The 57,671-nt window shown below is 62.4% G+C and carries 49 protein-coding genes (2 of these 49 running past the window's edge); 26 read left to right on the top strand and 23 right to left on the bottom strand.

Annotated elements, in window-relative coordinates; genetic code table 11:
* Positions 1 to 725 carry the 3' portion of an FG-GAP repeat domain-containing protein gene (locus tag AC6I97_RS22320; RefSeq protein ID WP_497946828.1) on the top strand. Its footprint begins 547 nt before the window's first position, so only the last 725 of its 1,272 coding nucleotides appear in the window; its start codon lies beyond the left edge, outside the window; the stop codon is at positions 723 to 725.
* A 448-nt stretch (positions 726 to 1,173) separates the two neighbouring features.
* On the opposite strand, the gene AC6I97_RS22315 is transcribed toward AC6I97_RS22320, so the two are convergent.
* The 3 genes from AC6I97_RS22315 to AC6I97_RS22305 all read right to left on the bottom strand — a co-directional run bounded on the left by AC6I97_RS22315 (position 1,174) and on the right by AC6I97_RS22305 (position 4,453).
* A complete protein-coding gene (locus AC6I97_RS22315; protein WP_497946827.1) occupies positions 1,174 to 2,064 on the bottom strand; it encodes a hypothetical protein in 891 nt (296 codons plus the stop codon).
* Between the two features lie 136 nt (positions 2,065 to 2,200).
* Positions 2,201 to 2,710, bottom strand: a complete 510-nt coding sequence (locus AC6I97_RS22310; protein WP_224095074.1) for a MarR family winged helix-turn-helix transcriptional regulator — start codon at positions 2,708 to 2,710, stop codon at positions 2,201 to 2,203.
* A 24-nt stretch (positions 2,711 to 2,734) separates the two neighbouring features.
* The gene (locus AC6I97_RS22305; RefSeq protein WP_497946826.1) at positions 2,735 to 4,453 is read right to left on the bottom strand and encodes an AMP-binding protein; all 1,719 of its coding nucleotides are present in this window, start codon (positions 4,451 to 4,453) and stop codon (positions 2,735 to 2,737) included.
* 137 nt (positions 4,454 to 4,590) lie between these two features.
* On the opposite strand from AC6I97_RS22305, the gene AC6I97_RS22300 reads away from it, so the two are divergent.
* The gene (locus AC6I97_RS22300; protein WP_497946825.1) at positions 4,591 to 5,811 is read left to right on the top strand and encodes an acyl-CoA dehydrogenase family protein; all 1,221 of its coding nucleotides are present in this window, start codon (positions 4,591 to 4,593) and stop codon (positions 5,809 to 5,811) included.
* Between the two features lie 69 nt (positions 5,812 to 5,880).
* Here the strand turns inward: AC6I97_RS22300 and AC6I97_RS22295 are convergent, their stop codons facing one another.
* The 13 genes from AC6I97_RS22295 to eat form a co-directional block, all read right to left on the bottom strand.
* Positions 5,881 to 7,515, bottom strand: a complete 1,635-nt coding sequence (locus tag AC6I97_RS22295; protein ID WP_497946824.1) for an APC family permease — start codon at positions 7,513 to 7,515, stop codon at positions 5,881 to 5,883.
* A gap of 380 nt (positions 7,516 to 7,895) precedes the next feature.
* Positions 7,896 to 9,536 (bottom strand): GMC family oxidoreductase, encoded by a 1,641-nt coding sequence (locus AC6I97_RS22290; protein WP_497946823.1) that lies wholly within the window; start codon positions 9,534 to 9,536, stop codon positions 7,896 to 7,898.
* Complete coding sequence (locus tag AC6I97_RS22285) at positions 9,537 to 11,048, bottom strand: aldehyde dehydrogenase family protein (protein WP_497946822.1); 1,512 nt, start codon at positions 11,046 to 11,048, stop codon at positions 9,537 to 9,539.
* Between the two features lie 228 nt (positions 11,049 to 11,276).
* Positions 11,277 to 11,435 carry a hypothetical protein gene (locus AC6I97_RS22280; protein WP_497946821.1) on the bottom strand — a complete coding sequence of 53 codons (159 nt, stop codon included), beginning with the start codon at positions 11,433 to 11,435 and terminating at the stop codon, positions 11,277 to 11,279.
* 84 nt (positions 11,436 to 11,519) lie between these two features.
* A complete protein-coding gene (locus AC6I97_RS22275) occupies positions 11,520 to 12,356 on the bottom strand; it encodes a sulfurtransferase (protein ID WP_497946820.1) in 837 nt (278 codons plus the stop codon).
* A 108-nt stretch (positions 12,357 to 12,464) separates the two neighbouring features.
* On the bottom strand, positions 12,465 to 13,067 hold the full coding sequence (locus tag AC6I97_RS22270; protein ID WP_224095083.1) for a TetR/AcrR family transcriptional regulator: 603 nt from the start codon (positions 13,065 to 13,067) through the stop codon (positions 12,465 to 12,467).
* Between the two features lie 44 nt (positions 13,068 to 13,111).
* Complete coding sequence (locus AC6I97_RS22265) at positions 13,112 to 13,870, bottom strand: MerR family transcriptional regulator (RefSeq protein ID WP_224095084.1); 759 nt, start codon at positions 13,868 to 13,870, stop codon at positions 13,112 to 13,114.
* A 90-nt stretch (positions 13,871 to 13,960) separates the two neighbouring features.
* Complete coding sequence (locus AC6I97_RS22260) at positions 13,961 to 14,644, bottom strand: PadR family transcriptional regulator (protein ID WP_224095085.1); 684 nt, start codon at positions 14,642 to 14,644, stop codon at positions 13,961 to 13,963.
* Between the two features lie 303 nt (positions 14,645 to 14,947).
* Entirely contained in the window at positions 14,948 to 15,730 is a 783-nt protein-coding gene (locus tag AC6I97_RS22255; RefSeq protein ID WP_224166207.1) for a 3-oxoacyl-ACP reductase, read from the bottom strand.
* Positions 15,731 to 15,760: 30 nt separating this feature from the next.
* Positions 15,761 to 17,131, bottom strand: coding sequence for an aldehyde dehydrogenase family protein (locus tag AC6I97_RS22250; RefSeq protein ID WP_497946819.1), 1,371 nt, complete (start codon positions 17,129 to 17,131; stop codon positions 15,761 to 15,763).
* Positions 17,128 to 17,898 carry a gamma-glutamyl-gamma-aminobutyrate hydrolase family protein gene (locus tag AC6I97_RS22245; protein WP_497946818.1) on the bottom strand — a complete coding sequence of 257 codons (771 nt, stop codon included), beginning with the start codon at positions 17,896 to 17,898 and terminating at the stop codon, positions 17,128 to 17,130. Before AC6I97_RS22245 ends, AC6I97_RS22250 begins: the two co-directional genes overlap by 4 nt.
* Entirely contained in the window at positions 17,879 to 19,261 is a 1,383-nt protein-coding gene (locus AC6I97_RS22240; RefSeq protein WP_497946817.1) for a glutamine synthetase family protein, read from the bottom strand. The genes AC6I97_RS22245 and AC6I97_RS22240 overlap by 20 nt, the downstream gene beginning before the upstream one ends.
* A gap of 50 nt (positions 19,262 to 19,311) precedes the next feature.
* On the bottom strand, positions 19,312 to 20,742 hold the full coding sequence (gene eat, locus AC6I97_RS22235) for an ethanolamine permease (RefSeq protein WP_497946816.1): 1,431 nt from the start codon (positions 20,740 to 20,742) through the stop codon (positions 19,312 to 19,314).
* A 285-nt stretch (positions 20,743 to 21,027) separates the two neighbouring features.
* Here eat and AC6I97_RS22230 point away from each other — a divergent pair, with 285 nt between their 5' ends.
* Both AC6I97_RS22230 and nadE read left to right on the top strand, forming a co-directional pair.
* Positions 21,028 to 21,744: a FadR/GntR family transcriptional regulator gene (locus AC6I97_RS22230; protein WP_497946815.1), complete on the top strand. Its 717-nt coding sequence runs from the start codon at positions 21,028 to 21,030 to the stop codon at positions 21,742 to 21,744.
* A 197-nt stretch (positions 21,745 to 21,941) separates the two neighbouring features.
* Positions 21,942 to 22,763, top strand: coding sequence for an NAD(+) synthase (gene nadE, locus AC6I97_RS22225; RefSeq protein ID WP_497946814.1), 822 nt, complete (start codon positions 21,942 to 21,944; stop codon positions 22,761 to 22,763).
* 442 nt (positions 22,764 to 23,205) lie between these two features.
* Here the strand turns inward: nadE and AC6I97_RS22220 are convergent, their stop codons facing one another.
* Positions 23,206 to 24,225: a LacI family DNA-binding transcriptional regulator gene (locus tag AC6I97_RS22220; protein ID WP_497946813.1), complete on the bottom strand. Its 1,020-nt coding sequence runs from the start codon at positions 24,223 to 24,225 to the stop codon at positions 23,206 to 23,208.
* A 212-nt stretch (positions 24,226 to 24,437) separates the two neighbouring features.
* On the opposite strand from AC6I97_RS22220, the gene AC6I97_RS22215 reads away from it, so the two are divergent.
* The 17 genes from AC6I97_RS22215 (at position 24,438) to AC6I97_RS22135 (ending at position 47,367) form a co-directional block, all read left to right on the top strand.
* The gene (locus AC6I97_RS22215) at positions 24,438 to 25,283 is read left to right on the top strand and encodes a sugar phosphate isomerase/epimerase family protein (protein ID WP_497946812.1); all 846 of its coding nucleotides are present in this window, start codon (positions 24,438 to 24,440) and stop codon (positions 25,281 to 25,283) included.
* A 50-nt stretch (positions 25,284 to 25,333) separates the two neighbouring features.
* Positions 25,334 to 26,341 (top strand): Gfo/Idh/MocA family protein, encoded by a 1,008-nt coding sequence (locus AC6I97_RS22210; RefSeq protein ID WP_497946811.1) that lies wholly within the window; start codon positions 25,334 to 25,336, stop codon positions 26,339 to 26,341.
* Between the two features lie 236 nt (positions 26,342 to 26,577).
* Entirely contained in the window at positions 26,578 to 28,113 is a 1,536-nt protein-coding gene (locus tag AC6I97_RS22205) for an ABC transporter substrate-binding protein (protein ID WP_224093979.1), read from the top strand.
* A gap of 6 nt (positions 28,114 to 28,119) precedes the next feature.
* Positions 28,120 to 29,061, top strand: coding sequence for an ABC transporter permease (locus tag AC6I97_RS22200; protein ID WP_224093987.1), 942 nt, complete (start codon positions 28,120 to 28,122; stop codon positions 29,059 to 29,061).
* A complete protein-coding gene (locus AC6I97_RS22195; RefSeq protein ID WP_497946810.1) occupies positions 29,058 to 30,947 on the top strand; it encodes a dipeptide/oligopeptide/nickel ABC transporter permease/ATP-binding protein in 1,890 nt (629 codons plus the stop codon). Before AC6I97_RS22200 ends, AC6I97_RS22195 begins: the two co-directional genes overlap by 4 nt.
* Entirely contained in the window at positions 30,944 to 31,819 is an 876-nt protein-coding gene (locus AC6I97_RS22190; protein WP_497946809.1) for an ATP-binding cassette domain-containing protein, read from the top strand. Before AC6I97_RS22195 ends, AC6I97_RS22190 begins: the two co-directional genes overlap by 4 nt.
* 62 nt (positions 31,820 to 31,881) lie before the next feature.
* Positions 31,882 to 32,742, top strand: coding sequence for a sugar phosphate isomerase/epimerase family protein (locus AC6I97_RS22185; protein WP_497946808.1), 861 nt, complete (start codon positions 31,882 to 31,884; stop codon positions 32,740 to 32,742).
* Positions 32,743 to 32,766: 24 nt separating this feature from the next.
* Entirely contained in the window at positions 32,767 to 33,933 is a 1,167-nt protein-coding gene (locus AC6I97_RS22180) for a Gfo/Idh/MocA family protein (protein ID WP_497946807.1), read from the top strand.
* Between the two features lie 239 nt (positions 33,934 to 34,172).
* On the top strand, positions 34,173 to 35,219 hold the full coding sequence (locus AC6I97_RS22175) for a LacI family DNA-binding transcriptional regulator (RefSeq protein ID WP_497946806.1): 1,047 nt from the start codon (positions 34,173 to 34,175) through the stop codon (positions 35,217 to 35,219).
* 92 nt (positions 35,220 to 35,311) lie between these two features.
* Positions 35,312 to 36,718, top strand: a complete 1,407-nt coding sequence (gene uxaC, locus AC6I97_RS22170; RefSeq protein ID WP_497946805.1) for a glucuronate isomerase — start codon at positions 35,312 to 35,314, stop codon at positions 36,716 to 36,718.
* Positions 36,715 to 38,079, top strand: a complete 1,365-nt coding sequence (locus AC6I97_RS22165; RefSeq protein WP_497946804.1) for a mannitol dehydrogenase family protein — start codon at positions 36,715 to 36,717, stop codon at positions 38,077 to 38,079. The genes uxaC and AC6I97_RS22165 overlap by 4 nt, the downstream gene beginning before the upstream one ends.
* A gap of 154 nt (positions 38,080 to 38,233) precedes the next feature.
* The gene (manD, locus tag AC6I97_RS22160; protein ID WP_224093992.1) at positions 38,234 to 39,463 is read left to right on the top strand and encodes a D-mannonate dehydratase ManD; all 1,230 of its coding nucleotides are present in this window, start codon (positions 38,234 to 38,236) and stop codon (positions 39,461 to 39,463) included.
* A complete protein-coding gene (locus AC6I97_RS22155; RefSeq protein ID WP_497946803.1) occupies positions 39,453 to 41,738 on the top strand; it encodes a gluconokinase, GntK/IdnK-type in 2,286 nt (761 codons plus the stop codon). Before manD ends, AC6I97_RS22155 begins: the two co-directional genes overlap by 11 nt.
* A gap of 371 nt (positions 41,739 to 42,109) precedes the next feature.
* Positions 42,110 to 43,234 (top strand): multiple monosaccharide ABC transporter substrate-binding protein, encoded by a 1,125-nt coding sequence (chvE, locus tag AC6I97_RS22150; protein ID WP_224166225.1) that lies wholly within the window; start codon positions 42,110 to 42,112, stop codon positions 43,232 to 43,234.
* 144 nt (positions 43,235 to 43,378) lie between these two features.
* On the top strand, positions 43,379 to 44,908 hold the full coding sequence (gene mmsA, locus AC6I97_RS22145; protein ID WP_223935636.1) for a multiple monosaccharide ABC transporter ATP-binding protein: 1,530 nt from the start codon (positions 43,379 to 43,381) through the stop codon (positions 44,906 to 44,908).
* 5 nt (positions 44,909 to 44,913) lie between these two features.
* A complete protein-coding gene (mmsB, locus tag AC6I97_RS22140) occupies positions 44,914 to 46,197 on the top strand; it encodes a multiple monosaccharide ABC transporter permease (protein ID WP_497946802.1) in 1,284 nt (427 codons plus the stop codon).
* Positions 46,198 to 46,353: 156 nt separating this feature from the next.
* Positions 46,354 to 47,367: a LacI family DNA-binding transcriptional regulator gene (locus AC6I97_RS22135; RefSeq protein WP_497946801.1), complete on the top strand. Its 1,014-nt coding sequence runs from the start codon at positions 46,354 to 46,356 to the stop codon at positions 47,365 to 47,367.
* On the opposite strand, the gene AC6I97_RS22130 is transcribed toward AC6I97_RS22135, so the two are convergent.
* The 4 genes from AC6I97_RS22130 to AC6I97_RS22115 all read right to left on the bottom strand — a co-directional run bounded on the left by AC6I97_RS22130 (position 47,368) and on the right by AC6I97_RS22115 (position 51,014).
* Positions 47,368 to 48,135: a maleylpyruvate isomerase family mycothiol-dependent enzyme gene (locus tag AC6I97_RS22130; RefSeq protein WP_497946800.1), complete on the bottom strand. Its 768-nt coding sequence runs from the start codon at positions 48,133 to 48,135 to the stop codon at positions 47,368 to 47,370. It abuts the gene before it with no gap.
* Positions 48,135 to 48,959 carry a fumarylacetoacetate hydrolase family protein gene (locus tag AC6I97_RS22125; RefSeq protein WP_497946799.1) on the bottom strand — a complete coding sequence of 275 codons (825 nt, stop codon included), beginning with the start codon at positions 48,957 to 48,959 and terminating at the stop codon, positions 48,135 to 48,137. Before AC6I97_RS22125 ends, AC6I97_RS22130 begins: the two co-directional genes overlap by 1 nt.
* Entirely contained in the window at positions 48,959 to 50,098 is a 1,140-nt protein-coding gene (locus tag AC6I97_RS22120; RefSeq protein ID WP_497946798.1) for a cupin domain-containing protein, read from the bottom strand. The genes AC6I97_RS22125 and AC6I97_RS22120 overlap by 1 nt, the downstream gene beginning before the upstream one ends.
* Before the next feature lie 94 nt (positions 50,099 to 50,192).
* Positions 50,193 to 51,014, bottom strand: a complete 822-nt coding sequence (locus AC6I97_RS22115; protein ID WP_497946797.1) for an IclR family transcriptional regulator — start codon at positions 51,012 to 51,014, stop codon at positions 50,193 to 50,195.
* A 48-nt stretch (positions 51,015 to 51,062) separates the two neighbouring features.
* Between AC6I97_RS22115 and AC6I97_RS22110 the strand changes: the two genes are divergently transcribed.
* The 4 genes from AC6I97_RS22110 (at position 51,063) to AC6I97_RS22095 (ending at position 55,458) form a co-directional block, all read left to right on the top strand.
* The gene (locus AC6I97_RS22110) at positions 51,063 to 52,346 is read left to right on the top strand and encodes an MFS transporter (RefSeq protein ID WP_224094010.1); all 1,284 of its coding nucleotides are present in this window, start codon (positions 51,063 to 51,065) and stop codon (positions 52,344 to 52,346) included.
* Entirely contained in the window at positions 52,339 to 53,595 is a 1,257-nt protein-coding gene (locus tag AC6I97_RS22105) for an FAD-dependent oxidoreductase (protein WP_497946796.1), read from the top strand. The genes AC6I97_RS22110 and AC6I97_RS22105 overlap by 8 nt, the downstream gene beginning before the upstream one ends.
* 36 nt (positions 53,596 to 53,631) lie before the next feature.
* A complete protein-coding gene (pyrE, locus tag AC6I97_RS22100; protein ID WP_216922127.1) occupies positions 53,632 to 54,216 on the top strand; it encodes an orotate phosphoribosyltransferase in 585 nt (194 codons plus the stop codon).
* 105 nt (positions 54,217 to 54,321) lie between these two features.
* Entirely contained in the window at positions 54,322 to 55,458 is a 1,137-nt protein-coding gene (locus AC6I97_RS22095; RefSeq protein ID WP_497946795.1) for a thioesterase domain-containing protein, read from the top strand.
* Positions 55,459 to 55,530: 72 nt separating this feature from the next.
* On the opposite strand, the gene AC6I97_RS22090 is transcribed toward AC6I97_RS22095, so the two are convergent.
* Together AC6I97_RS22090 and AC6I97_RS22085 are read right to left on the bottom strand one after the other, a co-directional pair.
* Complete coding sequence (locus AC6I97_RS22090; RefSeq protein WP_497946794.1) at positions 55,531 to 56,283, bottom strand: tyrosine-protein phosphatase; 753 nt, start codon at positions 56,281 to 56,283, stop codon at positions 55,531 to 55,533.
* Positions 56,284 to 56,301: 18 nt separating this feature from the next.
* Positions 56,302 to 57,132 (bottom strand): HAD-IIA family hydrolase, encoded by an 831-nt coding sequence (locus AC6I97_RS22085; protein ID WP_223935648.1) that lies wholly within the window; start codon positions 57,130 to 57,132, stop codon positions 56,302 to 56,304.
* 301 nt (positions 57,133 to 57,433) lie between these two features.
* Between AC6I97_RS22085 and AC6I97_RS22080 the strand changes: the two genes are divergently transcribed.
* On the top strand, positions 57,434 to 57,671 hold the start of the coding sequence (locus AC6I97_RS22080; protein ID WP_497946793.1) for a hypothetical protein. 1,157 nt of this gene lie beyond the right edge of the window; only the first 238 of its 1,395 coding nucleotides appear in the window; it begins with the start codon at positions 57,434 to 57,436; the stop codon falls past the right edge of the window.

Raw genomic sequence — 57,671 nt, 5'->3', positions numbered from 1 at the left:
TCGGATCGTGCGACGCCGGAGTGTGCCCCAGCTACGAGACTGCGCACTGGGACCAGCCCAGGCTCGTGGGCACCGGATGGAACATCTTCAACATCGTTTTCTCACCTGGCGATTTCGATGGGGACGGCAACAACGACATCCTTGCTCGCGACGCGGAGGGAGACCTCTACCAATACCCGGGCGATGGCCACGGAGGCTGGCTGGACAGATCTGTCGTCGGTACGGGCTGGAACATGTTCGACACGATCGTGGGTCCGGGTGACTTTGACGGGGACGGCAACAACGATGTCCTCGCCCGCGATGCACGGGGCGATCTCCACTTGTACCCCGGCGACGGTGAAGGCGGCTGGAAGCAGCCGGACGTTGTGGGCACCGGCTGGCAGGTCTTCGACAAGATCATTGCCTCCGGCGACCTAAGCGGCGACGGTGCCGTAGACATCCTCGGACGTGACCACGCCGGCTACATGCACCACTACAGATCAGACGGCCAAGGAGGCTGGCAAGGGGCTAATACCTGGGGTCCCGGCTGGGAGGTCATGTCGGAAATCATCGGCGCCGGCAGCTTCACCCACAACCTGGGCGAGGCAATACATTGGGGGCACACGGTGACACGGAACGACACCATCGCCATCAACCCGAACGGAGACCTGCTCAAGTACACCGGCTTCGTTCCCACCGCCGAAACCATCGGCACCGGATGGGACATCTTCCGCTCCTTGATCTAATAGCCCACTCGAAAGGGATGCCCGAGAGAAATGGCTCGCCGTCCTAACCGTCATCCCGAGCCCGCACCCGTCCGGTAATTAGTCCGGTCAGCAAGCCCATCAATATGGGGAAGATGGTCCCGGGAGCCCACGAAGCCTTGTCGGAAACGTGCGCCATCGGACAGCACGACGCCGGCCGGACAGTCAGACTGACCATCCGGCCGGCGTCGTTATTTCCTGGGCGGTGTGCCGCCCCTCAGCAGACTATCCGGCTCCTTTCCGCGTGCATCGGGTCCGGCCAGTTGCCGACCAAGTCGGGCCAAAAACCGATACGTCGGCTGGCGGATGCCTTTGCGTGATTGCGGACAGGGACCTGGATTTTGCGAAGCATGGGTGCCTCCTGACTGATGTCTTTTGCCTGCGTCGGTTGGCGCAGGTGGTGGTGCCTGCCAAAGCAGGAGCCACCGCATCAGTCAGGTCGGGACCCGGGATCGAACGAGGGTTGTGGTGATGCCGTTCGCTGCGGGTCTGTCACTGGACCGGCTCTCGGAGGCGGCAGCGGTGAGAGGATCTCCGGGATGTCGGACGCCCCGGGGGCCGACGTGCTTGAGCCGCCCCCTCCGGACACGCCTGCGGTGCTTGGCGCCGGTACCGGATAAAGCGGTGCGCCGGGAACCGGGCTGCCAGGTGCGAGCATCGCGGCGGGCGGAACAGCTGCTGGGTCAAAGGTCGGTATGGGCTGCGGGAGGCTGGGTCCTCCAAGCAGCGGCGCCGCTGCCTGCGTGGTTTGGAGTACGACGGCGAGTGGCAGCGCCGGAGCGCCTGACGGTGAGATTGGGGCTTCCGGGGAGGTCGATACCTCAGGCGGGGCGACGCCGTCGAGCGGGTTGGGCGCGGGCGCCGGCGTTGGAGGAAGCGGAGGGTCGGCAAGCCCGGGCAAGTCCGGCACATCGGGCAAGCCAGGCACTTCCGGCAGCGCGGGCACCGCGGGCACGGGAAGTACGTCTGAGACTTCGGGCAGGAGCTCCAGGACTCCCTCCACCACAGGAAGTTTCTGTACCTCGGGAAGCTGGCCGACGACGGGAACCTGAGAGATACCCGGAAGCTGGGGGACGGTCACCGTCGGGAGCGCGGGAGCCGTGGGAGCCTCCGGCAGCTCGGGAGCCTCAGACAGCACGGGAACTGCGGAAGCCTCGGCGAGCGGATCAAGATCGGGAGCCGCTGGGTCCACAGAATCGGCCAAAGATGTGACCGAGGGCGCCTGCAGAGGCTGCGTGAGCGGCGTGGTGCTGCTCGGTAGCGAAGGTATGACGGGAAGGGTATCCGCGGCGGCTGCTGAAGGGCCGGTCAACCACAGCATCCATGCAGATGAGCCAAGCATGGCAAGGAGGAAAGGGCGCAGAAGTATATTGCGGCGTTGTCCCGGGTTCTTGGCCAAACGCTCCACCCCCCAATGCGGCAATGGAGCTTTAGGATACGCCCGTTGGCGCGTTGAGTCACTCCTCCGTAAAGTCCCCGGCATCCCTGCGGAAAGTCCCCAGGACGCGGATGAGGTGATCGACGTCGTCGGCGCCGAAGCCTGACTTGCCGAAAACCTCGGAATTGAGTGCCGCCGTCGCCTTCTTGGCGAGGGTGCGGCCCTCGGCAGTGAGCTCGATCAGGGTGGTGCGGCCGTCGGTGGGGTGCGGCGAGCGGGCCACCAGGCCGGCCTTTTCGAGACGGTCGACGGCGTTGGTCACCGAGGTGGGATGCACCTGCAGCAGCGCACTCGCCTTGTTCATGGGGAGTGCGCCGCTGCGGGCGAAACTCAGCAGCGCGAGGAGTTCGTAGCGTGCGAAGGTCAGGCCGAACGGTTTGAGGACCGTCTCGATGCGCGCGAGCAGGATCTGCTGGGTGCGCATGATCGCGGTGATGGCTGCCATGGGCGCGGCGACATCGCCCCAACCGTGCCGTTCCCAGTTGCGTTGGGCGTCGGCGATGGGGTCGCGCGGGAGTGGGGTGCCCATGGGCCTCCTTCGTTGCTCGGGTGGCTAGTCTTTCAGATTCGGGAACTCTTCCTCGGTGTATTCCAGGCCGAGGCCTGCCGGCAACGGTCCGCTTCCGTGCCGCGCCACTTCCGTGCCGCGAAGTTCCACACGCCTGATCTTGCCTGAAATGGTCTTGGGCAGTTCGCCGAATTCGAGACGCCGTATCCGTTTGAAGGGCGCCAGGTGCTCGCGACAGTATCGCAGGATGTCCTCGGCAACGGCGGGTCCGGGTTCGTAGCCGGCGGCGAGCACCACAAACGCTTTCGGCACCGACAGCTTCACCGGGTCAGGCGAAGGTACGACGGCGGCCTCCGCCACGGCGGGGTGTTCAATCAGTACGCTTTCGAGTTCGAAGGGCGACAAACGGTAGTCGGAGGACTTGAAGACGTCGTCGTCCCGGCCCACATAGGTGATGACGCCGTCGGCGTCCCGGCTGGCCATATCGCCGGTGTGGTAGTAGCCGTCGCGGAACGCTTCTGCTGTTTTCGCTTCGTCACCGAAGTAGCTTTTCATGAGCCCCACGGGCCGGGGGTCCAAGCGCAGGCAGAGTTCGCCGTCGTCGGCTTCCTTGCCGGTGAGCGGATCGACCAGGACGACGTCGTATCCGGGCAGCGGCCGGCCCATGGAACCGATCTTCACCGGCTGTGCCGGCGTGTTCGCGATCTGGACGGTGGATTCGGTCTGGCCGAAACCGTCGCGGATGGTGACGCCCCACGCTTCCTCCACCTGGCCGATGACTTCCGCATTCAGCGGTTCGCCGGCGGACACCACCTTCCGGGGCGGCGAGGCCAGCTGAGTGAGGTCCGCCTGGATGAGCATGCGCCAGACGGTGGGCGGCGCGCAGAAGCTCGTGACTCCTTCGCGGCCCATTTGGTCCATGAGGGCGGCCGCATTGAAGCGTTCGTAGTTGTAGATGAAGACACAGGCCTCGGCGATCCAGGGTGTGAAGACGTTGGACCAGGCGTGCTTGGCCCAGCCGGGGGAGGCGACATTGAGGTGCACGTCGCCGGGTTCAAGGCCGATCCAGTACATCGTGGAAAGGTGGCCCACGGGGTAGGAGGTGTGGGTGTGCTCCACGAGCTTGGCCCTCGAAGTGGTGCCGGACGTGAAGTAGAGCAGCAGTGTCTCGTCCGCTTTGGTGGGGGCGTCGGGCGTGAAGTCCGTGCCGGCGTCGTACGAATCCGCGTACTGCAGCGCCTGGGCGTTGGCGTGGTCCGCCCCGACCTCAATGAGCGTGTAATCGCCCGCCACGTCCGCGAACTTCCCAATGTTGGCACTACCCACGGCCACCCAGTTGGCCCCGCCGCGTTCTACGCGGTCTTGGAGATCCCGGGTGCCCATGAGGGTGGTGGTGGGTATCATGACGATGCCCAGCTTGATGCCGGCAAGCATGAGCTCCCAAAGCTCCACTTGGTTGCCGAGCATGATGATCATGTGGTCCCCGCGTTTGACGCCCTCGCTGCGCAGCCAGTTGGCGAGTTGGGAGGACCGCCGCGAAAGGTCCGCAAATGTGCGCCGTGTGGGACTGCCGTCCTGCTCCACGATGACCAGTGCCGGTTTGTTTCCCCGTTCCGGATCCGCAGCGATCTGGTCGAACCAATCGAGGGCGAAGTTGAATTCGTCAAAACGTGGCCATTCGAATTCCCTGTGGGCCTGCCTGTAATCCTCGCGCAGTTCCAGCAGCCGGTCACGGGCCGCACGGAAGTCTTCTGTGACTGTCATAGTCCGCCTTTCGCTGGGGCTTTAGTGCCTCGGCGCCGTCGCCGGAGCACCCCGCCTAGTGGTCCACATCACCTTGCAATATACTAGGACATCCAAGGGTTTGGAAGAGCCTGCGTTGGACATGACGAAGGGGTCAAATGCTCGACGAAAAAGCAGCTGCCGGCACCGTTACCAGCGGCGAACCGACACGGAAAGTCCTCCCTCCTTATCCGGAGGCGGACCTGATGCATGTAGTGGACCTGCTTCCTGCGGGGGAGCAGGCGCGGTATGCGGAGGTGCGGGAGTTCCTCCAAACGCGGATCCGCGCTGCCAGCATCGAATATTGGAACCGCGAAGAATTCCCGTTCGGGCTCCTGGCCGAAATGGCAAAATACGGGCTCGGCGGCCTGCAGACCGACGGCTCCTCCAAGCTGTTCAAGGGCCTCATGTACACCGAGATTGCCCGGGCAGACGTGTCGCTGTCCGCGCTCGTGGGGATCCATAACGAACTCATCGTCGGCATGATCCATGAACTCGGCTCTCCCGAACAAAAGCGGAAGTGGCTGCCCGGGCTGGAGGCCTTCACACAGTTGGGCGCCTTCGCCCTCACGGAACCGGACCACGGTTCGGACATCGCCGGAGGACTCTCGACGACGGCGCGGCGCGACGGCGGCGAATGGGTCATCAACGGTGCCAAGCGCTGGATCGGAGCGGGGACAATCGCCGACTTCGCCTTGGTGTGGGCCCGTGACGTGTCTGATCACCAGATCAAGGGCTTCATTGTGGAGACGGACCGGCCAGGATACTCGGCCACCAAGATCACCAACAAGATCGGCCTCCGCATCATGCAGAATGCGGACATCACGCTGGACGACGTCCGGATTCCTGCGGATAACCTGCTGCCCGGCGCCACGGCATTCTCCCGGGCCAATGATCTGCTGCGGGACTCGCGGGCCTGGGTGGGGTGGCAGGCTGCGGGCATCCAATTGGCGGCCTTCGATATTGCCAGGTCCTACGCCCTGGAACGTAAGCAGTTCGGCAAGGAATTGGCCCGGTTCCAGCTCATCCAGCAGCAACTCGCGGACATTTTGGGCAACGCCAATGCCTCCCTGTCCTTGATGGTGGAACTGGCCCGCATCCAGCAGGCGGGAAAGCTGGAAATGGTGCAGGCCGCGATGTGCAAGGCGACCACAACGCGTTTGGCGCGCTCGTCCGTGGCCATGGGGCGGTCCCTGATGGGCGGGAACGGCATCACCACGGATTACGAGATGGGCAAGCTCTTCGGCGACGCCGAAATCCTGTACACCTACGAGGGCAGCTACGAGATCAACTCCATGATCGTGGCCAGGGCCGTCACGGGAAAGTCGGCATTCGTCTAGAACGACACTGAGGGCATCTCTTCGCTCGTGGAACGCAAGCCAAGAGATGCCCTCAGTGTCGGACTGCTATCAACTTTGGGTTAGGATCTGGACAGGTTCGGGGGAATTTGGCTCGGCGGAGTTTGGCTCGGCGGAGTTTGGCTGCGCGGAGGCTGGTTCGGGAGAGGGGGCCGCAGCGGCGTGCTCGGCCAAAACCCCTGTCCGGTGCCTGATACGGAGGCGGTAAAGGAGCGTTCCGCCGATGATCACCGCAGCAACGAACATGACGCCGCCCCACTGCAGGTACCACTCGAAGGGCGGTACTGAGTTGTAGATCTCCGGCCGTGGCCAGATCAGGTTCACCGTCATCGCGCCGCCCCAGAGCACTGCCAGGATGTTCACGGGCAGGCCCCATTTGCCTAGGCTGAATCCCGGTTCTGATCCGTCGTCCTTCAGGGGCCACTTCTTAAGGAACCGGCGCCGCAGCATCGGAACGGTGACCAGCAGGTAGGAGAGGTAGATCAGGACGATGCTGATGCTGGAAAGAATGGTGAAGATGGCCGGCTGGGAGATGTTGACGATCAGCGGGATCACTGCCACTGCACCGATGACGATGGCGGCCACTGTGGGGGTTTTCCGGGTGGGGTGCACTTTGCTGAGCTGGCGGCTGAAGGGAAGGTTGTTGTCCCTGGCCATGGCGAACATCATGCGGATAGCTGCTGCATGCACGGCCAGCGTGCAGACCACAACGGCCACTACGATGCAAACCAGGAAGGCCTTGCCGAAGGGGCCGCCCAGCACCGAAAGAACGATGTACTGGAGTCCGCCATCGGCCGCTCCCAGCTTGGGATCGGACAGATCCGGCGCAGCCAGGATTCCGCCAAGGAGGAGCAGGCCTCCCAAGAGGAAGGACGCCGTAACGGCGCGCAGGATAGCCTTGGGAGCCGTGCGCTTGGGGTCCTTGGTTTCCTCGCCCAGGGAGCTTGCGGTGTCGAACCCGTACATGACGTAGCCGGAGGCCATGGCGGCAATCATGAACACCCCGAAGAAGCCCAGGGGATGTTCTTCGCCGAATCCGGCAGTATCCAGGAGGACTTCCGGTCCCCGTACTGAGTGCCAAATCAGCGCCGCGATCAGCAGGACGGCCGCAACCAGCTCTACGAATACGCCCACGCTGTTGATCATGGTCATGAGTTTCACACCGAAAGCGTTGATGAGTGTGGAAATGCCGATCATGATGCTGGCAAGGATGACCCCGTTGACGGCGAAGTCGTAAGGCCCGGTTCCATCGCCCACGAGCTGGAAGCCGCTCCAGATCTGCGGCAGGGTAATTTGAAGGGCCAAGGCAACTGATCCCAGCGCCATGATCGAGGAAAGCAGGAGCAACCAGCCCGCCAGCCAGGCCCACGTTCCGCTTGAGAGCCGTTTGGCCCAGTTGTAGACAGATCCAGCCACCGGGTAGCGGCCGGCCAGTTCCGCAAAGCACAGTGCCACCATCAGCTGGCCGACGAAGACGATGGGCCATGACCACGCATAGGCAGGCCCGGCCGTGGAAAAGCCGAAGTAGAAGAGTTGAAAAACGCCGGTGAGGATGGAGATGTAGCTGACGCCGGCGGCGAAGCTGGCGAACTTACCGATGCTGCGGTCAAGGGTTTGCGCGTAGCCAAACTCGTCCATGCCGCTTGCATCGCTCTTGCAGGGTCCTAATTTGCTGGGTTCTGACATTCGAACTCCTAACTCAGACGTGCACCGAATGGTGATGACCTGCGGCCGCCATTGGTCGCAGTCGAAATCAATAGGCCGGGCACCACTATGTGCCTCCGGCTGTTCCCCCATGGTTGTAACGGGGCTGGTTGGGCCTTCGAGGTGGTCGAAGTCCAGGCCTGCCCGCCAAGCCGCGACCGTATAGGTGTGGCGTGGGTCATAAGAAGAGGTTAGTTCAGATTGAACAGGCGTTCAAGACTTGTGTATGAACAAATGTTCAAGATAATGCGGGGCGCTCATTCAAGGCGTAAGTGCTCGCGGGCACCGAAACGTGGGCATGGAAAACGCCGGTGGGGGCGCTGCATGCACCCTCCACCGGTGCTTTCACTGGCAATCGCGTCTCAGGCGGGGGTCAAGCTGAAGTCCGCCTCCGCCGTCGTTGATTCAACCGTCCGGCTGGCCTTGATGAGGTCCGCGCACCGCTCACCAATCATCATGACGGTGATGTTGGGGTTGACGGTGACGTGTTCCGGCATGACGGAGGCGTCGGCAACCCGCAGGCCTGTAACGCCCTTGACCCGCAACTCGGGGTCCAGCGGTGACATGTCATCGTCCACGGGACCCATCCGGACAGTACCGACCGGGTGGTAGACCGTGTTGTGCGTTTTGCGGATGTAATCCTGCAGTTCCTCGTCCGTCTGTGCCTCGATACCGGGCGAGAGCTCGCGGCCAGCCCATTCAGCCATGGCAGGCTGCGCGGCGATTTCCCGTGCCTTGCGGATGCCGGCAACCATGACCCGCATGTCGTGGCCCTCCGGATCCGTGAAGTAACGGGGGTCTACCATCGGCTTGTCGCGGAAGTCCCGGCTGCGCAGCCGGACGGTTCCGCGGGACCGGGCATGGGTGACGTTCGGGGTGAGGCTGAAGCCATTTTCCGTGGTGGGGTAGCCGTGCCGAAGGGTGTTCATGTCGAACGGGACAGAGCCGTAATGCATCATCAGGTCCGGACGATCCAAGCCCTCTTCAGTGGGGGTGAAGATGCCAATCTCCCACCACTGGGTGGAGGTCTGCACCATGGGCTGCTTGGCCTCGAACTGCACCACGCCTTCCGGGTGGTCCTGGAGGTGCTCGCCGACGCCGGGGGAATCGACCACCACGTCGATGCCATGTGCGGCCAGATGCGCGGCCGGGCCGATGCCGGACAGCATGAGGAGCTTGGGCGAGTCGATGGCTCCGGTTGAGAGGATCACCTCGCGATGCGCTGTGAGCCGGTGGGTCCGGCCGAAAGCCGAGTCAACGACGTCGACGCCGGTGCAGCGCTTGTCCGCGTCGAACACCAGTTGGCGCGCCCGCAGGCCGGTCAGCAGCGTGAAGTTTTCGCGTTCGATGATGGGGTGGATGTAGGAGACGGAGCTGGAGGAACGCGTCCCGTCCGCACGGCGGTTGATCTGGAAGAAATTTGCCCCGTTGATCACAGTGCTGCCGTCATTGAACTTTGCGCGGGGGATGCCGGCCTGCTCGCAGGCATCAAGGAGCGCGACGCCGGTGGGATCCGCCGGGGGAACGTTCATCAGGTGCACGGGCCCCGAGTCGCCATGGTGGGGAGCGTCCGGGCCTGCATCCTCATTGGTTTCCAGCCGCTGGTACAACGGCCAGGCCGCGGCGGCGTTCCAGCCGGTGGCGCCGTACTTTGACTCCCACTCGTCCAGGTCTTCGCGCGGGGCCCAGAAAGCGATGCAGGAGTTGTGGCTGGAGCAGCCGCCCATGACCTTGGCGCGGGCGTGGCGCATGAAGGAGTTGCCGTTCTCCTGCGGCTCCACCGGGTAGTCCCAGTCATATCCCGACTCCAGCAGTTCCATCCAGCGGTCAAGCTGCAGAATCTCGGGGAGGCCGCGGTCATCCGGACCGGCTTCAACAAGTGCCACGGAAACGGAAGGATCCTCGCTCAGGCGTGCGGCTACAGCGGCCCCGGCCGAGCCGCCGCCAATGACGACGTAGTCGAACCCCCGGTCGTTGAGGTTCTCGATGTTCTCGGTGTGCATCTATTTCTCCTTGCTGCGGTCAGCGAACCAGCCGGTTACCTGCGGGTTGGTGTTCTGGTAGATGTGCTTTGCTTCCTGGTATTCAGCGAGGCCGGTGGGACCGAGCTCGCGGCCGACGCCGGACTGGCCGAAGCCGCCCCATTCGGCCTGCGGAAGGTAAGGGTGGTAGTCGTTGATCCAAACGGTGCCGTGCCGCAGACGGCCTGCTACCCGCTGCGCCTTGCCGGCGTCCTGGGTCCAGACGGCGCCGGCCAGTCCGTAAATGGTGTCGTTCGCGGTGGCTACGGCTTCGTCTTCGGTGCGGAAGGTCTCCACGGTCACTACCGGGCCGAAGGCTTCGTCAACCACAACCGACATTCCCCGTTGGACGCGGTCCAGGATGGTCGGCTGGTAGTAGAAACCGGCGTCGTACTTCTCCCCTTCAGGCGCCGCACCGCCACAACGCAACCGCGCGCCTTCCGCAACGCCTCGCTGGACGTACTCGTGGACCTTGTCGCGGTGCTCTGCAGAGATGAGCGGTCCGGTTTCGGCGTCATCGTCGAAGGGGCCGCCGAGGCGGATGTCCTTTGCCCTGCGGACCAGCTCGTCGACGAAGCGCTCGGCGATGGATTCCTCCACAACCAACCGCGCCCCCGCAGAGCAGACCTGGCCAGAGTGCACAAACGCGCCGTTCAACGCATTGTCGACGGCGGCGTCGAAGTCCGCGTCGGCAAACACGACGTTGGGGTTCTTGCCGCCAAGTTCCAAGGCGACCTTCTTGACGGTTCCGGCGGCCGCCGCTGCGATGCGTTTGCCGGTTTCCAGGCCGCCGGTAAAGGAGACCAGGTCAATGTCAGGGTGCTCTGAGAGGGGTGCGCCCGCTTTGGCTCCGGGGCCTGTCAGGAGGTTGGCGACGCCGTCGGGCAGGCCAAGGTCCTTAAGCAACTGCATGGCAAGGATTGCCGTGGAAGGAGTCAGCTCGGCAGGCTTGAGGACGAAGGTGCAGCCAGCGGCCAACGCGGGAGCGATCTTCCATGCAGCCTGCAGCAGCGGGTAGTTCCACGGCGTGATCAAGCCGCAGACACCAACGGGCTCGTAGACGATTTTGCTGACGACGGCGTTGTCGCCAGCATCGACTATGCGGCCTGCCGACTGCCCGGCGAGCCTTCCGAAATATTCGAAGCAGGCAGCGATGTCGTCGATGTCGATACGGCTTTCGATGATCCGCTTGCCCGTGTCCAGCGATTCAGCGCGGGCGAACTTCTCCCGGCGTTCGCGCAGTTCCGCGGCGACCTTCAGCAGAAATGCACCGCGATCGGGCGCCGGAACAGAGGACCAGACGCCGGAGTCAAAGGCTGCACGGGCTGCCGAGATGGCGCGCTCGGCATCTTCGCGGCCAGCCTCGGAGACCGTGGCGACCAGTTCGCCGTCGGCCGGGTTGTGGATCTGGCGCACCGCGCCGGACGCGGCCGGCTCCCACGCGCCGTTGATGAAAAGAGTGGATGCGGAATCGGAGAATGTGGCTTGGGTCATACGATGCAGATTAGTTCATCTTGAACATCTGTTCAAGAGTAGATATGAACAAATGTTCAAGATTGCGGGCTGCGCGTTCGCGTGGTGAGGGGGTGGTGTGGGTGCTATTCCGGGGGACAACAACGGCGCCCTACCGTTGTCGGAGGGCGCCGTCGTGGTCCGGAAGCTATTCGCAGTATTCGATTCTTGGCTCTCCGGCACACGTTAAGCCGAAAGCGCGCAGCGGAATCAGCGGTCCCCGGCCCGTGCTGCCTTCTTCAACTCAGCGATTCTCAGCCGTAGGAAGATGACGGCCAAGACCAGGGCGTACACGGCCAGGGCGGCCACCGCGATCATGAAGACCGCGTACAGGATGCCCATAATTCCGAAGGCTGGACCCAAATTCATTACTACCCCCAATAGTCGTTGAGCCCCCATGCTACGCAAACCACGAGCGATTTCCGTGGACCAGTGGTACTCGTACGGCGCCTGTCAGCCAAGCTCGGCTCGGCGAGCCTCGGCTCCGTACTCTGACCATCCGCCTGGGTAGAGGCGGCCGCGGCCGAGTCCTGCATGCTCGAGGGCGAGAAGGTTGTGGCATGCCGTGACGCCTGATCCGCAGTAGGAGATGACGGCAGTCGCATCTTCGATCCCAACCTTCGCAAACGCTCGTCGGACCTCAAGGATCGGGCGCAGGCGTCCGTCAGGGTCTAGGTTCCCACGGCATGGGACGTTCACGGCGCCGGGGATGTGTCCGGCTTGGGGATCGGTGGGCAGCTGGAGGCTTCCGTCGAAGCGGTCGGCGTTTCGAGCGTCGACGATGATCCCGGTAGCCCCTGCCTTAATGTCCTCAAGCCGGGCGAGATGCTCCTTCGGCCACGGAGACGGCGTGAAAGTCGCGGGCGTCGGCTTGGCGGGCGTCGTCTCCAGCGCTCCTGTCCATGCGGCAATCCCGCCGTCGAGCAGCGCCGCCCGATGCCCGAGGGCACGCAGCATCCACACCAGCCGTGCTGCGATGACTCCTCCCGCATCGTCATAGGCGACGACGGTGGTGGAGTCGCCGATTCCCAGGGAAGACATTCCCTGCGCGAACACTTCAGGGTCGGGAAGAGGGTTCAGGCCGTGTGGTCCCGAACTGCCCGACAGCCATGAATCCAGGTCCACGAACAGCGCGCCTGGAAGGTGCCCGCCGTCGTACGCTGCACGACCCGACGTGCCGTCGAGGTACCACCGAACATCAGCGGTGACAACGTTGGTTCGGTGTGCCTTGAGCCATGCGGCATCAACAAAGGGCGGAAGGTCCTCTTGGGTTGTCCGGCTATCGTCCATACAGTGCAGGCTAAAGGACGCGTCCATTATTCGAGCAAAAACGTCCCATTATGTGGACGCGCGCCTAGGGGCCCGCGACCGTCGCCGCAGAATCCCCTGAGCCTGTGTTCAACCGTCGTTACCCCGCGAAGGGGCGAAAGCGATCTGCTCCGTGCGGGCAATACCTCGCTCGATAGCAGCCTTGTCTATGCCCAGGAGCGTGGTGAGCCACATGCCGTTTTGCACGACGACGATGTCTGCCGCGCGCTCCCTGCACTCATCAGCAGAAAGCCCGGGTCTGGCATTCCCTATGAGTGTGGCAAGCCCGACCAGATACCGGTCAAAAGCCGCCGCGTTGATCCGTGCAAAGTCCTCGTCAGCCTGGGCGAGGGCCCAGAGGTGGAGGCGGAGGGACAGGTACGGCGTAGTCAGGAGATCAGGGTCCGCAACGCGCCGAAGTGACTCCCGGAGTTGCTCCTCAGGGGTTGATGCCGGCTCCGGCTCCACGAGCATGAGGTCGTGCTCTTCGATCCGGTGCAGAACCGCGCGGATCAGGCTCGACTTGTCCTCGTAGTAGTAGTTCACGAGCCCAAGCGCCACGCCTGCTTCACGCGCCACGGCTCGCATATTGATGCCCGAAATGCCGTGGCGGGACAGGAGTTCCAGGGCCGCTTCGAGAATACGTGTCTGCCTGTCAACCTGTTCGCTGGACTTTACGGTGCTTGTACCCATTCGGCCAGACTATTGCCAAACCCGAATCGGCGCATCCCGGCTGCCTACAGGTTTTCCTCCGCGTAAACCCGCAGGGCATCGCGAACGAACGTGGCTCCCGGCTCGCCGCCATAGTTCGCGGCAAATCGAGGATCAGCAACGTACATTTCACCGAGGCCGGTGACGTAGCCTTTTACGTCTCCACCGGGTGTGGCGGACGGTGTGCCTGGGATTCCGCGGAGCCATTCCACGTGGCGCCTTGCCAGTTCTTGTGCTTCAGCGCTATCCGGCGCGATGCCGGATGTGGCAGCGGAGATCCAGTCGCTACCCAGTTGGCGGGAGCGGTCCTTCCATTGCTGCTTTTCTTCGGCGCTCATGCCGCGCCACCAAGCGTCACTGGTGGCGTAAGCGTCCTTGCCCCAGCGTTCCTCTACCTCGTCCTTGTATTGAGTGTGGTCGAAGCCGTCAAACATGTCCTGTGCCATGTACTTTCCATCCCCTTTCAATGTGTCAATGGTTTGCCGCACCGACGCGATTTGCCGCGACAGGCGGTCCTGCTCTTGCCCAAGCCATTCCAGATGGCCGCTCAACGCCTTGACGGTGTCGGTCTCCCGGGCCAGCACGTCGGCAATCGCAGGCAAGCCCAGTCCAAGTTCCCGGAGCAGGAGGATCCGCTGGAGCTGCACCAAGGCCGGACCGTCGTAATAGCGGTAGCCGTTATGACCGGTCCGGCTTGGCTTGAGCAGCCCAATATCGTCGTAATGACGCAGCGTGCGGCTGGTGGTCCCTGCCATTTTGGCAATTTCCTGGATCGACCAGTCCATGTGTCCTCCGTCCGACCTTCGCGTTCCTGGCTTGTCCTTTGACAGTAATGGTTGACGTTACGTCAAGGTCAAGGGGGTGGATTGGAGGAATCAGTCGGCCAGGATCAGGTAGAGCGCACGGCGGGTTTCATCGAGCTTTTCGATCGCCGCCCTGCGCTGTTCGTCGGTTGCCGCGGCGCGGAACTGGTGGACGACGCCCATCAGTTTCCCGATGCTTTGGTGGAACTCCTGCATGTTTCCGTCAGCCTCGGTGTTCCAGGCGTTGGCGAGTTCTTCTTCATGCTCTGCAACGTAGGCCCGGCCATCGTCCGTCAAAGTGAATTCCGTCCTGCGCCCCTCGCCCACGGCTGTGATGAGCTCTTCATCAACCAGCTGCTGCAGCGTGGGGTAGACGGACCCGGGGCTGGGACGCCAGGCTCCGGAGGTCTTCTCGGCGATGGTCTTGATCAGTCCATAGCCGTTGGAAGGAGCCTCGGCGAGCAGGGAAAGAATTGCAGCGCGGACGTCGCCTCGGTTACGACGGGGACCGCCCGGCCCGAACCCGCGGGGACCGAATCCGCCGGGGCCGAACCCGCCAGGTCCAAACCCGCCGGGACCAAATCCGCCAGGCCCGAATCCCGGGCCGAAGCCTGGCCCGCGGCCGGGTCCGCCGTGTCCTTGGGGACCCCGGCGCCCTTTGCCGCGATTGAAGCGGCCGCGTCCATGGCCATGTTCGGGAAGTCCGGAACCGTGTTCCGGGAACGAGCTTTCGTCGTGATTGTGGATGCCTTTCATAACAGCATCATCCTTTCGGTTAGTGGTTCGCCGAAGGAATATCGGCGATAGTTAACGATATATCGGTAACTATCGGAACGTCAATAGTCTTTTTGGGGATCGGGCATCGCGTGGGGACGGTTGGGATGTGAGCGAGCATCGGGTTAGGACGGTTGGGATGTGAGCGAGCATCGCGTTGGGGATGGTTGGGATGTGAGAGAGCATCGGGTGGGGACGGTTGGGATGTGAGAGAACGTTAAAGTCCGACGGCGGGTGCGGGCTTCACGTGAAGTCCGCACCCGCCGTCGGGGTTCTTGGGAAAGCCTACGAAAGGGGAGTGACGTAAGCGCCCGAGATCCCGCCGTCCACCAGGAACGTGGAGGCTGTGATGAAGGAAGCGTCGTCACTGGCGAGGAAGGCGACTGCCGCGGCCAGCTCTTCGGGTTCCGCAAAGCGACCCAGGGGCACGTGCACCAACCGCCGGGCTGCCTTCTCGGGGTCCTTGGCGAAGAGTTCCTTCAGCAGGGGAGTGTTCACCGGGCCGGGGCAGAGGGCATTGATACGGATGCCCTGACGGGCGAATTCGACGCCGAGTTCGCGGCTCATGGACAGCACGCCACCCTTGGAGGCGCTGTACGAAATCTGGGACGTTGCCGCTCCCATGACAGCCACGAACGACGCCGTGTTAATGATGGAGCCCTTGCCCTGCTCCTGCATGTACGGGATGGCGTACTTGCAGCAGTAGTAGACGGAGGTCAGGTTGACCTCCTGCACCCTGCGCCAGGCGTCGATTCCGGTGTCGAGGATGGAAGCGTCGTCGGCGGGGGAGATGCCGGCGTTGTTGAAGGCGATATCCACGCTGCCGTAGCTCTCTTTGGTCTGGGCGTAGAGGTTGCGAACCTCTTCTTCGCTGGTGACGTCCACCTTGACGAACAGGCCGCCCACTTCATTGGCAGCGGCGATTCCGGACGTCGGTTCGATGTCGGCGATGACGACGTTGGCGCCCTCAGCGGCCATCCGGCGTGCTGTGGCCAGACCGATGCCACTGGCACCGCCGGTGATGACTGCGCTGCGGCCTGCGAGACGGTTCGAAACTACTGATTGCATTGGTGCTCTCCTTGGAAAAGTGGAAAAAGTTCAGGCGGACTGGGTGGAAATAAAGACGTTCTTGACTTCGCTGAAGGCATCCAGCGCGTCGGGGCCAAGCTCGCGGCCAAGGCCGGACTGCTTGAAGCCGCCAAAAGGCGTGGAGTATCGGACGGACGAGTGCGAATTCACGGAAAGATTGCCGGACTCGACGCCCCGGGCTACGCGCAATGCGCGGTCCACCTTGGACGTCCAGATCGAGCCGGACAAGCCGTACTCGGTGTTGTTGGCTATTCGAATGGCGTCGGCTTCGTCGTCGAACGGCACCACGGCAACAACCGGCCCAAAGATCTCGTCCGTGAACGACGGCGCCTTCACATCCGGTGTGAGCACCGTGGGTGGGAACCAGAAGCCCGGCCCTTCCGGCGCCTTCCCCTGGAAGGCGACCGGGGCGCCGTCGGGCACGAAAGCGGAAACCGTGCCCAGCTGCTGGGCCGAAATCAGCGGACCCATTGTGGTGGCCGGATCTGCAGGGTCTCCGACACGCATGCCGAGGACCTCTGGTTCCAGCAGCTCGAGGAAGCGCTCATAGACGCTGCGCTGCACAAGGATCCTGGAACGTGCGCAGCAATCCTGCCCGGCGTTGTCGAAAGCGCCACCGGGAGCGGCGGCCGCAGCCATCTCAAGGTCGGCGTCGTCGAAGATGATGTTGGCACTCTTGCCGCCCAGCTCAAGCGTCACCCGCTTCACCTGGTCCGCGCAGCCGGCCATGATCTGCTTCCCCACGCCGGTTGAGCCGGTGAAGACAACCTTCCTAACCGCCGGATGCGTGACAAACCTCTGGCCCACCACGGAACCCTTGCCGGGAATCACCTGGAAGACGCCCTCGGGAAGCCCCGCTTCCAGCGCCAATTCACCGAGGCGGATGGCGGTCAACGGCGTGACCTCCGCCGGCTTGAGCACAACAGTGTTGCCTGCGGCCAACGCGGGGGCAAATCCCCATCCTGCAATGGGCATCGGAAAGTTCCACGGCACGATGATCCCAACTACCCCCAAGGGCTCGTGGAATGTCATGTTGACCCCGCCAGCCACAGGAATTTGGCGGCCGAAATGACGTTCCGGAGCAGCCGAGTAGTAATTGAGGACGTCGCGGACGTTGCCCGCTTCCCATCGCGCGTTGCCAATGGTGTGGCCCGCGTTTCGCACCTCAAGTTGCGCGAGGTTCTCCAGGTCATTGTCGACGGCGGCAGCGAACCGTCGCAGCAGCAGCGCCCGGTCCGCGGGGGCAACTGTCCGCCACGTCTCGTAGGCGGCGGCTGCCTTGGCAATGGCTGCGTCCGTTTCTGCCGGGCCAGCCAAGGGAACAGTCTGGATGACCTCCTCGGTGGCCGGATTGATCACATCAAACACTGTTGCTGTCATGCGGGGAACATCGCTTTCATGGTTGCGGTCTGGTCTGAGCGGTAGCCGGCGGCAGCTTCCACGAACCCGCGGAACAGCCGGAGATCGTTGGGGTTCTGTTCCGGATGGAACTGAACACCCAGAACCCAGCCGCCTTCGGTGGTTTCAACGGCCTGGACCAAGGCATCGGCGGACCTGGCCGTTACACGGAGCGTGTCCGGCACGGAGTCCAGGGCCTGGTGGTGGTAACACGGGGAGGTGGCGGAGCCGCCCAGCAGGTGATGGATGAGGCTGCCCGGGGTAGTTGTGAAGGATGCTTCTCCGTAAACCCCAGGTGCCGGCTGGCTCTTGCTGTCTGGAATGACGTCGGGGATGTGCTGGATCAAAGTCCCGCCCAGTACGACGTTGAGGAGCTGCGCTCCGCGGCAGATCGCGAACAGCGGGAGTTGGCGCTCAAGTGCGGCACGGATCAGGGCGGAATCGTGCGCGTCCCGCAGCGGCTGCGGCTTGGTAGCTGGGTGCGGCGGCTCGCCGTAGAGGGAAGGATCGACGTCGGGACCTCCCACCACGATCAAGCCGTCCACCAGGTCCAGCACGGATTCGTCGGTGCCCAGCGGAGGGAGCAGGATTGGTGTTGCTCCGGCTGCGACCACTGCCTCCACGTACGTTCCCGGGAGGATTGCCGCCGTCGTATTCCACACTCCCCAGGAGGCCTCCTGAAGGTAACTGGTGAGCGCGATCCTGGGCTTGTACGGTTGCCCGTAAGTTTCAGAGACGTTCGAAGCCACGGACCCGCTCCCAATCTGTGATGGCGCTGTCGTAAGCGGTGAGCTCAACGTTGGCGGCGTGGACGTAGTGGTCCACCACGTCGTCGCCGAAAGCCTTGCGGGCAATGCTGCTCTCGGCCAGGAGGTCCCGCGCGTCCCGCAACGTAGTGGGCAGCCGTTCCGCATCGGATTCGTAAGCGTTGCCCTTGGTGATTGCCGGCAACTGGAGATCGTTCTCGATGCCATGGATGACTGCGGCGATCATTGCAGCCACGGCGAGGTAGGGGTTCACGTCGCCGCCGCCCACGCGGTTCTCGGTGCGGAGGCCGCGGCCGTGACCCACCACGCGGAGCGCGCAGCTGCGGTTGTCCAGGCCCCAGGCGATCGCCGTCGGGGCGAAGCTGCCTTCCACGAATCTCTTGTAGGAATTGATGTTGGGCGCCAGGAAGTAGGCGAGTTCGCGCAGCGCGGCGAGTTGACCCGCAACGAAGCGTTCCATCAGGGGACTGAAGCCGTGTTCGCCGTCGCCCGCCAGTACCGGGTTCCCGTCCAGGTCGGTGAGGCTGAAGTGGATGTGGCAGGAGTTGCCTTCACGCTCGTTGAACTTGGACATGAACGTGATGCTCTTGCCGTGCTGGTCGGCGATTTCCTTGGCGCCGTTCTTGTAGAACGTGTGCTTATCGCAGGCCGCGAGGGCTTCATCGAAGCGGAACGTGATTTCCTGCTGGCCGAGATTGCATTCGCCCTTGGACGACTCGACCACCAGACCCGCGGCTTCCATGTTGTTGCGGATGGAGCGGATCACTGGTTCCAACCGGGCTGTGGCAAGGAGCGAGTAGTCCACGTTGTATTGCGTCGACGGCGCAAGGCCCGTGTAGTTCTTCTGCCAGGCCTGGTTGTATGAGTCATCGAACATCAGGAACTCAAGCTCGGTGCCAACGTGGGCCCGGTAGCCCAGCTTTTCGAGCCGTTCGATCTGCGCTTTCAGGATCTGCCGTGGTGATGCTGCCACGGGCGTCCGGTCTGTCCACAGGACATCGCACTGCACGATGGCTGTGCCTTCGAGCCAAGGGACCTTCCGGAGTGTTGAAACGTCCGGCAGCATCACCATGTCCCCGTAGCCGGTCTCCCAGGACGACATCGCGTAGCCGTCCACGGTTTGCATTTCAACATCCACGGCGAGCAGGTAGTTACAGCCCTCCGCGCCGTGATCCAGGACGTCTTCAAGGAAGGAACGCGCACCGCAGCGTTTGCCCTGGAGGCGACCCAGCGCATCGGTGATGGCGACAATGACAGTATCGATCTCGCCCCTTGCTACGGCTTCGCGCAGTTCGTCGACGGTGAGCTGCCGGTTCCGGCTGGACTCTTGGATGTGGGAATTCATGATGTCTCCGCAGTGTGGTTCTGTGAGTGGATGTCAGGTTCTGCTGGCTGCTACTTCAGCTCGGCCTCGGCCATGGCGAGTTGGGCGAACTCTTCCTCGGGTGCGCCCGCCACGATCCGGTGCCGGCTGTAGAGCCAGTAGTAAAGGAGGGCAGCGGCAAAAATCGCTGCCGTAATGGAAGCGGCAAAGACGTCGACGACGAACGTCGCCACGACTGCCACCGCGGACAGGACCAGGGCAATCGACGTCGTGACGATCCCGCCCGGCGTCTTGTAACCGCGGTCCAGGTTGGGTTCCTTCTTGCGAAGGACGATGTGCGAGAGGTTCAGCAGGACGTAGGAAACCGTCGCGCCGAAGACGGCGATGTTGATGAGCAAGGCACCATCCTGGGTGATGGCCGCGAGGAGGAATCCAATGGTGCCCGGAACAATCAATGCCCAGTACGGGGTGCGCCGTTTGCCGGTGAGGGAGAGCCAGCGGGGGAGGTAGCCTGCCCGGGAGAGGGCAAACAGCTGGCGTGAATAGGCGTAAATGATGGAGAAGAAGCTCGCCACCAGACCAGCCAGTCCCGCGTAATTGATGAAGTCTGCAAGGAAGGTGTTGCCGCCATAGGCGATGCGTAGGGCTTCAGGCAGCGGGTTGTCGGATTCGCTCATGGCTTGGGAGCCAGCTGCGCCGGGTACCAAAACCAGCATCAGCGCGCCAAAAACGACCAGGATGATGACGGCCACAATGATTCCACGGGGCATGTCTCGCTTTGGATTCGACGTTTCCTCAGCCGCGAGGGGAACGCCCTCCACCGCAAGGAAGAACCAGATTCCGTAGACCAGCGCAGCCAGGATGCCGCTGATACCCATGGGCAGGAACGCGCTGGAGCCTGCGGATCCATCGGGAACAATATCGAACAGCCGGGCCGAATCGAACTTTGGAAGCAGGCCGACGACGGCGGCGGCCAGGGCGATGGTGGCCACCGCGGTGATGGCGAACATGATCTTGAGGGCTTCGCCGACTCCGCGGATGTGGATGCCGATGAAGATGACGTACGTGACCAGGTAGACCGGCCACGAGTTGGTGAGGCCAAAGAGACCAAGTGCCTCCACATAGCCGCCGATGAAGGTGGCAATAGCTGCCGGTGCCACCGCGTATTCGATCAGGACCGCCATGCCGGTTGCGAATCCACCGAGTGGTCCCAGGGCCCGGCGGGCGAACGCATAGCCGGCCCCCGCCGTCGGGAGCGTTGATGAGAGCTCAGCGAGCCCGAAAACCATGCAGGTGTACATCACGGCCATGAGAAGGAAAGCGATCAGCAGGCCGCCCCAGCCTCCTTGTGCCAGGCCCAGGTTCCAGCCGGCGAAATCGCCGGAGATCACGTAGGCCACTCCAAGTCCCGCGAGGAGAACCCATCCGGCGGCACCCCGTTTGAGGCGCCGGTGCTTCAAATACTCATCCTCGCCGCCGGGCGGCTGGTGCACTGTTTCCATGCGTGTTCCTATCGTCTGAGGAATGCTTCTGGGAAAAGTCGAGCGGGGGATCAATCAGATCCTAAAGGACTGTTTTCAGTCCAAAGTGTGCTTCAAAGTCTGGAGCGTGATTCGCCACGAGTCAAGACTTTTCTGAAAAACCTGATGACTTGGATCACAATTCGAGGCGTGTCCAATGGTTTCTTTGATGACCTTTATTGCTCGGCGTGGGTAGCATGGAGGCAGCAGCGCCCTATGAATGGCCTCATTGGTTGGCGCAGCCCGCATTCCGTGGAAGGAGATGCCGTGCCGGACTCACCGTTTGGCCCGTCGTTCTCGATGCTGCGCCCAGTCAGGGGCGGCAACGCGTTCGAAGAGACCATCGAACACATCCTGCAGACCATCAAGCTGGGGATCTTTGCTCCGGCCGAGAAACTGCCGCCCGAACGCGAACTGGCCGAACAATTGGGAGTCTCCCGCGCCACCCTTCGCGACGCCTTGGGGGAGTTGCAAAGCGCCGGCTATCTGGAAGTCCAGCGCGGCCGGTACGGCGGAACATACGTTTCCACAACGGCAGTCCAGCGCCAGCCGGACCAAGGACCGCTCGACCCCGCCGAAGTGGAGGACGTCCTGCTCTTCAGGTCCATCATCGAGCCTGCCGCCGCTGCTTTGGCCGCCAAAGCGGACCTCTCCGCAGCTGCCCGCCGACACCTACAGGTCTGCCTCTCTGAAGTCAGCGCTTCCCCTGCCCTGGGCTACCGTCCGCGCGACGCCCGGTTCCACATCGCGATTGCCGAATTGTCCGGCTCCGCAAGCCTGGTAGGCGCCGTGGCCGAAACACGGTCCCGGCTCAACGAGCTCCTGGACCGGATCCCCTTGCTCAGCACCAACCTGGAACATGCCAACGAACAACACACCGAGATCGCCGAAGCGATCCTGCGCGGCGATGCCCCCGCCGCCGAGCGGGCCACCATCGAACACCTGGAAGGAACGGCTTCACTGCTGCGCGGCTTCCTCGCCTGATCCTCGCTCACGTCCTGCGGCTTTTTGGCGGTCGTTCTCTCACGTCGTGCGGCTTTTCAGTGATCGTTCTCTCACATCGTGCGGCTTTTCGGTGATCGTTCTCTCACATCCGAGGCCGCCCAGGTCGAATCAAAGGACGTCGAATCGCGTCGCAATATGGTTGAGCCTTTGTCATGCGGCTGACTAGTGTTGGACACATGCGCGAACTCCAGGCCAAGATCATCGAGGAAATGGGCGTCCAGCCCCGGATCAACCCCCAAGAGGAGGTCCGCAAACGGGTCACGTTCTTGAAGGAATACGTGAAAGCCACGGGCACAAACGGCTTTGTGCTGGGCATCTCCGGGGGGCTTGATTCCACTCTTGCCGGTCGCTTGGCACAGCTGGCAGTCGAGGAATTGGAAGCTGAAGGCGTTAACGCGAACTTTGTCGCGGTCAGGCTCCCCTACGGTATTCAGCACGACGAAGACGATGCCCAAGCCGCGTTGGACTTCATCAAGGCCAAAACCGAACGGACCTTCAACATCTCCCGCGCCGTGGACGGATTCGAGGAAGAGTTCGAGAAAACCACTGGCGCTGAAATCTCCGACTTTCACAAAGGCAACACCAAGGCCCGCGCACGCATGGTTGCCCAGTACGCAATCGCCGGCGAACACAACTATCTGGTGATCGGCACAGACCACGGCGCCGAGTCCGTCACGGGCTTCTTCACTAAATATGGCGACGGCGGTGCGGACATCCTGCCGCTGTTCGGTCTGAACAAACGCCAGAACCGCGAACTCCTGGCCGAGTTGGGCGCTTCCGCGCGACTTTGGCAGAAGGTGCCCACGGCTGACCTGCTGGACGACAAACCAGGCCGTACCGATGAAGACGAGCTCGGAGTCACGTACGACCAAATCGACGACTACCTTGAAGGCCGCGAAGTTTCCGACGGCGTTGCGGAAATCATTGAGCAGAAGTATCTCCGCACGCGCCACAAGCGCACAGTGCCGGTCACCATCTTCGACACGTGGTGGAAATAGCCCCGCATTTCCTCTCGCATATCCAATAGGTTTTTGGCGGTCGTTCTCTCACATCAAACGTGCTTTTGGCCGATGCGCTCGCACATAGCACCGGGCTTCGACGCGGAGCTCCCATCACGCAGTCCCACGAAAACCTTACGGCCGCACGGCCCGACGTGGGACAAACGCGTTGAGTGCCGACGTGCAGGATGTGAGAGAACGTTGCCTGTAGGGCGGCGGGATGTGAGAGAACGTTGCCTGTGGGCCGGCGGGATGTGAGAGAACGTTGCCTGTGGGGCGGCGGGATGTGAGAGAACGATCCGTAAAGGGCCGCGGGATGTGAGAGAACGTTGCCTGTGGGGCGGCGGGATGTGAGAGAACGATCCGTCAAGGGCGGCGGGATGTGAGAGAACGATCCGTCAACGGCGGCGGGATGTGAGAGAACGATCCCCAAACCTCCGATCTAGCCGGAAGAGACCGGACCTGTGGAGCCGCGGACGGTGAGATGGGTGGGCATGACGGAGCGGCTGCGGTTGCCACCTCCTGCCAAGGGGTTCAGTTGGGCCAGCAGCATGGACACCGCCACCCGGCCGGCTTGCTCGATGGGTGAGCTCATGGTCGTCAGAGGTGGGTTGCAGAAGTCGGCACCAAAGATGTCGTCGCAACCCACGATGCTCATATCTTCGGGCACGCGCAGGCCGCGTTCGCGAAGCCGCTGCAACATGCCGATGGCTATGAGGTCGTTGAAGACAATGCAGGCAGTCACTCCACTGTGGACTGCGGCATCGGCAGCGGCAGCGCCGGACTGCGTCTTTGGAGCAAAGGGGCCGAGGCTGCGAACATCCACTCCACGGTCCTCGGCCGCTGCGGACAACGAGGCCCAGCGCCGGGCGCTCGACTGCGAGACTACCGGCCCGGCTACGTAGGCCACGGATGTGTGCCCCAGGGAAATAAGGTGGTCCAGCGCCTGCGGCATGGCGGATGGAGTATCGATGATGACGGCAGGAACGCCGACGACGTCACGGTTCACGGTGACCATGGGCATCTTGGCGGCAGCAGCGGCGAGGGACTCGTCATTCAACCGGGAGGCTGCAACGATCACGCCGTCAGCACTCTGGCGCAGCTGCTCCAAGGTGCTGGCCTCAACTTCATCGGATTCCTCGGTGTCCACCAGTAACTGTGTGTACCCTGCAGCCTTGAGTTGCAGCTGCGTTCCGCGGATGAGGTCGAAGTAGAACGGGTTGGTGATATCGGGCACCAGCACCCCAACTGCTCCGGTCCGGCCGGAGCTCAGTGCCTTTGCTTGGGAGTTCGGCGTGTAATTAAGTTCGACGGCGGCAGCTTGGATCCGTTGCCGGGTGCGGATATTGACGCGGTCCGGGTTGGTGAGCGCCCGGGACACAGTAGATGCAGCGACTCCGCACAGGGCGGCAATGTCATGGATGGTGGCGGGCCGGTCTGATGCCACGGGTTGTGTCGCCATGGGTGTTCCTCTCTGAACAACGGGTCATCCGGCTGTGATTGCTGCCACACCGTTTATCAAGAATGCCACAGCATGGCAGATTGTGGCAATCGGTTGTCATGAGGATGCCAAGTTGGCTAAACTCAGGGAACAGCACCGCCTGTGAACTGTGTCACCGCACCCTTGCGGCGCCGCGCGGAACCAGCCGCCACAGGCAATATCTAGGAGATTTCGTGACTCAACCCAATGCCGTGTGGAGCCTGTCCGGTTTCGGCGATGAGATAGACCCCGATCCCGCAATCCAGGCCGCTGCACTCCTGGCCCTCGGCGCCAGCCATATCGAAGTCCGCAGCGCCTGGGACGTGAACGTGTCCGAGCTGGAAAAGGAAGCAGTGGAGCGGCTCAAAGGGATTTTTGACGAAAGAGGCCTCAAAGTCTCTGCCGTTGCCAGCCCCATAGGCAAGGTGGACGTCAGCCTTCCCGTGGAGCATGAGGTCAATCGACTCCGCCAGATCATCTCAGTGGCCAAGGGCCTTGACGCCAAGTACGTCCGGATCTTCTCCTTCTACCGCGCCGAAGGCCAGAGCCAGGAAGAAATCCGGGATGCCGTCATGGAACGCATGAGGGCATTGGCTGCCGAGGCCGAAGCCAGTGGAATCGTCCTGCTCCACGAAAACGAAAAGGGCATCTACGGCGATACGCCCGAGAGGGTGCTGGACATCATGGAGACTGTGGCGTCCCCGGCGCTCCGGGTGGCGTGGGATAACGCCAACTTCGTACAGGTAGGCGTCAAGCCTTACACCGAGGGCTATGCGATGCTGCGTCCGTACCTTGAGTACTTGCAGGTAAAGGATGCCTTGGCCGATACGGGTGAGGTGGTTCCTGCCGGGCAGGGTGACGGCGAACTGGATGCCACCATTGCCGCACTCAAGGCCGACGGCTTCACAGGCTTCGCCTCCTTGGAGCCGCACCTCGCCAACGCCCACGAGCTGGGTGGGTACTCCGGACCCGTAGCCTTCGGCATTGCTGCGAGGGCTTTCGCGAGCCTGGCAGCCAGGAATGGCGTCGAACTGGCCTGACAGCCGGCTCGGCCGCAACGCACCAGCACCATCCTTCAAAGGAGCAGGAAATGCCTACAGCGGCAGTCATCGGTTGCGGTGACATCTCAACGATCCACTTTTCGGCGATCTCAACCATGGACGACGTCCAGTTGGTCGGTGTCTGCGATACCGATCCCGGGCGGTTGCAAGGGGCAGCAGGCGCCCACAACGTGCCGGGGTACACGGACTATCTGGACATGCTGGAGAAGGCGCGTCCCGACGTCGTGCATCTTTGTACCCCACACCACCTCCATGCCTCACTGGCAGCCGATTGCCTGGAGCGCGGCGTCAATGTGATCGTCGAGAAGCCACTCGCGCACACGCTTGCAGAGGGGAAGCGGCTCATTGATGCGGCTGAACGGAGCCCGGCTAAGATCGCCGTCTGCTTCCAGAACCGCTACAACGCGACGTCCCAGGCAATGCGGAAAATGCTCGACGGCGGGGGGCTGGGTCGGGTAATCGGCGCATCGGCCACAGTCATGTGGCACCGGAACGGCGACTACTACCGCGACCGGCCTTGGCGCGGCACCTGGCTGGAGGGTGGGGGTGGCCTGATGATGAACCAGGCAATCCATACTGTCGATTTGCTTCAATGGCTGGTTGGCGATGTTGCCAAGGTGGAAGGCCGGGCCTCGACGCGATCGCTGGCCGGCGTGATTGAGGTGGAAGACACCGCGGAGTTTGTTGCCGAGCACGTAAACGGCGCGCGGAGTGTCTTCTATGCAACTTTGGCCAATGCGGTCAATGCGCCGGTCTCGTTGGACATCGTGACCGAAAAGGCGACGCTCAGCCTGCGCGGCGACCTCACGGTGACTTACGACGACGGCACCGTGGATGTCATCCCGGAGCGGGTGGCGGAAACGGGCGGCAGGTCCTATTGGGGCGTCTCGCATGAGTTGCTGATCAAAGACTTTTACACCGGGCTCGAGGACGAGGGGCCTTTCTGGATAAGTCCGGCAGAGGCAGCCAAGTCGCTCCGGATCGTCAAGGACATCTATGCGCAGAGCTATCCGGACCAGTTGGAGCTGGTGAGCTGAACCGCAGCCGGGTCTGCCGGCGATTCCGGCCCGAAGTTTCCGGCCATTTTCGCCTCCAATTCAGGGAACCGAGTCCAACATCCTGGCAACTTGGCAACATTTTCAGAAACTTTTGACAATCGGTTGCCAAGCTGGGATTCCTTCCGTAATGTAAGTCCCACACCGATAAAAATGTGGTCCACGCCACAACCTTCGTTCTGATTCGCGTCAGGCCAAAGACTCATTAGGAGCCGACAATGAAGTTAGGTCCAAAGGCGGCAGCAGCCGCCCTCGTACTCAGCGCCTCCCTGGCGCTCACCGCATGTGGCGGCGGAGGAGCCGGAGCTGGTTCAAACGCCGGTGGCGGAAAATCCATCACGGCCTTGACGCTGGGCACGCTCCGTGACATCACTTCGTGGGATCCTGCCCAGGCTCACGTCGGCCACGCACTACAGCCGTACCAGGCAGCCTATGACTCCCTGATCCTGCGCGAACCGGACGGCAAGCTCAGCCCCATGCTGGCCACCGCCTGGAAGTACAACGACACCAATACCAAGCTCACCGTGGACCTCCGGAAGGACGTCACGTTCAGCGATGGCGCCAAGTTCGACGCCACAGCAGCCAAGGCCAACCTGGACCACTTCAAGAAGGCCAACGGCCCGCAGATGGCCCAGCTCGGATCGGTATCGGACATCGCCGTGGTGGACGAGGACACCATCGACATCAACCTCAGCGCTCCAGAGCCGGCCTTGGAGTATTTCCTGAGCCAAGCCGCCGGCCTGATGGGCAGCCCCGCAGCGCTCGGCACTGATGCGATCAAGACCGTACCCGTTGGTTCCGGACCGTACGTGATGGACAAAGCGGCCTCGGTGAAAGATTCCCAGACGGTCTTCACCGCCCGCGAGGGATACTGGAACAAGGACCTGCAGAAGTACAAGAAGCTGACCCTGAAGATCCTCACCGATCCCACGGCCCGCACCAACGCCCTGGTTTCCGGCCAGATCGATGCCACGCTCCTGGATCCCAAGAACGGCAAGCAGGCAGAGGGTGCCAAGATGAAACTCGAAACCAACCAGGTTGACTGGTCCGGTTTGCTTCTTCTGGATCGGGACGGCACAAAGAACCCCGCACTTGCCAACGTCAAGGTCCGCCAGGCTATCAACTATGCATTCGACCGCAAGACCATTCTGGAACAGGTAATGCTGGGCCAAGGCACGCCTACTTCGCAGCCGTTCGGCAAGGAAAGCGGCGCCTGGACGGAGGAGCTGGAGAACTACTACAGCTACGATCCCGCCAAGGCCAAGCAACTGTTGAAGGACTCCGGCTTCGAGGGCAAGGTAACCCTTGACGTTCCCACCCTGCCCGGAGCTGAAACCCTTATCTCTGTCATGCAGCAACAGCTCGCGGACGTTGGAATCACCCTGAAACCGGGCGCGGCCATCACCAACACGTTCACCGCTGACGTCGCGGCACAGAAGTACCAGGCGCTCTTCTTCAACCTCTTCCAGGGTGAACCTACCGTTGCGATCGACCAGATCGTCTCCACCAAGGCGTTGTACAACCCCTTCAAGACCACCACACCTGAACTCGAGGCGAAGATCCAGGCTGTGCGCACCGGTGGCGAAGAGGCCGGCAAGCTGGCCCAGGAAGTCAACAAGTACGTTGTGGAACAGGCATGGTTCGCCCCGCTCTTCCGCGTGAACCAGATGTACTACCACAACGACAAAGTGAACGTCACCCCGCAAGTACAGCAGGCCGTTCCGTCCATCTATAACTACTCGCCCGCCAAGTAGGAACCCATGATCAAGTTCATTGCGAAAAGGCTGGGCAGCGGTCTGGTGGTGTTGTTCGTAGTCTCGGCGCTCACCTTCATCCTGCTGTACACCTCCAGCGGAAGCATCGCCCAAAATATCCTGGGTGACCAAGCCACACCTGAACAGGTGGCCATGAAGGAACAGGAGCTCGGTCTCGACCAGCCACTTGCAACGCGCTATTTCGCCTGGTTGGGCGATGCCTTGAGCGGAAACCTTGGAGCCTCCTGGTTCACCTCGGAGCCGGTGGCCAACTCCCTGGCCACCCGGATCCCGGTAACCATGACCATGGTTTTCGCCGCAATGATCCTGATCGCCATCTGCGCAGCCCTGATCGGCGTTGCTGCAGCGGTAAAGCGCGGCTGGGTTGACAGGGCAGTCCAGGTTGGCGCCATCATCGGCGACTCCATCCCCGGATACGTGATCGGCGTGTTCCTTGTGACTATCCTTGCCATCCAGCTGGGCCTCTTCCCGGCTACCAGCACTATCTCTCCCGAGGTGGGACCCGAGGCCTGGGTGTACTCCATGACCCTTCCGGTCATCGCCCTGCTCATCAATGGAGTGACCGGCGGGGCACAGCAAATCCGCAGTGCCGTGATCAAGCAGCTCGAGCGTGACTACGTCCGGACTTTGCGCAGCCGTGGCATTGGCGAGCGTGAAATCCTGTTCAAGCACGTGCTCCGCAGCGCCGCTCCGGCAGGCCTCACAGTATTGAGCCTGCAACTGATCGGCATGCTGGGAGGCGTGGTGATCATCGAGCAGATCTTCGCCCTTCCAGGAATGGGTCCCCTCGCAGTTACCGCAACAGGCCAGTCCGATCTTCCCGTAGTCATGGGAGTGGTGATGTACACCGTGGTGGTGGTCATCGTGGTGAACCTCCTGGTGGACATTCTCAATGGTTGGCTCAACCCGAAAGTACGTGTGTCATGAGCGATTCCGTAGATTCAGCGGCAATTTCCGCAAGTCCCGACTCCATGGGTGTGGCAGCGAAGGCCCCCGATGGACAAAGCGGTACCGTGGTGCGTTCCGGAATGATGCGCCGCCTCCTCAGGAACCCCCTGGGTATCGCCTCGCTGGTCATCCTGGGAAGCATTGCGTTGCTGGCTATTTTCGCCCCGGTCTTGGCTCCGTTTGAGGAGAACTTCGCGAACATCACCAAGACCTTGGCACCGGCGGACTCCGTGAACATCCTGGGGACTGACAGTGCAGGCCGCGATACCTGGAGCCGCCTGCTCTTCGGCGCCCAGCTCACCCTCTTGTCCGCCCTGCTGTGCGCAGGCGTGGCGATCGCCATAGGACTTCCCGCAGGCCTGATCGCCGGCTACTACGCGGGCAAGTTCGAAGCGGTCTCCAACTGGGTGGTCAGCATCCTCATGAGCCTGCCCGGCTTGATCGTTCTGCTCACCATCCGCGCGGCGTTCGGTCCATCCGTGTGGATTTCCATGATCGCCTTCGGTGTCCTCATCAGCCCGTCCTACTTCCGGTTGACACGCACCGCGGTCCAGTCGGTCCGCAACGAGCTCTACGTGGATGCCGCACGTGTCTCCGGCCTTTCGGACCTGAGCATCATCGCGCGCCATATCTTCTCCGTGGTCCGCGCACCCATCATCATCCAGACCGCAGCAATCGCGGGGGTGGCCATCGCCATCCAGTCCGGCCTTGAATTCCTGGGCCTTGGTGATCCCACCAAAGCAACGTGGGGCGTCATGCTCTCGGAGGGATTCAAGAACGTCTATCTCACGCCAACCCTGCTTCTCTGGCCGGCACTTGCCATGGCACTCACCATCGGTGGACTCGTCCTGCTTGGCAACGCTATCCGCGATGCCCTGGAAGACGGCGAAAAGATCAAGCACCGCAAGAAGAAGGTCGCCAAAGCCGAAGGCAACGCTGCAGAACGCACGACGGCGGAACCCGCCAAGGCGCGCCAGTCACGCAAATCCGTGGCCGCCGTCGAGGCCGGAACTGAGCATCACCTGGTCAAGGTGACGAACCTCGGCGTCGGATATCCGCAGGCTGATGGTTCCATCAAGAAGGTGGTGGACGACGTCTCGTTCCACGTGGACCGCGGCGAGATCCTGGGCATTGTGGGCGAATCGGGTTCGGGCAAGTCCCAGACCGCGTTCTCCATCCTGGGCCTGCTCCCGGACAACGCCAGGATTGTGGGCGGCTCCATTCAGTTCGACGGCAGCTACACCGTGGCCCCGGGCGAGGACCGCGTCAGCCAGGAGCGGTTGTCCAAGCTGCGCGGCAGGAGGATTTCCTACATCCCGCAGGAACCGATGAGCAACCTGGACCCGGCCTTCACCATTGGCTACCAGCTGGTCACCCCCATGGTCCGTGTCTTGGGAATCTCGAAGTCAGAAGCCCGCCAGCGTGCGCTCAAACTGCTCACCGACGTCGGCATTGCCAACCCGGAATTGACCTTCAACGCTTACCCGCACGAGGTTTCCGGTGGCATGGCCCAGCGCGTGCTCATCGCCGGTGCCATCAGCTGCGAACCGGACCTGGTCATCGCTGACGAACCCACCACGGCGCTGGACGTCACCGTCCAGGCGGATGTGCTGGACCTGCTCCGCGAATTGCAGCAGCGTCTGAACATCGGTGTGATCCTTGTGACCCACAACTTCGGCGTTGTCGCCGACCTCTGCGACCGTGTTGTTGTCATGCAGAACGGGCGGCTTGTTGAAGAGGGAACCGTCCGGGATATCCTCCGAAACCCGAAAGAGCCATACACCCAGACCCTTCTTGGATCCATGCTCGAAGGAAAGACCCCCATGACGATGCTTGTATCACAGGACAAGGAGCCCGTCGCATGAGCCCCGTACAAAGCTCCCCGCTACTATCCGTGGACAACCTCGTGGTGGAGTACCCCAGCAAGCGGTTCAGGGCCAAGCCCTTCCGGGCCCTTACGGACATCAACATCAGCATTGGCCAAGGCGAGACCCTTGGCCTGGTGGGGGAGTCCGGATCGGGCAAGACCACCTTGGGCAGGGCTGTTCTGGGCCTCGCACCCGTCACGTCCGGAAAGGTGATTTTCGAAGGCAACGACATCAGCAACGCCTCGCGCAAGGAACGCCGGACGCTGAGCCGGGACCTTCAGGTGGTGTTCCAGGACCCCTACACTTCGCTGAACCCGGCGCTGGAAATTGGAGACATCCTGGCTGAACCGCTGGGCGTTCAGGGCATGGAACCTGCAGCGGCCAAGAAGCGCGTCAAGGAACTGCTGGACCAGGTGGGCCTGCCCTCGGACGCGATCCACCGGCTACCGCGTGAGTTCAGCGGCGGCCAGCGCCAGCGTGTTGCAATTGCGCGGGCGTTGGCACTGTCACCCAAACTCATTGTCTGCGACGAACCGGTCAGCGCATTGGACCTCTCCACCCAGGCCCGGGTGCTGGACCTCTTCCTGCAGATCCAAAGGGACACCGGGGTTTCGTACCTGTTCGTGTCCCACGACCTCGACGTCGTGCGGCACATCAGCCACCGCGTGGCCGTCATGTACCACGGTGAAATCGTGGAGCAAGGCCCCGCCGAGGTGGTCACCCGCGATCCTGAACACCCCTACACCCAGCGACTGTTGCTCGCCTCGCCCGTGCCGGATCCTGACCGCCAGGAACAGCGCCGGGCAGACCGCCACCGGCTGCTCGCAAACCAACTTAGCCAAATCGAACAGCAAGGTGCCGTGGCCTGAACAGCCCGGCATCCCATGACACATCCAGGGTCCGGAAGGGCCCGGAAACCCCGGAGGAAAAAGTGGCCACAATAGGCGTCCAAGCCATGATGCTGAAGGACAGTTTTGCTGACGTCGGAGCATTCGAAACGCTCCGCAAGGTCAGTGCGATCGGCTATAACGCCGTCGAGATTTCCCAGATCCCGATGACTCCGGAGAATGTGGGCGAGCTGGATCGGTCCCGCACGGAGCTGGGTATGGATATCGCCGCGCTTTCAGTCAACATTGAAGGCCGCAAGGGCATGCCGGTGGAGTCACTGGCAGAGAACTTCGACAAGATCGTGGACGATGCCAAGCGTCTGGATACCTCGCTGCTGCGCATCGGCATGCTTCCGTTCGGAGCGATGAAATCCCTGGATTCGGTGGTGGAATTCGCCAAGCAGGCCAATGGCTACGCAGAGCGGCTGCAGGAGCACGGCATCGGCCTGTACTACCACAACCACCACATCGAATTCGCCAAGTTTGATGGCAGGTACATGCTGGACATCATCGCCGGGAACTCCCCGGCCATGGGCATGGAGATTGACGTCCACTGGGTGCAGCGCGGAGGCCTGGACCCGGTCCGCACCCTCCAAAAGTACGCCGGCAAGACTGCCATGGTGCACCTCAAGGACTACAGGATCGGTCAGATGCCGGAATCGTCCTTCGGGCTCCTGGAGAAGGGCGACTTTCCCGGATTCATGGCGGAGTTCCGGAATGTGGTGCAGTTCGCTGAAGTGGGCGAAGGCAACCTGGACTTCCCATCCATCATTCCTGCCGCCCTGGCCGCTGGTGCCCAATATCTGCTTGTGGAGCAGGACGAACTGTACGGCCGGACCGTCTGGGACGCACTCCAGACCTCGTACGACAACCTGGTGGCCATGGGCCACGCTGACCTTTTCTAGATTTCAACACAGGAGATTGCATTCATGAGCAAGAAAGTACGCCTCGGCATCATCGGCCTGGGCCAGCAAGGTGGCGCCTACGCCAAGTTCATTACGGACGGCCTGGTCCCGAACATGGAGATCGGCGCCATTTGCGATGTCGATCCTGCCAAGAAGGAACTTGCGGCCTCCCAGTACCCGGATGTCCCGTTCTATGAGGACTACATTGCGCTGCTGGAAAGCGGTGCCGTTGATGCTGTCATCACCTGCGTGCCGCACTTCCTGCACCCCGAGATGGGCATCGAATCACTCAAGCGCGACATTCACGCGCTGGTGGAGAAGCCAGCCGGGGTCTACACCAGGCAGGTCAAGGAACTGAACGAGTTCGCCGCTTCCAAGCCTGAGCTCTCCTTCGGCATCATGTTCAACCAGCGCAACAACCCGCTCTACAAGAAGCTCAAGCAAATCGTCGATGACGGCGAGATCGGCAAGATCCGCCGCTCCAACTGGATCATCACCAACTGGTGGCGGCCGCAGGGTTACTACAACTCCAGCGAGTGGCGGGCTACTTGGGGAGGCGAAGGTGGTGGCGTTCTGGTCAACCAGGCACCGCACCAGCTGGACCTCTGGCAGTGGATCTGTGGCGTCCCCCAGTCTGTCTACTCCAAGGTGGCGTACGGCTTCCGCCGCGATATCGCAGTCGAGGATGAAGTCACCGCAGTAGTGGACTATGGCGACGGCGCCACGGGCGTTTTCGTGACGGCCACCCACGACATCGTGGGAACCGACAGATTCGAAATCCTCGGTGACCAGGGCAAGATCGTGGTGGAGGACAGCAAGGTGGCCACAGTCACCCGGCTGGTCAAGCCGGAGCGGGAAATCAGTGATTCGATGGATACGGAGGGCGTCCGCAAGCTCTTTATGGGCCAGTTGAACCGCGACGAGTTGTACAGCAGCGAGGTCATCGAGTTCGAGTCTGCGTGGGGCGGCCAGCACGCCGGTGTCCTGGAGAACTTTGCGGCCAACATCCTTGACGGGACTCCTCTGCTTGCTCCGGGCTCGGACGGTATCAACGGCGTCCGCCTGGCCAATGCCATCCACCTCTCCAGCTGGACCGGGAAGGAAGTTTCGCTGGACTTTGACGAGGATGAATTCCTGCAGGAGCTCAACAAGCGCATCGCGGAAGAGGGCAAGTTCCCCGAGCGCCGCTAGAGCGCGGTAGAGCGCCGGTAGAGGCTCGCCGGGATGTGAGGGAGTATCCGGACAGACCGTTCCTCTCTCACATCCCACTGGGTTTTTGACGTTTCTCTCTCACATCCCACTGGCTTTTTAGCGTTCCTCTCTCACATCCCACTGGGTTTTTACCGTTCCTCTCTCACATCCCACTGGGTTTTTGGCATTCCTCGATGGCAACCGGCCGTTTTTGTTGCCAAGCGGTCTAGGATGAAGCGGTGACTGACGTGACGAGCACCGGAGCAGCAACTGCACCCACTAAGCGTGGCCGGGGGGAAAAGTCCTCCGCCACGATCTACGACATCGCCAAGCTCGCGGGCGTGAACCCGTCGACGGTGTCGCGTGCCCTCAGCAAGCCGGGCAGGGTCAGTGCCAAGACGCAGAAAATTATCGAGGACGCGGCTGCGCAGCTGAACTACCAGGTGAACCCGTTCGCCCGCGCGCTTCCCACTGGCCGCACGCAGACCATCGGTTTGATTGTCGCGGACATTACCAATCCCACCTTTTTCGACATCATCCGCGGTGCCGAAACCACCGGATCGGCCCGCGATTACACGCTGGTCCTGGCGGAATCCGCTGAGTCGCCAGAGACCGAAGTCACTGCGGCGCGCCGTCTGTTGAGCACGGTCGACGGACTGATCCTGGCGAGTCCCCGCATGGACGACGACCACATCCGGGCCCTTTCAGCGGACAAGCCTGTGGTGGTCATTAACCGCAAGATCGACGGCGTCCCGTGCGTCGTTCCGGATGTGAACAAGGGCATCAGCGAGGCCGTGCGCAGCTTGGCAGCCAATGGGCACACCAATCTTGCCTACGTCGCCGGGCCTGCCCAGTCCTGGATGACGGGCCGCCGCTGGGAGGGCGTCAAAGCTGCCTGCGAGTGGTCCAAGCTGCGCGCCGTCCGTTTGGAATCTTCCAAACCAACGGTCGACGGCGGCAGGCAAGTTGCGCGCGACGTCCTGGAAAGCGGAGCTACGGCCGTCATCACCTACAACGACCTCCTGGCCATCGGTTTGATGCAGGAATTGCAGGCTGGCGGCATGCGCGTTCCGGACCAAATCAGCATCGTTGGCTTCGATGACATTTTCGGCGCAGACTTCACCACCCCCGCACTGACCACCGTGCGTTCACCCTTGGGGGAATGCGGCACGCGTGCCGTGACCATCCTGTTGGACATGTTGCAAGGCCACGATGCCCCCAGCGAAGCTGTGAGCGTGGAGACCGAGCTCGTTGTGCGGGGCTCCAGTGGAAGGCTGCTGAGCTAGTCCCCAGTGTTTAGGCAAATGATTGTTGCAACGAGTTGGCAATTTTTGGCAACCGGTTGACAAGATGGCAAGGTGAACCGCAAGATTGACCTATGTCACAGTCCATCGCAGCACACCCTGACAGGCTCCTGCCCGCAGATCCCGGCACGCGCAGCATCGCGCGCTCCTTGCTGGAGCGCGTCCAGGACCTGCCCATCATTTCTCCGCACGGCCACGTTGACGCCGCTGTCCTTGAACAGAACACGCCCTTCCCTGACCCTGCAGCGCTCCTGGTCAGCCCGGACCACTACGTCACCCGCCTGATCCACGCCAACGGTGTTCCGATGGATCAGTTGCTCACAGGTACAGCGTCCGCGCCTGATTCGCGGGAGATTTGGAGGCAGTTCGTCCAGGCTTGGCCGCTGTTCGAGGGCACTGCCTCCGGGTACTGGCTGCGCACCCAATTCCACGAAGTGTTCAAACTCGGCGCAGACCTCAGTGAGATGCCGGCTGACGCCAGCTATGACGCGATCGCGGCCAAGCTGGTAGAGCCGGACTTCCGTCCTCGCCAGCTCTTCAAGGACTTCAACATTGAGGTCCTGGCCACCACGGATGATCCTCTGGACAACCTTGCCAGCCACAAGGCCCTCACCAATGACCCCAGCTTCAACGGCCGGGTGCTTCCAACGTTCCGACCGGATGCTTATCTGAACGTGGCGCATCCCAGCTGGAAGGCCAACGTTGATCGTCTGATCGAAACTGCCGCCGACGGCGCAACGGGCTATGCAGGCTACATCGCGGCCCTGGAAAACCGCCGTCGCTACTTTGTTGAGCATGGCGCAGTTTCGGCGGATCACGGCGTGCGCACGCCTGCCACGCTCAAACTGCAAACCGCAGAAGCTGAAGCACTCTTTGAACTTGCCCGTGCTGGCAAGGCTACAGCCGAGGATCGTGACGCGTTCGAGGCCCACATGATGTACCAGATGGCACGCATGTCAGTGGCCGACGGATTGGTGATGACCATCCACCCTGGCTCGTACCGGAATCACCATGGCCCCACGTTCGAGTCCTTTGGTGCGGACACCGGCCACGATATTCCGTTCGCGGTGAACTACACCGAGGCGATCCGTCCGTTGCTGCAGGACTTTGGCACGGCCAAGGATTTCCACTTGGTGCTCTTCACCCTCGATGAGACCGTTTTTTCCCGTGAACTCGCGCCGTTGGCCGGTTTCTATCCGTCTGTTTTCATCGGTGCGCCGTGGTGGTTCCTCGATGCTCCGGATGCCATGTTGCGCTTCCGCTCCGCAGTAACGGAAACCGCAGGTTTCTCGCGGTCCTCGGGCTTCATCGATGACACCCGCGCGTTCTGTTCAATCCCGGCAAGGCATGACGCCTCACGCAGGATTGAAGCATCCTTCCTTGCGCGCCTTGTAGCCGAGCACCGCGTGACTGAAGCCCGCGCCCACGAGCTGATTCTCGACGTCGTCGATTCCTCGCCACGCAGGGTGTTCAAACTATGAGCGTCGATGGGCTCAGGCGATTGAACCGTGAGGTCAAAGCTGTTGAAAAGGCTCCCGTGCGCATTGTGCACCTGGGACTCGGGGCCTTTCACCGTTCGCACCAGGCCTGGTACACACAGCATGCCGGCGACGCAGGGGACTGGGGCATCGCCTCGTTCACGGGGCGTCGTCCGGATGCCGCCAAGGTCCTTGCGGCCCAGGACGGTCTCTTTACGTTGGTGGAACGATCCGATGCAGGGGATTCCTTTGAGGTTGTAGGCAGCGTTGTAGAAGCCATCGACGGCGCCAACATTGAACGATTGGTTGAACTGGTCTCAGCACCGCAAACAGCGGTGATAACACTGACCATCACGGAGGCCGCCTACGCACACGGCGCGGATGACCTGCCGCGGTTGGTCGCGGGGGAGCAACCCACGACGCCGTTGGGCCGCTTGGTCCTTGGCCTCGCCGCCCGCAGGGAGACCGACGCCGGACCCCTCGCTGTGGTTTCCTGCGACAACCTCTCTGACAATGGAAACGTGGCCCGTGCGGGCGTAGCGGAAATCGCCCTGGGCTTGGACCCCGGACTCGCCGCCTGGATCGACAACAACGTCAGCTTTGTCAGCACATCGGTGGACCGCATCACGCCCCGCACTACGGCTGACGATGTTGCCCTGGTCGGTAAGCAGTGCGGGTACCGGGACGAAGCCCCGGTGGTCACTGAACCTTTCCGCAACTGGGTGCTGAGCGGCCATTTCCCCCTCGGGCGTCCACGTTGGGAAGACGCTGGAGCGGTCTTCGTGGATGACATCGAACCCTACGAAAACCGCAAACTTTGGCTCCTCAACGGCGCGCATTCCATCCTGGCTTACGCAGGGCAGTTGCGCGGCCACACCACAGTGGCCCAGGCCCTGGGCGATGCGGTATGCCGCGAAGTGGTAGAGGAATTCTGGGACGAAGCCGCCAGGCACCTTCCCGGGCGGGAACTCCGTATCCCTGAATACCGGACTGCATTGCTTGAACGTTTTGGAAACTCCCGGATCGCACATCATCTGGCCCAGATTGCCATGGATGGCAGCACCAAGCTCCGGATGCGTGCACTGCCGGTTCTCCGTGCGGAGCGCGCCGCGGGGCGAAGCGGCACTGCTGCGGCGAGAATGATCGCGGTGTGGTCTGCCTACATCGCGGTGAATCCTGGGCTTCAGGATCCCAGGGCTTCAGGCATTGCGGCTGCCAATGAACTCTCCGGACGTGCCCGGGTTGCGGCGTTGCTGCGGCTTTTGGATCCAGACCTTGCCGATGAGCCAGGAGTCGTGGAGCTGATCCAGGAGCTGACCTCGGTTTGGGCCACTCACCGTGCCGGGACAGGAACTGCAGCCTAGGCTTCCCTTTTCCGAGGCTCGCGCGGTTGTCGCACTGGCAACCGATTGCCAAATATGGCAAACAATTCTAGACTCGTATTCAGTATTTGTGGTGAATATCGCATTGAGGCGAGAAGGAACCCTTCAACCCAGCCCAATCCCGAAAGGAAAAGCTGTGAAAATCATTGCCGCTGAAGTCTTCGTGACCAGCCCCTCCCGGAACTTCGTCACCCTGCGTATCACCACCGAGGATGGTGTGACGGGTATTGGTGATGCCACGCTGAACGGCCGGGAACTCGCCGTCGCCGCTTATCTCAAGGAGCATGTTGCGCAGCTGTTGATCGGGAAGGATCCGCACCGGATCGAGGACACGTGGCAGTTCCTGTACCGCAGCTCCTACTGGCGCCGGGGCCCGGTGACCATGGCCGCGATTGCTGCGGTGGACATGGCGTTGTGGGACATCAAGGGCAAGGTGGCCGGCATGCCGGTCTACCAGTTGCTGGGTGGCGCGTCCCGGAACGGGCTGCGCGCCTACGGCCATGCTTCCGGCTCGGACATTCCCTCGCTTTTCGACTCGGTGCGCGAGCACCTGGAACTCGGGTACAAGTCCATCCGAATTCAGACCGCGGTCCCGGGCATCAAGGCTGTGTACGGGGTTGCCGCCCAAGCCCAGGCGTCTGGCGAGCGGTACGACTACGAGCCCGCAGGCCGCGGAAACTTCCCGTTGGAGGAGGATTGGGACACCCGCGCGTACCTGCGCCACTTGCCCACGGTATTCGAAGCCGTCCGGAATGAGTTCGGCCCGGAAATTCCGTTGCTCCACGATGGCCACCACCGCATGACACCCATCCAGGCGGCCAAGCTTGGCAAGGCACTGGAACCGTACGACCTGTTCTGGTTGGAGGACTGCACACCGGCCGAGAACCAGGAAGGCCTGCGCCTGGTCCGCCAGCACACCACAACGCCGCTGGCCATCGGCGAAATCTTCAATACCGTGTGGGACTACCAGACCCTCATCAAGGAACAGTTGATCGACTACGTCCGTGCGGCCTCCACACACTTTGGCGGTATCTCCCCGCTGAAGAAGGTCATGGACTTCGCCGCCCAGTACCAGATCAAGTCCGGCTTCCACGGCCCCACGGACATCTCCCCGGTGGGCTTCGCCGCCCAGTTGCACGTTGGCCTGGCCATCCACAACTACGGCATCCAGGAATACATGCAGCACTCGGACAAGACCAACGAAGTCTTCCAGCAGTCCATGACCTTCAAGGACGGTTACCTGCACCCCGGGGACGAGCCCGGCATCGGCGTCGAGTTCAACGAGGAAGCGGCCGCTGCGTTCCCGTACCAGCAGGCATACCTGCCGTACAACCGCCTCGTGGACGGCACGGTCCATGACTGGTAAGCCGGTTCCTTCGGCAGGCGACGCCCGGCACCACATCGTGGTGATGGGCGTGGCCGGCTGCGGCAAAAGCACCGTGGGCGCCGACCTCGCTGAACGCCTCGGCGCTGAATTTCTCGACGGCGATTCGCTGCACCCGCAATCAAACATCGACAAGATGGCCTCGGGTACTCCGCTGAACGACGACGACCGGGCACCCTGGTTGGCCGAAATCGGCAGGCGCTTCACGGCGTCGGGCGCTGCTCTGGTGATCGCGTGCAGCGCCCTCAAGCGCTCCTACCGGGACATCATCCGCAGCGGCGATCCATCCGTGGTTTTCGTGCACCTGTACGGCACGCGAGAGTTGCTGAATGAACGCATGAACGCCCGACCCGGCCACTTCATGCCAGCCTCGCTCCTTGATTCACAATTAGCTACTTTGGAGCCCTTGCAGGACGACGAAGCCGGAATAGTCCTGGATATCGCCTTATCCGTGGAGGAGATCGTGGATGAAGTGACCCTGGCTTTGAGTGGACCTGCTGAAGCGCCGTCCAGGCCATTCCTGGTGGACCTCAAAGCTGCTCCCTTCCATCTTGATGACGAAGCTGTCGCATGGGTGGAGAACACCATCGGCTCAATGACCCTCGAGGAGAAGATCGGGCAACTGTTCATCAACCACAACAACGATTACTCCCCGGAGTACCTCGATGGTGTGCTGGAGAAATTCCATGTGGGCGGCATGCGCTACCGGCCGGGTCCCTCGGCGGCCGTCCAGGAACACATCCGTTACGCGCAGTCCAAAACCCGCATCCCGCTGCTCATCGCTTCCAACCCGGAGATGGGCGGAGCGGGCAGTTGCGACGACGGCACGTTTGTGGCCACGCACCTGCAGGCGGGTTCACACCCGGACAAGGCAATCGCCCGGCAAATGGGCCAGGTTGCCGGCGTCGAAACGGCCGCGCTGGGCTGTAACTGGGCGTTCGCGCCGATCGTGGACATCCACTACAACTGGCGGAACACGGTCATCTCCACCCGGGCGTTCGGCAATACGCCGGAGATTGTGGTGGAGCGTGCCAAGGCGTACTTCGACGGAATCAGCGAGTCACAAACTGTTTGCGCCGTGAAGCATTTCCCGGGCGACGGTATTGATGAACGCGACCAGCATGTGGTCACGTCTTACAACACGCTCGACTATGACCAGTGGAACAAGACGTACGGGCACGTGTACCGCGAAATGATCGGGCACGGCGTGCAGTCGATCATGGTAGGGCACATCGGTGCTCCCGAGGTCTCCAGACATTTCCGTCCCGGGCTGTCGGACTCCGAGGTGTTGCCGGCGACACTCGCTCCTGAACTGTTGCAGGACCTGCTGCGAGGCGAGCTCGGCTTCAACGGGCTGGTGCTCACGGACGCTTCGCTCATGGTCGGCTTGACGCAGGCAATGAAGCGGCGCGATTTGGTGCCTGCCACCATCGCGGCCGGCTGCGACATGTTCCTCTTCTTCCGCAATCCCGACGAGGACTTCCAATACATGGTGGACGGCTACAAATCCGGTGTCATCACGGAGGCCCGTCTCCACGATGCGTTGCGCAGGATCCTGGGGTTGAAGGCAACACTGGGATTGCACCGGATTGAGCGCGAAAGGCTGGTGCCGTCCGCAGAAGCATTGGCCGTCATCGGCAGCGACGCGCACCGTGCAATTGCCGCAGACGTTGCGGACAAGACCGTCACGCTTGTCAAGGACACAGTCCGGAACCTGCCCATCACGCCCGGGACGCACAAACGCATCCGGCTCTATGGCATTTCGGGCGGGGCGGACTTTACCCGCGCAGATCCGCTGGCTTATTTGGACACGGTCAAGGAGGAACTGGAATCCGCGGGTTTTGAAGTGCATGTCTTCAAAACAGCGGAGCAGCGTGAAGCTGCGGGGGAGCCCGGCATGAACTTCATGAGGGTGCTCGCCGAGGAAGCAACGGGCGACTACGCGGAGAAGTACGACGCCGCATTCGTGTTTGCCAACGTCAAGGGCTTCGCGCAGGAAGCGGCAATACGGATCAAGTGGTCCTCGCCCATGGCTGCTGAAATTCCTTGGTACGCCACCGAAGTTCCCACTGTCTTTGTTTCCCTGAACCAGCCGAACCATCTGATCGATGTACCCATGGTCAAGACCGCCATTCACGCTCACGCAGGAACGCGCGAGGCCATCCGTGCCACCATCCTGAAAATCCAAGGTAAGTCCGAGTTCCAGGGGACGTTCAACGAGAACGTCTTCTGCGATTCGTTCGACACCCGGCTCTAGCTCCCCACTTTCGGCGGGGACGTGCTCCTCCACGTCATCACGGTGGAGCACTGGAAGCCCGGCACTGCCCACAAGGCGGTGCCGGGCTCTTCCTTTCCCAGGGAACACGAACGCGGGCCAATTGTGAACGCTAACAACGATTCAAGTCAAGAATTTCCCGCAGGGATTACTGCCGAGTAGCGTTATAACCAAATTGTGATCCAATCCACTTGACCGACGGTATTGTTAGCGTTCACAATGGCAGTCGTATCACCTTGAAGTGGCATGTGCCGCCCCCAGCACACAGGCCAACCCAGCTTCACCGTGCCGGATGCGCAGATGCTCCGGCTGCATCAGAGTTCGCGGCAAAGCTGCCGCGGAAGGAGAGCATCGTGAGATTAAAGAAACTCCTGGGCGCCGTAGCGGTTGTCCTTACCTTGACCGTGGGAGCCACGGGCTGCGGGAGCCGCGGAGGAGCTGCAGAATCCAGCAGCACCGCCAAGCCCAGCGATTCGCTGGTAGGCATTTCGATGCCGACCCAGACGTCCGAGCGTTGGATTGCCGATGGCGCCAACGTTGAGAAATCCTTGAAGGACCTTGGTTACAAGACTGACCTTCAGTTCGCCAACGATGACATCCCTACGCAGGTCTCCCAGATCGAGAACATGCTGACCAAGGGCGCCAAGGCACTGATCATCGCAGCAATTGACGGCACCACGCTGACCGACGTCCTGGCCAAGGCCAAGGAACAGAACGTTAAGGTCATCGCCTACGACCGCCTCATCAACGGAACACCGAACGTTGACTACTACACCACCTTCGACAACTACACCGTAGGTGTCCAGCAGGCTACGTCACTGCTCACCGGCCTTGGCCTGGTGGACGCAAGTGGCAAGAAGGTTGAAGGCAAGGGCCCGTTCAACGTGGAGCTCTTCGCCGGAAGCCCGGATGACAACAACGCCAACTTCTTCTGGACTGGCGCCATGGACACCCTCAAGCCGTACCTGGATGCAGGCACGTTGAAGGTTCCCAGCGGCCAGACCAAGTTCGAGCAGGCAGCCATCCTGCGCTGGCAGGCACCCGTTGCCCAGAAGCGCATGGAAGACATCCTGACCTCGGCTTACAGCTCCGGCACCAAGCTGGACGGTGTGCTCTCCCCGTATGACGGCCTGTCCATCGGCATCATCTCGGCCCTGACCAGCACGGGTGGCTACTCCACCGGAAAGCTGCCGGTAGTTACCGGCCAGGACGCCGAAAAGGGCTCCGTGAAGTCCATCATCGCCGGCGAGCAGTACTCCACGATCTTCAAGGACACCCGCCAGCTCGGAGCTCAGGCCGTGAAGATGGTTGACGCCGTGCTCAAGGGCAACGAGCCGGAAACGAACGACACCAAGACCTACAACAACAAGGTCAAGGTTGTTCCGGCCTTCCTCCTGAAGTCCGTCATCATCACCAAGGACAACTACAAGAAGGAACTCATCGACTCGGGCTACTACAAGGAATCCGACGTCAAGTAAGCACTTCCTTCGGGTTGTGGTCCCGCTGCCGAAGCGCTGCCAAGCGCTGCCAAGCGCTGCTAAAGCGGGGCGGGGCCACAACCCACCATGAGCCGGCCGAATCCCCGGCCAGGCCAAGTTCCAACCAGTCAGTGGGAATTGACGATGAACGTACCCATTCTTCAAATGCGAGGAATAACCAAGACCTTCCCCGGGGTCAAGGCCCTTCAGGATGTCACCCTGGATGTAAACCGCGGCGAAGTCCACGCCATCTGTGGAGAGAACGGCGCCGGGAAATCCACCCTGATGAAGGTGTTGTCCGGGGTCTACCCGCACAACTCCTTTGACGGCGACATCCTTTTTGAGAACGAACCCTGCGAATTCAACAGTATCTCGGACAGTGAGAAGCGCGGGATCGTGATCATCCACCAGGAGTTGGCTCTTAGCCCGTACCTTTCCATCGCTGAGAACATTTACCTCGGCAACGAGTTGGCAAACAACGGCTGGGTGGATTGGCGGAAAACCAACCTCGAGGCCGCCAAGCTGCTTGCCCGTGTAGGTCTGAGCGAAAACCCTGTCACACCCATCCAGCACATCAGTGTTGGCAAGCAGCAGCTCGTGGAGATTGCCAAGGCGCTCTCCAAGGAGGTGAAGCTGCTCATCCTGGATGAGCCAACCGCTGCACTGAACGATGAAGACTCGGACCACCTGCTGGACCTCATCCTGCACCTCAAGGGCCAGGGCGTCACCAGCATCATCATCAGCCACAAACTCAACGAGATCCGCAAGGTGGCTGACGCCGTCACCATTATCCGTGACGGCAAGTCCATTGAGACGCTGCGCCTGGACCAGGGCCAGATCACCCAGGAACGCATCATCCGCGGCATGGTGGGACGTGATCTTGAAAGCCTCTATCCGGACCGGACTCCGAATATCGGCGAGGAAGTCCTCCGCATTGAAGACTGGACGGTCCAGCATCCCCAGGACCACAGCCGCATCGTGGTGCACAACGCCAACCTGAATGTCCGCAAGGGCGAAGTGGTGGGCTTGGCAGGCCTTATGGGCGCGGGCCGCACCGAGTTGGCCATGAGCGTTTTCGGCCGGACGTACGGACGCGCCGTTTCGGGCAAGGTCTACAAGTACGGCGAAGAGATCAACACTTCCACGGTTTCCGACGCGATCGATCATGGCATTGCCTACGCCACCGAGGACCGCAAGCATTATGGCCTGAACCTGATCGAGGACATCAAGCGGAATATCTCCATGGCGGCGCTGAACAAGCTGGCTAAACGTGGCTGGGTTGATGGCAACAAAGAGACCACCGTCGCCAACCATTACCGCAAGAGCATGAACATCAAGGCGCCGTCCGTGGCAGCCATCACCGGCAAGCTCTCCGGCGGTAACCAGCAGAAAGTGGTGCTGAGCAAGTGGATGTTCTCGGATCCGGACGTGCTGATCCTGGACGAACCAACCCGGGGCATCGACGTCGGCGCCAAGTTCGAGATCTACACGATCATCAATGAACTCGCAGCCGCCGGGAAAGCCGTGATCGTGATCTCCTCGGAGCTGCCTGAGCTCCTGGGCATTTGCGACAGGATCTACACGCTGTCCGCAGGGCACATCACCGGCGAGGTCCCCATCGCCGAGGCCACCCAGGAAACCCTCATGCACTTCATGACTCAAGAGAAGGAATAGCCAACATGTCCGCCCTACGAGAATCCCTTGGCTTCCTCACAAGCCGCCTCCGCCAGGTTGGCATCTTCGTCGCCCTGATCCTGATCGTTATCCTCTTCCAGGTCCTGACGAACGGCATCCTGCTTGAACCGCAGAACGTCAGCAACCTGGTGGTCCAGAACAGCTACATCCTGATCCTCGCCATTGGCATGGTGATGGTCATCATCGCCGGCCACATCGACCTCTCCGTCGGATCCATCGCCGGGTTCATCGGTGCTGTGGCCGGCGTGATGATCGTGCACTGGGGCTGGGCGTGGTGGCTGGCCATTCCGGCTTGCCTCCTGGTAGGTGCCTTGGTGGGTGCCTGGCAGGGCTACTGGATTGCCTATGTGGGCATTCCAGCCTTCATCGTCACCCTGGCCGGCATGCTCATCTTCCGCGGCCTGACGCTCATCACCCTGAAGAACCAGCAGATCACCCCGTTCCCCAACGAGTTGCGGGCGCTCGGTGGAGGTTTCCTCCCCGATATCTCCGGAGGCACCTCCGTACTGGAATGGCTGACCGTCATCCTGGGCGTCGGCGGCACCGCAGCCATTCTCTTCCAAGCCATCAAGGAGCGCCGTGTCCGGCGCAAGTTCAACCTTGAGAACGAGCCGATGGCATGGTTTGCCGTCAAGAACGGCTTCATCGCTGTGCTGATGCTGATCATCACCTTCCTCCTGGCCAGCTACCGTGGAACGCCGATCGTGCTGATCGTGCTGGCAGTCCTGGTGATCCTGTACTCGGCATTGATGAACAACAGCATCTTCGGGCGCCACACCTACGCCATTGGTGGCAACCTGCATGCAGCAGAGCTCTCCGGCATCAAGACCAAGAAGGTAACCTTCCGGTTGTTCGTCAACATGGGCGTCCTCGCCGCGTTGGCTGGTTTGGTGTTCACAGCCCGACTGAACTCTGCCCAGCCTGCTGGCGGTACCGGCTTTGAACTGGACTCCATTGCTGCCGCCTTCATCGGTGGCGCGGCCGTCCAAGGCGGCATCGGTACCGTTGCGGGAGCAATGATCGGTGGCCTCATCATGGGCGTCCTGAACAACGGTATGTCCATCCTGGGTCTGGGAACCGACTACCAGCAGCTCATCAAGGGCCTGGTTCTCCTCCTTGCAGTCGGCTTCGACATCTTCAACAAGAACCGGACAGGTGCTGGTGGAGGATCATCAATCAGCCGCCGCTTCAAGTGGAAGACCACGCCTCCGGCAACCGAAGCTACCAAACCTGCCAAGACTGAACCTGTGCGGGTAGACGTCAAATAGCAAGAATCCCTGGATTGGCCTGCATCCTGCTCGAGCTGAGCTGTCCTGCTCAGAGTGAAGAGCCGGATGCGGGCCAATCCTGTCCAAGCCCGCCATACGAATCCATAAAGTGAGGTGCGGATGTCTCCCGGGGCAACACCGAGCAGGCCACCCGTCATGGGGGATGTAGCCAAGTTGGCCGGGGTCTCGCACCAGACTGTTTCCCGCGTCCTGAACAACCACCCCAATGTCAGCAGCAAAACCAAGGAACGCGTGGAATCGGCTATCGCGAGCCTTGGATACAGGCGCAACACGGCCGCACGCAGCTTGGTGACGCGGCGGTCCCGGACCATAGGCGTGCTTGCCTGCGAAACCGGCCAGTACGGACCTGCCAATACTTTGCTGGGAGTTGAACAGGCGGGCCGGGAAGCGGGCTACTTCGTCAGTATCGCCAACCTCCGCGAAGTAACAGGCGACAGCATCAACGACGCCATCGCCCATTTCCGCAACGAGTCAGTGGAGGGCGTGGTCATCCTCGTACCCCATCCGGATGTCCTGGCCGCCCTCCGTGACGTCATCGTCCCGTTTCCCATGGTGGCCGTGGGCGCCGGAACTGGGAACGAACTGATGGGTGCTTCACTGAACCAGCGTTTGGGAGCGCGGTTGGCGGTGGAACATCTCATCGGGCTCGGACACCGCCACATCGGACACATTTCCGGTCCGACGCACTGGATTGACGCGGCTGAGCGCATCAAGGGATGGCAGGAGGCACTCGGCAATGCGGGCTTGGAGGCGCACGTTCTTCTCCAAGGGGGATGGGATGCCGCCTCGGGATATGAAGCAGGCCTGGCGCTCATCGAACAGCGCAAGCTCGAGGATCAGCCAACTGTCACTGCTGTCTTTATTGCGAACGACCAAATGGCTGTGGGAGTCCTTCGCGCCCTCCAGGAAGCCGGGTTGCGGGTCCCTGAAGACATCAGTGTGGTGGGTTATGACGATCAACCTGAAGCTGCGTTCTTCCTGCCTCCGCTGACTACCATCAAGCAGGACTTTGAAGAACTCGGCCGCCGTTGCATGTCCGCGCTACTCCAGCAGTTGGAAAGTGAAGCAGGCAACGAGGACCAGATCGTGAATCCCCGCCTGGTGATCCGCTCGACTACGGCGCCGCCAACTCCACCCGCTGCGTTGTAGCTAGATCCATGCCGGCGCGGCCGGCATTTCCTGCGTTGGGGCGCCAGGTCCGGCGGCTGTGATGCCGCTGTTGCCGCGGCCTGCGGCCCATTCGACGACGGCGGGAAGGGGGCCGGTGATGATCGTCGGCTCTCCAGCGGTGGTGTCGCCGAACGTAAGGCTCGTGCCGTTCCCGGCAGTGTCGTTGACCTTGATGAGAAGTCCGGTGTCGGTGCCGCGGATTTCCCATGCACCGGTGATGTCGCCGAGTAGACGTTCGAGGACCGACGTAGGGATGTCGTTGAAGGTGGCGCCGTTGTCCAGGTCCACGGCGTGGACCCACACTTCGCGGGTGCGCATCCACACTGTTTCGGATGCTGGCACGGTGCGGCCTTGGGCGGTGCGGACTTCGTGGGCCCAGTTCGCGTCCGGGAGGTCGCGCCATTCGACGGTCAGGTGCACTGCGGAGTGGTCGAAGAGGTTCCGCAACGCGATCGGGGAAAGCGTGGCACCGAAGTTTATTTCCTGGTTGCGGGCCTCGGGCGAGGCATACATCGGTGTTTCCACACTGCTGGCGGCCCATTCCACGAGCCGGGCGATCGCACGAGCGTTGTAGCCCACATGTGCTACAACGTGGCGGCGGGACCAGCCGGCCAGCAGCGACGCGCCGTCGAGCTCTGAGTCGGCAAGTTCATTGAGCTTCCGGGCAAAGAAGGCGGTTCCCCGCCGCGCCTGCAGGAGTTCTTCCTGCAGGCGCGGATCGGTGGCGAGATCGTGGCGGGCGACCATCAGGCTTCCTTGACCACGCGGTTGCTTAGCTGGCCCAGGCCCTCGATGGTGGTGACCAGCAGCTGGCCTTCCTGCAGGTACCGCTTGGGGTCCTGGGCGTGCCCGACGCCGCCGGGGGTCCCGGTGGCGATCACGTCGCCCGGGTTCAGCGTGATGATCGTGGAGATGTAGGAAACCAGGAATTCGGGGGTGAACACGAGGTCGCCGGTGGGAGTGCTCTGTTGGATCTCGCCATCCACGGCGGAAGTCATGAGCGGGCCGGCGGTGAATTCGTCCTTGGTGACAAGGGCAGGGCCGAACGGGGTGGAGTTCTCCCACGTCTTGCCCTGGAGCCACTGGATGGTGCGGAACTGGTAATCGCGCATGCTGATGTCGTTCAGGACCGCGTACCCGGCAATGTGGTCGGCTGCGTCCGCCTCTGTGATGCGCCGGCCCTTCTTGCCGATGATCACCGCGAGCTCGGCTTCCCAGTCCACGGTGTCCGATTCCTGCGGCAACGCCAGGTCATCGTTCGGGCCGATCAAGGATTCCTGGTACTTCGCGAACAGGGTGGGGTACTCGGGGATCTCCCGGCCCATTTCCTTGATGTGGTTGCGGTAGTTGTGGCCCACGCAGATGATCTTCCCTGGTGCAGGCACGACGGCGGCGAGGTCGGCGCCGTCGAGCGCGTGCGTTGCGCCGTTGGCCGCCTTCGCCGTGGTTTCCCAGGCGGGGTCGGCCAACAGCGCGCCGACGTCGGCGAAGCCGGGAATCTCGGTGAGGGTGTCGCCGTCCTGGCGGACAGCTTTGGTGCCTTCAGCGGTGCGGAGGGTGAGGAGTCTCATTACTTGCGTCCTTCGGTGTAGCTGCGGTTGAAGTTCAGTCGTTCGAAGATGGGGGCGTCGCTGAAACGGAACAGGTCAAACGAAGTTTGTGAAACAGCGTCGGCCTGCAGCGACCACTCCTGCCAGGACGGGACCACGAACAGGTCACCCTTGGCCAGGTGTTTGGTTTCGCCGTTCAGGACAACGGTGCCGGTGCCTTCGAAGACCTGCCAGACACTGGAACCGACCTCCCGGAGCAGCTCGGTGGTGGCGCCGGCGCGGAGGCGGTGGAATTCGGCGCGGATGGTGGGCATGACGTCCCCGCCGGTGGTGGGGTTTGAGTACCGGATGGCGGCGTGGCCCTGGGAGACGGTGGCCGGGTGGCCCTCGTCCTCCAACAACAACTGCTCACGGAGGGCTGCGTCGGTGTGCTCCCAGCGGTACGCGGCGATGGGGGAGTTTGTGGTGTCCTGCAGACCGGAGAGCGGACGGAGGCCCGGGTGGGCCCAGAGACGTTCAGAGCGCGAGATGTCCGGCGTGGCTTCGTCCGTGACGCGTTCGGTGCCGAACTCGAAGAACCCGGCGTCCGCGTAATGGACGAAGGGGATGTCCAGCCCATCGATCCATGCCATCGGCTGGTCGGTGTCGTTGTGGTGGCCGTGGAAGTTCCAGCCCGGGGTCAGCAGGAAGTCGCCGCGGCGCATCGCCACAGGATCGCCATTTACGACCGTCCAGACGCCTTCACCTTCGACGACGAACCGGAAGGCGTTCTGCGAATGCCGGTGCTCCGGGGCGGTCTCGCCGCCGCCCAGGTACTGGATCGCGGCCCACAGTGTCGGCGTCGCGTACGGCGTGCCGGCCAGGCCCGGGTTGGCCAGGGCAATGGCGCGGCGTTCCCCGCCGCGGCCAACGGGCACCAGGTCCCCGGCACGCGCAGCGAGGGGGTACAGATCATTCCAACGCCACACATGCGGGACGGCCTTCGGGGTTGGGACCATCGGCATCAGGTCACCGATTTCCGTCCACAACGGGATCAGGTTCTCCGACTCGAAGTCCTTGTACAGCTGCTCCAGCTGCGCCTGTTCCTCGGGGGTCGGCTCCGGCAGGGCGTGGCTGGCGGCCACAGATGCATGAGTCGTGTTCTCGGCGCTGATGGACACGTAGGCCTCCTCGATAGGGTGAACAGTTTTGGCGTAGTTCGACCCTACGGATTACCGTCAGTGATCCCGAGGATATTCTGTTCTGCAGAATTTGTTATCCGGGTTCTGCCGGGTTGGCTGCGATGTCGATCTCCAGCTGTCGGCAGGTTTCCCGCAGGGAGGCGACCAAACCGGCGTCGAACACTTTGCGGAACCGGGTGGCAGGCGTGGCGACGGTTAGTGCCCCAACCACCTGCCCGTGCCGGTTGTGGAGTGCCATGCCGAGGGCGCTGACTCCTTCCTCCGTGCCCTCGAAGTTGGCCGCGAAACCGTTGTTCCGGATGCTGTCCAGTTCGCGGATAAAGGCGGCATACTCTGCGTCCGGGATGGTGTCGCCGCCTATTTCGGCATTCTGGCTGCGGAAGAGTTGTTCGATCATCGCGGGTTCCAGTTCGGCGAGCATCGCTTTCCCGCCAGAGGTCTTGTCCGCCGGCATGACCGTCCCCTGACGGTCTCCGATACGCAGGACGTTGCTCCCCTCCACTGTTGCGAGGAAGCGGACCTTGGTGCCCACACGGACCATCAGGTTGACCGTCTCATCGAGCCGTGCGGACAGCAGTTCCATATGGGGCAGCGCCAAATCCCTCAGCAGCCTGGTCCAGCTGAGGCCGGCGGGGCCGACACCCATTGCCGGTCCCGGGACATAGCGCCGGTTCTCGTCCTGCACCGCGAAGCCCCGGTAAACGAGCATTGCAAGGAGCCGGTGGGCAGTTGAGGGAGCCACCCCGAGCTCTGCTGCTGCGTCCTTGAGGCGGAGCGCGCCGCCGTCGCGGAGAAGCTGGAGGAGTTGCAGGGCGTTGTCTACCGCCTCAATGGAATACGTGGGCCGCTTCTGCACGGGCTTCCGGCTGGACTGGGTGGCGGGCTTGTTCTGCACAACAGAATTCTATGGTGCTTCGGTTGCTGTTCACCTGACAGTGGTGGGATGAATCACACACTTCCCGCTGCAGCGTCGCAACGGCCTACTGCCGACCTTGGCCGCATGGCCCCGCGCTTCTCCAAAGGCCCGGCACTCGCCGTGCTGGTCTGCTGGCTGCTGGTGGTCTTCGACGGCTACGACCTCATCGTCTACGGCACCGTGCAGTCCTCCCTGATTTCCGAAACCGGCTGGGGCCTCACCAAGGCAACAGCAGGGACCATCGGTTCCATGGCGTTCCTCGGCATGATGATCGGCGCCATCTTCGCGGGCCGCATGGCCGATTCGTGGGGCAGGCGCAAGACCATCCTCGGCTGCGCGATCGCCTTCTCGGTGTTCACCGTCCTCTGCGCCTTGGCACCCAACGCGGCTGTCTTCGGATCGTTGCGACTCCTCGCCGGCATCGGTCTCGGCGGGCTGGTCCCGTCCGCCAACGCGTTGGTGGCTGAACTGGTCCCGGCAAAGTGGCGGTCCACCATTGCCACACTGATGATGTCCGGCGTCCCGATCGGTGGATCCATCGCTGCGTTGGTGGGCATTCCCATGATTCCTGCCTTCGGGTGGCAGTCCATGTTCCTCGTGGCTGTGGTGGCCTTGGTGATCGTGGTGCCGCTCGGGCTGAGGTACCTTCCGGAGACGCTCGTATCCACAGGATCCGGCGGCAAGGACTTCCAAGAGCCCGCCGGTTTCGGCTCCCTGCTCCGCGCACCCTATCTGGGTGTCAGCATGCTCTTCGCCTTGGCTACCATCGCCACGTTGTTCGCCTGGTACGGGTTGGGTACGTGGTTGCCCAACCTCATGCAGTTGGCTGGCTACAACCTGGGGTCGGCGCTGACCTTCGCCCTCGCGCTGAACCTCGGCGCAGTCGCCGGCTCGGTCATCACAGCTTGGGCGGGCACACGCTTTGGTCCGATTCCGACGGCGATAGCGGCAGCCGCAGTAGCCGCCGTCGGGCTTTCGGTCCTGTTGGCCGGGCCGCCGGTCACGGTGGTGTACCTCGCTTTGGTGCTTGCCGGCGTCGGAACCCATGGCACGCAGTGCCTCATTATCGCTGCGGTGGCGAGCCACTATCCGGACCACTTGCGGGGGACAGCACTTGGCTGGGCGCTCGGCACCGGGCGCATTGGCGCAGTCGTTGCGCCGCAGGTGGGTGGCCTCCTGCTTGCCGCCGGTCTCGGCGTCAACTCCAACTTCCTCGCGTTCGCCGGTGCCGCCGCCATTGCAGCGGTCCTGTTGGCCGCCGTCAGATTCACCATCAAAACCAAAATCTCCCAAGGAGCAAGCAATGTCTGAAAACACCACGTCCACCGATGTCCTGGTTGTGGGAGGGGGTATGGCCGGGCTGGCCGGAGCACTGGCCCTGCGTGAAAACGGTGCCAACGTCACGCTCGTGGAACGGGCGCCGGAGTTCGGTGAGGTAGGCGCGGGCTTGCAGATGGCCCCCAATGCCTCCCGCGTCCTGAAACGCTGGGGTTTGCTGGAGAAGGCGCTGGAGATCGGAGTCCAGCCCAAGCACCTGGTGTTCCGCGACGCAGTCACGGGCGAGGAACTAACGCGCCAGAGCCTGAAAGGCGAGTTTGAGGAGCGCTACGGCGCCCCATACGTGGTGATCCACCGAAGCGACCTTCACCGCGTGCTCCTCGAAGGATGTGAAGCGGCGGGCGTGAAGCTGGTCAACGATGTCATGGTGGACAGCGTTGAAACCGTAAACGGACGCGGTGTTGTCCACACCGCGGCTGGTGTGGACTATGAAGCAGACGTGGTGATCGGGGCCGATGGTCTCAAGTCGACGCTGCGGCCGCTCGTAGCAGCAGACCAGCCCGTTTCCTCCGCCTACGTTGCCTACCGCGGCACGGTGCCCATCACCGCGGAAACCCCCGCCACGGACCTGGAGGATGTGGTTGTCTACCTCGGTCCGGACTGCCACCTGGTGCAGTACCCCCTGCGCAAGGGCGAACTGCTCAATACCGTGGCCGTCTTCAAATCGCCGTCGTTTGAGCGCGGTGAAGAACAGTACGGGGGAGTGGACGAACTCCAGGCCGCCTACAAGGACTGCGTCCCCGCCGTGCAAGCAGCGCTCGCCAACCTCGGCACGGGCATCCGCTGGCCCATGTACGATCGCGAACCGATAGAAAACTGGGTTGCCGGACGCATGGTCCTGATGGGCGACGCAGCGCACCCCATGCTCCAGTACCTCGCCCAGGGCGCCTGCCAAGCCCTCGAAGATGCGGCGGTGCTGCAGGACGTCAGCAACGGTACGGTCTTCACCGCCGACGGCGTCAACCCGGATGCGTGGGACGAGGCCATTCGCTCCTTCAACTCGGTCCGGGCCGCCCGAACCGCCCGGGTCCAGCGCACGGCACGGATCTGGGGAGAATCCTGGCACGTGTCCGGAGTGGCCCGGGTACTGCGGAACCTGCTGTTCAAGAGCCGCAAGGACAACGACTTCCAGTACAACGACTGGCTGTACGCAGGCAACGTCGACGGTAGCCCCGCTTTGGTCCCGGCGCCTTCCAGCCAGACGGACCGGATTCCCGCCTGAAATGCCGGGCCCGGTGCCTTACGTAGAATAGAAGCCATGACTTCCACCAGTACCCCCGCTGCAGACACTGCAACTGCCCGTGCCCGACTTCTTGAACTCATCAAAGAATTGGCGGTGGTCCGCGGAAAGGTGATCCTCTCCAGCGGCAAGGAAGCTGACTACTACATCGACCTCCGCCGCATCACCCTGCACCACGAGGCCTCCAAGCTGGTGGGCCAGGTCATGTTGGCAATGATCGACGACGCCGGGATCCCGGTTGAGTGCGCTGGCGGACTCACCATGGGGGCCGACCCCGTGGGTACCGCTGTCATGCACGCCGCTGCCGACGCCGGCCGTGCCGTGGACGCTTTCGTTGTCCGCAAGGCCCAGAAGTCGTACGGCATGGGTCGCCAGGTGGAAGGTCCCTCGGTTGAGGGCCGCAACGTGGTTGTCCTCGAGGACACGTCCACCACCGGCGGCTCCGCACTTACCGCCGTCGAGGGCGTCCGTAAGGCCGGCGGCAATGTGGTTGCCGTCGCCGTCATCGTGGACCGTGACACCGGCGCCAAAGAGAAGATCGAAGCCGAAACCGGCGTGCCTTACCTCTTTGCCTTCGGCAAGGACGAACTGGGCCTCAACTAGGGAGTTTGTGTACGGGGGATGCCCCTAAAAGCGTATTTTAGGGGCAACAACCGTGCACGAACTACGGGGCTGTAAGGCAGTGCCCGCGAAGCCTATGCTAGCTGCGTGGACGTTCAAGTAGGGAAGCTCCAGGCTCCGCCGGAGGTGAACGAAAACCTCCCGGGCCGGGGCCCTGCCATGCCCGGATCCGGGCCAGAGGACGCTGCCGATCCCGCTGCCTGGGCCCGGATCCTGCCCCATGTTTCCCGGATAAAGCGAACATCGCGCCGTAACTTCCTCATCACTGCAGTGGTCTCGCTGGCGTTGGCGGGAGACATGCTGCTTACCCGTCGCGTGCAGGCCGAGCGGCGGGCCACAAAGATCCTCCGCGTCCCGGATTCCTACTCGGATCTCTACTTTCCCAAGGCCAGTTGGATCCTCTTTCCCGGATACAAAACCAGCTGGGAAGAGGCACAGTGGATCCTGAACTCACTGCGACCTGCCCTTCACCAGCGCGGCCGCCTTGCCGCCGTCGGGTATTCCAACCTTGGCCTGGACGTTGATGAGATCGTCCGGGAACTCATTCTCCACGTGCGCGAGCTGGGGCTGGAGAAGCTGTATTTCTATGGCCACAGCTTCGGTGGGATGCTCGCCACGCAAGTTGCCGCCCGTCTGCTGGAGCTGCATGGTGTCCAGACCCAGCTGATAGTCCTCGATTCCAGTCCCTTCAGCCGCGCTGATGTGCTGGACCAGAGCTGGTTCGACGGCGTGGTGTTCCTTTATGAGAATGGCTTCCGCATCCCTTCAGTCCTGCGCGGCGGCTATGAACTGGGGGAGCGGGTGGCGCACAAGGACGAACGCACCTGGCGGCAGATCCTGGACCAAAGCCTGGAGCAGCTTTCGCCGATCGCCCCGTCCAGCGTGCTGATCCAGACGGAGTCCGCGTATATCTACCACTTCGATGGCCTGCGTTTAGCCGGCAAAATCGGCCCGGCCAAAATGGCATTCCTCGGCAACGCCAAGGACAACACGGTCAATTATGAGTCCGCGCGGGCGGGGTGGAGCAAGGTCTTCGCGGCGAACATGAAGCTCCCGGTGCTCAGCACGGAGGGTGCCCGGCCAGCGCACGCCAGCCCTCAATGGAGCGCCGACGTTTACCGGCCCCTGCTGGAGCGTGTCCAGAATGAGCTGGAGCCGCTGCCACCTGCACCTGACGAGCCGTCGTACCAGGAGCCCAACGGACGGGTTATCCGGCCGGCCTAGGTTTTTGCTGGGGATTTTCCTGCTGGGCTGCGGCTCTCATTCAACCCGGCTCTCATTCAACCCCGCTCTCATTCAACCCCGAAGCGCTTCAACCTCGACGGCGGTGAGGCCCGCCTCGCGCAGGAAGCCGCGGGCGTCCCCGAACTCCCGTGCGAAGCCGACCAGGAAATGCCGGATTGCCGCCTCCGGGCTCTGGAGGATCATGAGGTCAGGGCTGAAATATTGTGCGGGTGTGGAGGGGACGTGGAGCCGCCACGTCTCGGCCATGACCTGCAGCAGGTTGGGAAGGTTGCGCGTGGTGGCCGTGTAATCCTTCACCACAGCCTCGTCCGATTCGCCCGCGGCCATGAGCGCGATCGCCGACACCACTCCGGTCCGGTCCTTGCCCAGCGAACAATGAACCAGCGTGCGCTTGCCTTCCGCGACAGGACGCAGGGCATCGGCAACCCACTCCGGCCGGACGCGGATCCAGCCCAGATACAGATTCCCCAGATCCTCGGGAGTCTCCACTGCCTGCAGAGACCCCGCCACTGCGTTCGGGTCCAGCGGATTATGGATGAGCTCGACTCTCAGGACAGTTTCCTTGCGGCGACCGTCGTCAGTCCACCCGCCACCGCCGTCGGGCTTGGTCGCGTTCGAACGAGAGGACCCGTTCGGAACCAACCACGGAACCAAGGAACGCTCAAGCTCGCTGCGCAGGTCCATGATTGCCTGGATGCCGTGCTCCGCCAGGAACCCCGATGTCGCGGCAGCATCCAGGCCAAACGGCTGGCTCCCCCTCAGTATCCGGCCACCGGCCAGAGGACGGAGGTTGAGCACAGCCATGACGGGACTCCTTTGGCTTTAGATCTGGCTCTTGAGGTCGGCCACGGAGCTCAGGATCTGGTTGGGCCGGAACGGGAAGGACACGATTTCTTCGCGTTGGGTGATGCCACTGAGCACCAGGACGGTGTGAAGCCCGGCTTCCATTCCTGCCACGATATCGGTGTCCATGCGGTCGCCGATCATGGCCGTGGTCTCCGAGTGGGCGTCGATCTGGTTCATGGCCGAACGGAACATCATGGGGTTCGGCTTGCCCACGATGTACGGTTCCCGGCCGGTTGCCTTGGTGATCATTGCAGCGATTGCGCCCGTTGCCGGCATGGGGCCGTCCTTGGAAGGGCCGGTGGCATCGGGATTGGTGGCGATGAAACGGGCGCCGGCCAGGATGTGGCGGACAGCCATGGTGATCGCTTCGAAGGAGTAGGTGCGGGTTTCGCCGAGCACCACGAAGTCAGGTTCCGTGTCCGTGAGGATGAACCCGGCTTCGTGCAGGGCGGTGGTGAGGCCGGCCTCGCCGATGGTGTAGGCGCGGTTGCCGGAATCAGAAGACTGGACCTGGTCCTTGAGGAACTGGGCCGTGGCCAGCGCCGACGTCCAGATGTTCTCCTCCGGAACTTCCAGCCCGGAGGCGCGGAGGCGGGCTGCGAGGTCGCGCGGGGTGAAGATGGAATTGTTGGTCAGGACAAGGAAGCGCTTGGACGTATCCACCCAGCGCTGGATGAGCTCGGCTGCACCGGGAATTGCCTGGTTTTCATGAACCAGCACGCCGTCCATGTCCGTGAGCCAGCATTCGATTTCGTGGCCGTTCCGGTACACCGATGCGGACGTGTGGGGCGTGGATTCTTCTGCCATATTTGCCTCCGGCTGGGGTTGGTCATGCACTGCCTCCCAGTCTTTCATTATTCGAGCAGCTAAACATCCCAGGCATTCCTCTATGTGGGTAGTTCTACCCATGTGGAAAACCGCCGTGACTCGCCTGCTACTCGACGGACTGAACTACGCTTGTTCCGGTACAGGCGTGCCACCACCGTGGGTCGGGGGATCGACATGGTGGATTTTTTGTGTCGCCGCACGTCAGCAGGTCCCCAGCACTGGATCGACAACCGGATATCCCCGGATACGCCGGTACTCAACACGTTTGAAAGGGCCTGTCATGAGCAACAACAATGGAGTGCCGCAGCCTCCGTACAATCCCGACGGCGTGCCGCAGCCGCGCTACGAAACCGGCCAGGAGCAGTATCGGCAGTATCAGCCGGGCCAGACCCAGCCGATGTATCGGCCGGAAGCACAGGAGCCGCCTTCGGCTCAGTCCGTGGCGCCCGGGCAGGACGGTCAGACCCAGGCTCTCCCCACACAACCTGCAGTGACCCAGGTTTTCCCCGCGCAGCAAT

The sequence above is a fragment of the Arthrobacter sp. TmtSoilC48 genome, assembly GCF_059739425.1.
This window is presented reverse-complemented; position numbering and strand designations above follow the sequence as displayed.

Excerpts from the sequence above, each read along its gene's own strand:
- AC6I97_RS22315 (WP_497946827.1), bottom strand. The coding sequence starts at position 2,064 with ATGCTGTGGTTGACCGGCCCTTCAGCAGCCGCCGCGGATACCCTTCCC.
- AC6I97_RS22310 (WP_224095074.1), bottom strand. The coding sequence starts at position 2,710 with ATGGGCACCCCACTCCCGCGCGACCCCATCGCCGACGCCCAACGCAAC.
- AC6I97_RS22305 (WP_497946826.1), bottom strand. The coding sequence starts at position 4,453 with ATGACAGTCACAGAAGACTTCCGTGCGGCCCGTGACCGGCTGCTGGAA.
- AC6I97_RS22300 (WP_497946825.1), top strand. The coding sequence starts at position 4,591 with ATGCTCGACGAAAAAGCAGCTGCCGGCACCGTTACCAGCGGCGAACCG.
- AC6I97_RS22295 (WP_497946824.1), bottom strand. The coding sequence starts at position 7,515 with ATGTCAGAACCCAGCAAATTAGGACCCTGCAAGAGCGATGCAAGCGGC.
- AC6I97_RS22290 (WP_497946823.1), bottom strand. The coding sequence starts at position 9,536 with ATGCACACCGAGAACATCGAGAACCTCAACGACCGGGGGTTCGACTAC.
- AC6I97_RS22285 (WP_497946822.1), bottom strand. The coding sequence starts at position 11,048 with ATGACCCAAGCCACATTCTCCGATTCCGCATCCACTCTTTTCATCAAC.
- AC6I97_RS22280 (WP_497946821.1), bottom strand. The coding sequence starts at position 11,435 with ATGAATTTGGGTCCAGCCTTCGGAATTATGGGCATCCTGTACGCGGTC.
- AC6I97_RS22275 (WP_497946820.1), bottom strand. The coding sequence starts at position 12,356 with ATGGACGATAGCCGGACAACCCAAGAGGACCTTCCGCCCTTTGTTGAT.
- AC6I97_RS22270 (WP_224095083.1), bottom strand. The coding sequence starts at position 13,067 with ATGGGTACAAGCACCGTAAAGTCCAGCGAACAGGTTGACAGGCAGACA.
- AC6I97_RS22265 (WP_224095084.1), bottom strand. The coding sequence starts at position 13,870 with ATGGACTGGTCGATCCAGGAAATTGCCAAAATGGCAGGGACCACCAGC.
- AC6I97_RS22260 (WP_224095085.1), bottom strand. The coding sequence starts at position 14,644 with ATGAAAGGCATCCACAATCACGACGAAAGCTCGTTCCCGGAACACGGT.
- AC6I97_RS22255 (WP_224166207.1), bottom strand. The coding sequence starts at position 15,730 with ATGCAATCAGTAGTTTCGAACCGTCTCGCAGGCCGCAGCGCAGTCATC.
- AC6I97_RS22250 (WP_497946819.1), bottom strand. The coding sequence starts at position 17,131 with ATGACAGCAACAGTGTTTGATGTGATCAATCCGGCCACCGAGGAGGTC.
- AC6I97_RS22240 (WP_497946817.1), bottom strand. The coding sequence starts at position 19,261 with ATGAATTCCCACATCCAAGAGTCCAGCCGGAACCGGCAGCTCACCGTC.
- eat (WP_497946816.1), bottom strand. The coding sequence starts at position 20,742 with ATGGAAACAGTGCACCAGCCGCCCGGCGGCGAGGATGAGTATTTGAAG.
- nadE (WP_497946814.1), top strand. The coding sequence starts at position 21,942 with ATGCGCGAACTCCAGGCCAAGATCATCGAGGAAATGGGCGTCCAGCCC.
- AC6I97_RS22220 (WP_497946813.1), bottom strand. The coding sequence starts at position 24,225 with ATGGCGACACAACCCGTGGCATCAGACCGGCCCGCCACCATCCATGAC.
- AC6I97_RS22210 (WP_497946811.1), top strand. The coding sequence starts at position 25,334 with ATGCCTACAGCGGCAGTCATCGGTTGCGGTGACATCTCAACGATCCAC.
- AC6I97_RS22205 (WP_224093979.1), top strand. The coding sequence starts at position 26,578 with ATGAAGTTAGGTCCAAAGGCGGCAGCAGCCGCCCTCGTACTCAGCGCC.
- AC6I97_RS22200 (WP_224093987.1), top strand. The coding sequence starts at position 28,120 with ATGATCAAGTTCATTGCGAAAAGGCTGGGCAGCGGTCTGGTGGTGTTG.
- AC6I97_RS22195 (WP_497946810.1), top strand. The coding sequence starts at position 29,058 with ATGAGCGATTCCGTAGATTCAGCGGCAATTTCCGCAAGTCCCGACTCC.
- AC6I97_RS22190 (WP_497946809.1), top strand. The coding sequence starts at position 30,944 with ATGAGCCCCGTACAAAGCTCCCCGCTACTATCCGTGGACAACCTCGTG.
- AC6I97_RS22180 (WP_497946807.1), top strand. The coding sequence starts at position 32,767 with ATGAGCAAGAAAGTACGCCTCGGCATCATCGGCCTGGGCCAGCAAGGT.
- uxaC (WP_497946805.1), top strand. The coding sequence starts at position 35,312 with ATGTCACAGTCCATCGCAGCACACCCTGACAGGCTCCTGCCCGCAGAT.
- AC6I97_RS22165 (WP_497946804.1), top strand. The coding sequence starts at position 36,715 with ATGAGCGTCGATGGGCTCAGGCGATTGAACCGTGAGGTCAAAGCTGTT.
- AC6I97_RS22155 (WP_497946803.1), top strand. The coding sequence starts at position 39,453 with ATGACTGGTAAGCCGGTTCCTTCGGCAGGCGACGCCCGGCACCACATC.
- mmsA (WP_223935636.1), top strand. The coding sequence starts at position 43,379 with ATGAACGTACCCATTCTTCAAATGCGAGGAATAACCAAGACCTTCCCC.
- mmsB (WP_497946802.1), top strand. The coding sequence starts at position 44,914 with ATGTCCGCCCTACGAGAATCCCTTGGCTTCCTCACAAGCCGCCTCCGC.
- AC6I97_RS22135 (WP_497946801.1), top strand. The coding sequence starts at position 46,354 with ATGGGGGATGTAGCCAAGTTGGCCGGGGTCTCGCACCAGACTGTTTCC.
- AC6I97_RS22130 (WP_497946800.1), bottom strand. The coding sequence starts at position 48,135 with ATGGTCGCCCGCCACGATCTCGCCACCGATCCGCGCCTGCAGGAAGAA.
- AC6I97_RS22125 (WP_497946799.1), bottom strand. The coding sequence starts at position 48,959 with ATGAGACTCCTCACCCTCCGCACCGCTGAAGGCACCAAAGCTGTCCGC.
- AC6I97_RS22110 (WP_224094010.1), top strand. The coding sequence starts at position 51,063 with ATGAATCACACACTTCCCGCTGCAGCGTCGCAACGGCCTACTGCCGAC.
- AC6I97_RS22105 (WP_497946796.1), top strand. The coding sequence starts at position 52,339 with ATGTCTGAAAACACCACGTCCACCGATGTCCTGGTTGTGGGAGGGGGT.
- pyrE (WP_216922127.1), top strand. The coding sequence starts at position 53,632 with ATGACTTCCACCAGTACCCCCGCTGCAGACACTGCAACTGCCCGTGCC.
- AC6I97_RS22090 (WP_497946794.1), bottom strand. The coding sequence starts at position 56,283 with ATGGCTGTGCTCAACCTCCGTCCTCTGGCCGGTGGCCGGATACTGAGG.
- AC6I97_RS22085 (WP_223935648.1), bottom strand. The coding sequence starts at position 57,132 with ATGGCAGAAGAATCCACGCCCCACACGTCCGCATCGGTGTACCGGAAC.